Source organism: Nonomuraea sp. NPDC052265 (genome assembly GCF_044547985.1).
Lineage (GTDB): Bacteria > Actinomycetota > Actinomycetes > Streptosporangiales > Streptosporangiaceae > Nonomuraea.
The window spans coordinates 227,586-283,357 of sequence record NZ_JBIUBJ010000012.1 but is presented as its reverse complement, the minus strand read 5'-3'; the positions used below and the strand labels follow the sequence as shown (position 1 = coordinate 283,357).

Genomic DNA, 55,772 nt, shown 5'->3' with positions numbered 1-55,772 from the left:
GCGCGGCGCGCGGATCGTGCCCTTCGGCATCTCGCACGAGGGCTGGCGGCCCGACCTGATGGCCACCGCGATGCGGCAGTCGGCCGCCCGCCTGGCCTACCTCATGCCCGACTTCCACAACCCCACCGGCGCCCTCATGGACGACGCCACCCGGGCCGCCGTGGCGGGCGCGGCCCGGCGCAACGACGTCATCCTGCTGGTGGACGAGACCTGGAGCGAACTGGCCCTGGACGAGGTGCCGCCCACCGCGCCGATGGCCGCCTTCGACACCGACAGCCGCGTGATCAGCATCGGGTCGGCGTCCAAGCTGTGGTGGGGCGGCCTGCGCATCGGCTGGATCCGCACCACGGCCGCCCTGGCCCGCCGCCTGGCCCGGCACCGCGCGGTCGTCGACATCTCCAGCCCGGTCATGGAGCAACTGGTCACCGCCCGCCTGTTCGAACGGCTGGCGCAGACCCGCGCCGAACGCCGCCGCGGCCTGCGCGCCTCGCGCGAGGCGCTGGTCGCCGCCCTGGCCCGGCACCTGCCGCACTGGACGTACACGCTGCCGCGCGGCGGCGGCACGCTGTGGGTGCGCCTCAACGGCGACACCTCCAGCACGCTCGCCGACGCCGCCGTCTCGCACGGCGTGCGCCTGGCCCCGGGGCCCTGGTTCGGCCTGGAGGGCACCTTGGAGGGCTACCTGCGCCTGCCGTTCACCCTGCCGCCCGAGACCGTGGCCGACGCCGTCGCCCGCATCGCCCGCGCCCGCGCCGAGGGCCCCACGGGCGCCCGCCGCCACCCCGACTCGCTCGTGCCCATGGTGTGAGAAGCCGGGCCGAGGGGGGCAGGAGCTAGGAGGGCTCCTCGGCGCCCTTGGCCAGGGGCGCCCGCCAGTTGCGGCGCATCGCGGTGATGCGCAGGCCGAAGGCCAGCAGCGCGGCGGCCAGCGTGGCGGGCCAGCCGTGCAGCCCCGCCGACGACAGGCCCGCCATCACGGCCGAGCCGAACAGGGCGGGCACGGCGTAGAGCTGGCGGTCGTACAGCAGCGTGGGGATCTCGCCGGCCAGCACGTCGCGGATCACGCCGCCGCCGACGGCCGTCGTGACGCCGAGGATGGCGGCGTGCAGGGGGCTGAGGCCGTGCTCCAGGGCCTTCTCGGTGCCGACGGCCGCGAACAGGCCGAGGCCGGCCGCGTCGAGCACGAGGATGACGGGCATCACGCGGGCCACGTGCGGGTGCCAGAAGAAGACGATCACCGTGGCGGCCACCGGCACCAGCACGTAACCCAGGCTCTGGAAGGCCGCGGGCCGCACGTTGAGAATCAGGTCGCGGACGAGGCCGCCGCCGAGCGCGGTCATCTCGGCCAGGACGCCCATCCCGACCACGTCGAGCCGCTTGCGCACACCCATGAGCGCACCGGTCAGGGCGAAGACAAAAATACCGACAAGGTCGAGAATTTCAGACACGTTGGACGTTTTACCGGATCGGCGGCATGGCCGCCGCATGGTAGTGCTCGGCCATGAGCACCCGCAGCCTGCGCGTGAACAGGAACAGCGCCACCCCGGCCGCGATCGCCATGACCGCCAGGACCAGGTAGTACATCGGGTCGGACAGGTACCGGCCGAGCCGCCCGGTCTGCCCGCCGACCGCGTCGCCCACCGACACCGCGATGAACCAGATCCCCAGCATCTGCCCCTTGAACGCCTCGGGCGCCAGCTTCGTCGTCACCGACAGCCCGACCGGGCTCAGCGACAGCTCGCCGAACACCTGGATCAGGTAGACCAGCACCAGCCACCACACCGACACCCGCCCGGCGGTCGCCAGCGAGGCGGCCACCGCCATCACCACGAAGCTCAGCCCCACCATGACCAGCGCGAACGCGAACTTCTGCGGCGTGCTCACGCGCACCCCGAGCTTCACCCACAACGCCGCGAACACCGGCACGAAGATCATGATGAACAGCGGGTTGAACGACTGCGTCGTGGCCGCCTGGATCGGCACCCCGAACAGCTCCAGCCGGGTGTGGTCGGCGGCGAAGAACAGCAGCTTGCTCGGCGCCAGGTCGTAGATCATCCAGAAGATCGCCGCCGCGACGAACAGCCAGATGTAGGCCTTCATCCGGCTGCGTTCCTCGTCGGTGAGGCTGTGGCTGCCCATCAGGATGTAGGCGAAGTAGACGATCGGCACGATCAGGATGACGATCGTGATCGCCAGCGCCAGGCGGTCGATCGTGAGCGTGCCGGTGGCCGCCCACACGCCGAGCGCGACGGTCGTCACGGCCACGCCCGCCCCGGCCGTGCGGCCGAAACGGCGGCGCTCGGGTGGCGTCAGCCGGACGCCCGGACGCTCGCCGACGCCGCGCAGGTTGCGGCCGCCCCGGACGTACTGGAGGAGGCCGAGGGCCATGCCGACCGCGGCCGCGCTGAAGCCCAGGTGCCAGCGGTCGCCGTCGGCCAGCCAGCCGACCACCAGCGGCGCGAAGAAGGCGCCCAGGTTGATGCCCAGGTAGAACAGGGAGAAGCCGGCGTCTCTGCGGCCGTCCTCGTCCTCGCCGTACAGGCGGCCGACCATGACCGAGATGTTCGGCTTGAGCAGGCCGGTGCCGCTGATGATGAGCAGCAGCCCGAGCCAGACGAAGAACGCGGTCGTCACCGGGATCGCCATGCTGATGTGCCCGAGCATGATGACGAACCCGCCCCAGAACACCGACCGGCGCGCCCCCAGGATGCGGTCGGCGATCCAGCCGCCGGGCAGCGCCACCAGGTAGATCAGCGCGCCGTAGACGCCGACCACCGCCTGCGCGGTCTCCTGGGACATGCCCAGGCCCCGGTGGGCGGGCGAGGCCGCCATGAACGTGGCCAGGATCGCCCGCAGGCCGTACCAGCTGAAGCGCTCCCACATCTCGGTGGAGAACAGTGTCGCCAGCCCCCACGGATGCCCGAAGAAGGTCCTTCCGCCCTTGCTCATGCGCGCCCTCCCACGACACGTACGGCACCTGATCGATCACTCTACGTGACCGGGCCGCCTGTTTCCGGAAAGGGTCTTGCCGCTGTCCAGAGGGTGTGGTGCGATGCATGCCACCTGTGCAAGTGATTACTGACTGGAGGCGGGTGCCATGGCCGAAGTCCTCGACGTACGGGCCTCGATCGAGCGGGAGATCGCCGGCCGCACGGTCTGCGAGCAGCTCAGGCAGGTGGCCGACCGGCATCCCGACGCACCCGCGTACTCCGACCCCGACGGCTCGGGCGGCTGGACGACGTTGACCTACGGCCAGGCCCGGCGGCGCATCCTGGAGATCGCGGCCGCCTTCGCCGCCCTGGGGCTGGAACGCGGCGAGTCCGTCGCGATCATGATGGTCAACCGCAGCGAGCACGTGCTCGCCGACCTCGGCGCCGTGCACGCGGGCGGCGTCGGCTGCACGGTCTACTCGACGTTCGCGCCCGACCAGATCGCGTTCGTGGCCGGCGACGTGGGCGCCCGCTTCGCCGTGCTGGGCGGCCCGGCCGAGCTGGGCCGCTGGCAGCCGGTGCTCGACCGGCTCGACGGCCTGCGCAGGATCATCATGCTCGACGGCGCCCCCGGCGACGACGACCGATTCATGTCCTGGGCCGACTTCCTCGACCTGGGCCGCGCCCGCCTGGCCGAGGACGAGGACGCCGTCGAGGCCCGCTCACGCGAGGTGGCCGCCGGTGACGTCGTCACCGTGCTCTACACCTCGGGCACCACCGGCATGCCCAAGGGCGTGCCGCTCACCCACACCAACGTCTTCTACGAGGCGGCCGCCACCGACCGCATCACCTCGCTGCCGACGCACGGCACCCAGATCTCCTACCTCACCTACGCCCACATCGCCGAGCGCATCCTCAGCCTCTACCTCCCGCTGGTGAAGATGTCGCACGTGCACTTCTGCACCGACCTGGCGGGCCTCGGCGCCACGCTCGGCCAGGTCAGGCCGATGATGTTCTTCGGGGTGCCGCGCGTGTGGGAGAAGATGATGGCCCGGCTGCTCGCCGTGCTCGCCACGCAGCCTGAGGAGCAGCAGGCCGCCGTACGCCAGGCCATGGCGGCCGGCGCCGCCTACGTCGAGGCCGGCCAGTACGGCGGCACGATCACCCCCGAGATCCAGGCCGCCTACGACCAGGCGGACGCGTCCCTGCTGTCGGTCGTCCGCGGCATGATCGGCTTCGACCGCGCCCAATGGACCGCCACCGGCGCCGCCCCCCTCCCCGCCGAGGTCCAGCACTTCTACGCCGGCCTCGGCCTCAAGGTCATCGACGTCTACGGCATGACCGAGACCACCGGCGCCTTCACCGGCAACAGCCCCTCCTGCTACCGCCTGGGCACCGTCGGCAGGGCCGAGCCCGGCGTCGAGGTCCGCATCGCCGAGGACGGCGAGATCCTCACCCGCAGCCCGCTCAACACCGGCGGCTACCTCAACCGCACCGAGGCCACCGCCGAGCTGCTCGACGAGGACGGCTGGCTGCACACCGGCGACATCGGCACGGTCGACGACGACGGCTTCTACCGCGTCGTCGACCGCAAGAAGGAGCTCATCATCACCGCGGGCGGCGAGAACGTCTCGCCCGCCGAGATCGAGAACCACCTCAAGGAGCACCTGCTCATCGGCCAGGCCCTCGCCTACGGCGACAACCGGCCGCACCCGGTGGCCGTGCTGACCCTCGACGGCGAGACGGCGCCGGGCTGGGCGCGCTCCCGCGGCATCGGCTTCACCTCCCTCGCCGAGCTGGCCGAGCACCCCGACGTCCTGAAGGAGGTCTCGGCCGCCGTCGAGGCCGCCAACGCCAGGCTGGCCAGGGTGCAGCAGGTCAAGCGGTGGGCCCTGCTCGGCACCGAGTGGACCGCCGAGACCGAGGAGCTCACCCCGAGCCTGAAGCTGAAGCGCCGCGTCATCCACGCCAAGTACGCCGACATCATCGAGTCCCTCTACGGCGAGGCCCGCTGACGGCCCGCCCCCGGCGGCTTTGCCATAAGGGGTGCGTGTCGCGGTCCTGGTCATGACCGGGCGGTTCCTAGCGTCTCGCTCATGACCAGAAGCCTCCTTCTCGTCTCGCTCGCGGCGGGATCGCTCACGGCGCCCGTGCCCGCGTATCCCGCCGCGACCGAGCTCGCCATCCGCGCCATCACCGTACGGCCCGCGGAGCCGGTCGTGGGGGCCCACGACTCTGTGAGCCTGGTGATCGACGTGATCGCCCGGGGCGCGCGCGGCAAGAACGGCGTCACCGTCAAGGTGGAGCCCGGCGTCCCTCCGGGCCCGCTGCTGTCGGCCAAGCCTCCCGTCTCGGACACGCCCGACCTCCCGCCCGACTCCGGACCCGCCCTGCCCGGCCCCTCCTCGCCCTCCTCGCCCTCTTCGCCCGGCACGTCCGCCGAATCTCCCGGGACCTCCGGGGCCCCGGACACCGCGCCGGGACTCGTGCCCGAGGACTCGCCCTCCGGCGGCGCGGCCGGGGCGCCGCTGGCCCAGCTCCCCCTGGCGATCGTCGCGAACCCCAAGCTCGACCTGCAGAAGGCCCCGTTCGCGAGCACGCTGCCGAACAGGCTGGTCTGGCGGCAGGCCGAGGCCCCTCCGGCCCGGATGGCGGGCGACTGGCAGACCTGGCGCTTCCTGCCCGACAAGAAGCTGAACCGCTTCTACCCGACCGGCACCTGGACGATCAGCGCCACCGCCCGCGGCGCGGACGGCGCCACCGTCACCGAGTACGCCTCCTTCGAGCTCAGGAGGGCGACCAAACTGTCGTCCGTCCGGGTGGAAAGGGCGCCGAAGTCCGCCGGCGGCGTACGGCTGCGCGGCTCGCTGACCCGGATCGACCCGCGTGGCTTCACCGACTTCGGGCCGTACGCCAAGCAGCGGCTGCGGCTCCAATGGCGCGGGGAGGGCTCGCCGGCCTGGGAGGACGTGGCGGAGACGACGACCGACGCGGCCGGGGCCTTCGTGCAGACCGTCCCGTCCAGGAGGGGCGGCCTGTGGCGGGTCCACTTCCCCGGAAACCCCCATTACGCCTCATACACCACAAAACCCCGACAAATCGCCAGTTAGGGCAATAAAGTACGCACAAAAAGCTGTCGGGGTATTTGTCGTTATCTAATTGTGATCTGTCGTTACGCAACTTTTCTTTACCCTTACGCGTCATTAGGCGTTGACGTGCCTCGTCCCTGAGGCGCGTCCCAGACGGGGAAGGATTTGTTTGATGATGCGACGTCTAGCCGCCGGACTGGCCGCGGCCGCTGTGGGCGCCACGATGGTGGCCACCGCCGCCGCGCCCGCCCTGGCGGACACGGACCCCGATCCCGACTTCGTCGGCGGGCGTACGAGCCTTCAGCTCGACGTCAACCCGGAGCCGGCTCGGCGCGGCAAGGCCATCGACATCGAGGGCAAGCTGTCCGTGGCCTGCGACGAGGACTACATCAGCGGTTTCGTCGCGGTCCACCACGCCGACTACTGCAAGGACAGCGAGCGCTGGCACCGTCTGGCGTGGAAGCGGGTCACGATCCTCTTCCAGGCCGACGGCAGCGACAAGTGGGACTACGTCGAGTCGGTGCGGACCAGCCGCGACGGCTACTTCCACACCACCGAGCGGGCCTACACCTCGGGCACCTGGCGTGCCGTCTTCGAGGGCTCCCGGTACCTGGCCCCCTCCGAGGGCAAGGACTGGGTGAAGGTCTACGGCGGCCGCCGCCACTAGCACCACCCGACGGAAGCCCGGCCGCGCGCGGCCGGGCTTCCGTCATGCCCGGCCCCCGCCCCCCGGCCGCCTCAGTAGCCCACGGCGACCTGGACCCGGTGGTGCCGCGGGTCCTCGATCTCGTCCACCACCGCCGCGGCCAGATCGGCGTACGAGAACGCCGGCCCGCCCTCCTCGGTGGCCATCACCTGCTCCCCGCCGAACCGGTGACGCCCGCTGCGCTCCGCCAGGTCGTCGAGCACCACCGGCGGCGGCGCGATCACCACCCAGTCCAGCGCCCCGCCCTCCTCGCGCAGCACCTCCAGCTCGGCGGCGTGCCCGAGCGAGAACGTCCGGGCGTCCTCGGGGAAGCCGGGCGTGTCCACCAGCCGCGTCCCCGGCGCGACCTCCAGCAGGGTGCCGATGCCCAGCGCCACCAGCCGCGGCACGCCCGCCCTGGCCAGCCCGCCGGTCAGCGCCCGCGCCCCCGCCGTGTAGAACTCCGCCGACGGCACGTCCAGCCGGGCGCTCGCCTGGACCGCCACGTCGTGCCCCGCCGCGACCGCCGCCACGCTCTCCGGGTCGGTCACGTCCCCCGCGACCACGCCGACGCCGTCGCCGGACGGCCCCGCGTACCGGGCCGGGTCGCGCACCACGGCCGTCACCGCGTGCCCCCGCTCCACGGCCTGGGCGACCACCCGCACGCCGGCCCGCCCGCCGGCGCCGAAAACCACGATCCTGCTCATCGTCCAGCACTCCGTTCAGCGGCCGGCACACCCGGCCGCGCCCGGCAGACGGTAGACGCCCGGTGGTCGCTTCCCGCAACGATAGTGACCCGCAGCGGCCTACCATGGACGCCATGGCCGAACCCCTTGACCCCGACATGTTCGCCGAATGCGTCCACGTCCCCCCCTTCCGGGTCGGCGACAAGTGGACCGCCAAGATCATCCACTGCCTGGAGCAGGGCCCGAGGCGCTTCACCGAGCTACAGGTCCCGCTACGCGGCATCACCCCGAAGGTCCTCACCGAGTCCCTGCGCGCGATGGAACGCGACGGCCTGCTCACCCGCACGGCCTACGCCGAGATCCCGCCCCGCGTCGAGTACGCGCTCACCCCCCTCGGCCGCAGCCTGCTCGCCCCCATGGCGGCCTGCTGCGAGTGGTCCAGGCAACATCTGCCGGAGCTCATCGACGCCCGCGAGTCCTGGTACGCCACCCACCCCTAACGGTCGGTCCCTTCGCGGAATCGATCATCGGCGCGGCGCGTTGCCTGCCAGGGGAGAGGCCAGGCGGTTTTGAGGGTCGCGCGACACCCGTCGTAGTCTGGCTCTCTGGCGAAACGGACAGGAGGTGACGCCCCATGTTGCGAGACTCGTTCGGACGGGTGGCCACGGATCTGCGGGTGTCCCTCACGGACAAGTGCAACCTGCGCTGCACGTACTGCATGCCGCCCGAAGGGCTCGACTGGCTGCCCAAGGCGCAGCTGCTCACCGCCGACGAGATCGTCCGGCTGGTGCGCGTCGGCGTCGAGCGCCTGGGCATCACCGAGGTGCGCTACACCGGCGGCGAGCCGCTGCTCCGGCGGGAGCTGGTCGACATCGTCACCCGCACCACCGCCCTCGACCCGCGTCCCCAGGTGCTGCTGACCACCAACGGCATCGGCCTGGCGCGGCTGGCCGAGCCGCTGGCGCGGGCCGGCCTCGACCGGGTCAACGTCTCGCTCGACACGCTCGACCCGGCCACGTTCGAGCGGCTCGCCCACCGCGACCGGCACGCCGACGTCATCGAGGGGCTGGCCGCCGCCGACGCGGCGGGCCTGCGCCCGGTGAAGGTCAACGCGGTCCTCATGCGCGGCGTCAACGACCACGAGGCCGTGCCGCTGCTGCGCTTCTGCCTGGCCCAAGGCTACGAGCTGCGCTTCATCGAGCAGATGCCGCTCGACGCCCAGCACGGCTGGACCCGCGAGGGCATGATCACCGCCGACGAGATCCTCGAACGCCTCTCGGCCGCCTTCGACCTGACGCCCGACGACCTGGAGCAGCGCGGCAGCGCCCCCGCCGAGCGGTTCCTCGTCGACCGCGGCCCGGCCCGGGTCGGCGTGATCGGCTCGGTGACGCGCCCGTTCTGCGGCGCCTGCGACCGGGTCCGGCTCACCGCCGACGGCCAGGTGCGCAACTGCCTGTTCGCCACCGAGGAGTCCGACCTCAAGAGCGCCATGCGCGCGGGCGCCTCCGACGACGACCTGGCCGCCCGCTGGATCGCCGCGGTCTCGCGCAAGCGCGCCGGGCACGGCATCGACGACCCGTCCTTCCTCCAGCCGTCCCGGCCGATGTCGGCCATCGGCGGCTAGCGTGCCGTTCGACGCGGTGATCCTGGCCGGGGGAGCGGCCCGCCGCCTGGGCGGCGCGGACAAGCCCGGCCTGGCCGTCGGCGGCCGTCCGCTGGTCGAGCGGGTGGTCGCGGCGGCGTCCGGCGCGCGCCGCACGGTCGTCGTGGGCCCCCGCCGCGACCTGCCCGGGGTGGTCTTCACCCGGGAGGAGCCGCCGGGGGGCGGGCCCGTCCCCGCGCTGGCCGCCGGGCTGCGCGAGGTCGACGCGCCGTGGCTGGTCCTGCTCGCCGGCGACCTGCCGTTCCTGACGGCGGCGCACGTGCGGGAACTGCTGGCGGCGGCCCGTCCCGGCGCCGGGGCGGTCATGGTCGACGACGACGGCCGCGAGCAGTGGCTCCTCGGCGCCTGGCCGGTGCCGGAGCTGCGGGCGGCGCTCGACGCCTACGCCGGGCGCTCGCTCAAGGGCCTGCTGGGCCCCCTGACCGGAACACGGCTGGCCGCACCCGGCCGGCCGTGGTTCGACTGCGACACGATGGACGACCTGAAGGAGGCTCGCATGAACGTACTCACCGAGTGGACCGCGCTGGTCTGCAACGAGCTGGGCGTCGACCCGGCCCGGGTGGACCGCGACCTGGTCCTCGACCTGACCAAGGAGGTCGCCCACGGGGTGGCCAGGCCCGCCGCGCCGCTCACCGCCTACCTGCTCGGCCTGGCCCAGGGGGCGGGAAGCGCCCCTGAGGACGCCGTGGCCAGACTGACCACATTGGCGAAGAACTGGGAGCGGGCGACCACCGAGACGCTGACTGACGGCTGACACTCGAACGAACTCTTGAAGTCAAGCCGGCCCCTTCCTCAAGGTTTCCTGAGAATTACGAGGAGGAGGCCGGTGTAAACGATTTCGGGAAAGCGGTCCTATCGGACTCCGGCCGACGCGGGGGACTGATCGTCCAATGCAAAGATCTGGCCAGGAAAAGGGCGACGCCGGGTGGTTACGGGGGCAAACCACCCGGCGTCGCTTCATCGGCGTTCCGACGGGGGCCCGGAACGCCGGCACCAGCACTCCGACGGGGGACCGGAGCGCTTGCCTAAAGCGTACACCTACAACCCATGGGATGCGTCAAGACTTAGTCACGACCCGATCTCGCGTCGATGCAGCGGTATCTCGGTTTGGTTAGCCTCGGGAGACTGAAAGTCAGGTGGCGGGGCGCCCTCGCTCCGCTCATTGGCCCCGATTACGGCAATGTATGGCAAAAACACGGCCCCGGCGATGAACAGCAGCCGGTACGGCCACGGCACCGGCACCACGACCGCCAGGATCAGGCAGAGCGTCCGGATGCCCATCTTGATCAGGTACGCGACCTCGCGCTTGCGGATGTCGGCCGTCAGCGAAGGTCTGGCGTCCGTGACCTGGTGGACGTCCTGCTTCTTGCGCCACCCCTTCATACCTTCCACGGTAGACCTCGTACGGGCAGGGCGCGACGGCGCGGCCGGGCGCTGAGGAGGGGCATGCGATCATGGCCTTCGAGTAAGGAGGATGGGGAGATGACGGATCGAACGTATCGGGTCACTGAGATAGTCGGCACGTCGGGGGAGAGCCTTGACCAGGCCATCCGCAACGGCCTGCGGCGGGCCTCGGAGACCCTGCGCCACCTGGACTGGTTCGAGGTCACCGAGATCCGCGGCCACCTCGACGCAGGCGAGATCGCGCACTACCAGGTGGGCATGAAGGTGGGCTTCCGCCTGGAGGACTCCTGACCGTCCCTGGACGCCCCCGGGGCGGCGCGCGGGCCCACTGGACAACCAACCGGCACCCGTCCCGCCCGAGGGCTGCCCTGGGGCACGCTGAGGGCCTCCCGAACGCGGACGACACGCCGGCGGACGACACGACGACGCCCGCCGCCCCGCTCGATCGCGGGACGGCGGGCGCGGGCGGCGGGCGGTGGCGTCAGCTCGCCTGGCTGACCGTCGACATGTTGAAGTCCGGCACCCGCACCGGCGGCATCACCGTGCGCTGGAAGTAGTCGTTCCACTCGCGGGGCAGCGTGCGCTCGCTCGCCCCCACCTCCGTGACGCGCCCCAGCAGGTCGACCGGGCTCTCGTTGAACCGGAAGTTGTTCACCTCGCCGACGACCTCGCCGTGCTCGACCAGGTAGACGCCGTCGCGGGTGAGGCCCGTGACCAGCAGCGTCTGCGGGTCGACCGCGCGGATGTACCACAGGCACGTGACGAGCAGCCCGCGCCGGGTGGAGGCGATCATCTCCTCCAGCGAGCGCGCGCCCTCCGCCGGGCCGGTCATGACGAGGTTGTCGATGCCCGGCGTCGCCGGCAGCCCGCTCAGCTCGGCCGAGTAACGCGTCTGCAGCAGCGCCTCCAGCCGGCCGTCCCTGATCCAGTCGGTCCGGCCCAGCGGCAGACCGTTGTCGAACACCGAGCCGTCGCGGCTGGAGGTGTGCGCGGTGACGAACGGCGCGCACGAGATGCCCGCGGCCCGCGGATCGCTGGACAGCGTGATCGGCAGCGTGGCGAGCTGCTCGCCCACCCGCGTGCCGCCGCCCGGCCCGGAGAACACCGAACGGCCGTCGAGCGCGTCCCTGGCCCCCGAGGACCAGTACAGGTAGATCATCAGGTCGGCCACCGCGCTCGGCGGCAGCAACGTCTCGTAGCGGCCCGCGGGCAGGTCGACCCGGGTCTTGGCCCACTCCAGGCGCTGGGCCAGCGACGAGCCGAGCGCGGCCACGTCGACGTCGGCGAAGTCCTCGGTGGACACGCCGGTCCAGGCCGACCGCTTCAGGTCGCCGGACTTGGCGTTGAGCTCAAGGCGGCCGGTCGGCTGGTCGTGCCGCAGCCGCACGCCGGTGGAGGTGCCGAGGAAGGTCGAGGTCAGGGAGTGCTCGGCGAAGCCGTAGAGCTTCCTGCCACCGGCCTCGGCGGCCGAGAACGCCTCACCGAGCGCGGGCGCGAACCTCTCGAACACCCCGATGTCGGTCGGCCGCACCTCGTCGTCCCAGCCGGGCGCGGGCGCGCCGCCCTCGACCAGCGGGCGGGCGTCCTCGGCCGGACGCGCCTCGCGCGCCGCCCGGTCGGCCGCCGCGACCACGTCGGCGAGCTGGTCCTCGCGCACCGACGAGCGCGAGACCACGCCCACGCCCTGCCCCGCGACCGAGATCACGGTCAGCCGGGAGGAGCGGGCCACGCCGTTGGTGGTCAGCGTGTTGCCCGCGAAGCGCAGGTTGGCCGTGGACCCCTCGTCCACCAGCACCACGCAGCCGTCGTTCGCGGAGAGCTCCAGGGCCCTTTCCACCATCTCCTGCGGAGTAGTCACTTCCCGCCCTCCTGCACGGTGTTGAGCACGCGCACGCCCCTGAACAGCGCCGACGGGCATCCGTGGCTGACCGGCGCGACCTGCCCCGGCTGGCCCTTGCCGCAGTTGAAGGCGCCGCCCAGCACGTACGTGCCCGGCCCGCCGACCCCTTCCATCGACTGCCAGAAATCGGTCGTGGTGGCCTGGTAGGCGAAGTCCCTGACCTGCCCGGCCAGCTCCCCGTGCGAGATCCTGTACGCCCGCTGCCCGGTGAACTGGAAGTTGTAGCGCTGCATGTCGATCGACCAGCTCTTGTCGCCCACGATGTACAGGCCGCGCTCCACGCCCGCGATCAGCTCCTCGGTGGAGGGCCCGCCGGCAGCGGCGGCCAGCGACACGTTCGCCATGCGCTGGATCGGCATGTGGCCGGGGGAGTCGGCGAACGCGCACCCGTTGGAGCGCCCGAACCCCTTCATCAGCGCCATCCGCCGGTCGAGCTGGTAGCCCACCAGGACGCCGTCCTTGACGATGTCGAAGCTCTGCCCCCGCACGCCCTCGTCGTCGTAGCCCACCGTGGCCAGGCCGTGGGTGACCGTGCGGTCGCCGGTGACGTTCATCAGCGGCGAGCCGTAGACCAGCTCGCCGAGCTGGTCGAAGGTGGCGAAGCTGGTGCCGGCGTAGGCGGCCTCGTAGCCGAGCGCGCGGTCGAGCTCGGTGGCGTGGCCGATCGACTCGTGGATCGTCAGCCACAGGTTGGACGGGTCGATCACCAGGTCGTAGTCGCCCGCCTCGACCGAGGGCGCGGCCAGCTTCTCGGCCAGCAGCTCCGGCAGCCGGGCCAGCTCGGCCGGCCAGTCCCAGCCCGTGCCGGTCAGGTACTCGTAGCCGCGGCCGACCGGCGGCGCGATCGTGGACATGTCGTCGAAGCCGCCCTCGTGCGCCTTCATCGCGTTGAGCGACGGATGCACGCGCACGCGCTGCTGCGTGGTCACCGTGCCCGAGGTGTCGGCGTAGAACTTCTGCTCCTTGACCTGCAGCAGCCGCGCCGAGACGTGGTCGGCGCCCTTGAGCAGCCCCGCCGACCACTCGGCCAGCAGGCCCACCTTCTCGGAGGCGGGCACCTCGAACGGGTCGACGTCGTAGTCGGAGACCCACACCGCGTCGGCGTGCACCGGCTCCGGCGCCAGCTCGATGGGCTCCCGGTTGACGGGCGCGCTGACCTCGGCCACCCGCACCGCCTGCTCGGCCACGGCGGCGGCGGCCTGCGGGGTCAGGTGGATGCCGGCCGCGAACCCCCATGTGCCACCCTTGACGACGCGCACCGCGTAGCCGAGGTCGTCGGCGTCGAGCGAGCCTTCGAGCCGGGCGTCGTACAGGCGCAGCGTCTCGGCCCTGACGCGTTCGAGCCGGAAGTCGGCGTGCTCGGCGCCGAGGTCGCGAGCGCGTTGCAAGGCGGCGTCCGCGAGCTGCCGCAGCGGCAGTTCCAGGAAATCGGGATCGATCTGGCGCATGTCCACGATCCTAACCCTGTGATCTTGTGCCACCCGGACAAGCGGATACCCGCAAGTAAGAGATAGCGTCAGATGCCATGGCACGCTCTGTACTCGTCACCGGAGGCAATCGCGGCATCGGCCTCGCGATCGCCCGTGAACTCGCCGCGGCCGGCGACGCCGTCGCGGTCACCTACCGATCGGGGGAGCCGCCGGAGGGCCTGTTCGGCGTCCGCTGCGACGTCACCAGCACGGCCGAGGTCGAGGCCGCCTTCGACAAGGTGGAGGCCGAACAGGGGCCGGTCGAGGTCCTCGTCTCCAACGCGGGCATCACCAAGGACACCCTGCTGGCGATGATGAAGGAGGAGACCTTCACCGACGTCATCGACGCCAACCTGACCGGGGCCTACCGCGTGGCCAAGCGCGCCATCAGGCCCATGATGAAGCTCAAGCGCGGCCGCATCGTCCTGATCTCGTCGGTGGTCGGCCTGTCCGGCCAGGCGGGCCAGGCCAACTACGCCGCCTCCAAGGCCGGCCTGGTCGGCTTCGCCCGCTCCCTGGCCCGCGAGTACGGCTCGCGCAACATCACCGTCAACGTGGTCGCGCCCGGCTTCGTGGCCACCGACATGACGGCCGGCCTCGACCAGGAGGCCATCGTCAAGAACATCCCGCTCGGGCGGCAGGCCGCCCCCGCGGAGATCGCGCGCGTCGTCCGCTTCCTGGCCGGCGACGACGCCTCTTACATCACCGGGGCCGTGATCCCGGTCGACGGCGGACTCGGAATGGGGCACTGACGTGGGAATTCTCGAAGGCAAGCGGATCCTCGTGACCGGCGTGCTCACCGACGCCTCCATCGCCTTCTCGGTGGCCAAGCTGGCCCAGGAGGAGGGCGCCACGGTGGTGCTCACCGGGTTCGGCCGGCTGAGCCTGGTCGAGCGCATCGCCAAGCGGCTGCCGCAGACCCCGCCGGTGCTGGAGCTCGACGTCCAGGACACCGACCAGCTCGACACGCTGGCCTCCCGCGTCGGCGAGCACGTCGACGGGCTCGACGGCGTCGTGCACTCCATCGGGTTCGCGCCGCAGAGCGCCCTGGGCGGCAACTTCCTCAACACGCCGTGGGAGGACGTCGCGACCGCCCTGCAGGTCTCCACGTACTCGTTCAAGTCGCTGGCGGTGGCCTGCCTGCCGCTGATGAAGGAGGGCGGCGCGGTCGTCGGCCTCGACTTCGACGCCTCCAAGGCGTGGCCGGTCTACGACTGGATGGGCGTGGCCAAGGCCGGCCTCGAGTCGTGCAGCCGCTACCTCGCCCGCGACCTGGGCAAGCACAACATCCGCGTCAACCTGGTCTCGGCCGGGCCGCTGCGCACGATGGCCGCCAAGTCGATCCCGGGCTTCAAGGAGTTCGAGGAGAGCTGGCCGGAGCGCTCGCCGCTGGGCTGGGACCTGACCGACACGGTCCCGGCCGCCAAGGCGTGCGTGGCGCTCATGTCCGACTGGTTCCCCGCCACGACGGGCGAGATCGTCCACGTCGACGGCGGCGCCCACGCGATCGGCGGCTGAGCCCGCCTCACGCCAGGCGGTGCCTGCCGCTGCCCGCCGGGGCCGGCTCGAACGGGATCGACTCGCTCGGCTCGGCCCGGTGCCGCCGCTGCTGCACGATCCGGGTGGCCAGCACCGCCGACCCCAGCAGGACGATCGTCAGCACCGTGCCCAGCACGTCGCCGGCCGGCGGGCTGGGCCGCACCACCCGCCGGTCGCGCAGCGGCACGGCCAGCTCCCGCGCGAACGGGTTGGGCCACAGCAGCTCCACCCGCGAGTCGTCGGGATCGGCGGTCGGCTCCTCGGCGGTGACCGGCCGCTCGTCCTCCAGCGTGTACGGCCTGTTCTGCGGCGGCGTGGGCGGCTGCGTCGGCAGCGGCGCGGTGTCCTGCTCGGTACGCTCGCGGGGGCGGTCGGTCCGGCGGCGTCCGGCCCCGGTGTCGGTCTCGGGCGAGGTCGTGGGGGTGGGGTGCGGCGTCAGCGACTGGAGCACGCCCTGGTCGTCGCAGGCCAGCACCGGCAGGCACACGTCCTTGAGCGCCTCGGGCACCAGGTCGGTGCCGGTGGGGCTGGGGGAGGGCCGGTCCGAGCCGGCGGGTTTGGCGGGTTTGCCGGTCGGCACGGCGTCGCCGACGGCGCCGAGCACCTCACCGGTGGTGTCCTCGACGCCCTTGGTCACCGGCTCGGTCTTGCCGCCGGTCAGGTCGTCGACCGTGCCCGTGAGCGCGCCGACGACGTCGCACAGTGTGTTGGTCACGCCCGAGAGCAGGCCCCCGTCGCGTGAGCAGTCCTGGGCGGCGGCGGACGCGGCGGGCGCCCACACCGGGATCGCCCCCAGGGCCACCGCGAGCACCCCGGCCGAGATCGCGGTCCTGCTCCCCATCCGTCCCCTCCTGTGTCGCTTCAGGAGGAAATCCTTATGGACAAGACCCGTCAGACGCAGGCTTTTTCCCGGTAAAGTTGCGATTCGGTATCGACTAGTGATACGCGAGACGGATTCTCGTTCCTCGTCAGTCGAGTGAGGACACGTCATCGAGCGCCTCCCGGATCTCGATCGGGAGCACGACGTCCTCGGCCGACAGGATTCCCTTGAGCTGCGTGTGCGTGCGGGCGCCGACGATCGCCGCGGCCACCCCGGGCCGGTCGCGCACCCATGACAGCGCCACCGCCAGCGGTGAGACGCCGAGCCCGTCGGCGGCCGTCATGACCGACTCGACCACGCTGCGCCCGCGGTCGTCGAGGTAGGGCCGGACGAAGTCGGCGAAGTGCGGCGTCGCGGCGCGGGAGTCGGCCGGGACGCCGGTGCGGTACTTGCCGGTCAGCACGCCCCTGCCGAGCGGCGACCAGGCCAGCACCCCCACGTCGAGGTGGGCGGCGGCGGGCAGCAGCTCGCGCTCGGGCTCGCGGGCCAGCAGCGAGTACTCCACCTGGACGGAGGTGATCGGGATGCGGCCCGGGACCGACCTCTGGGTGACCGCGGCGGCGGCGAGCTGCCAGCCCGCGTAGTCGCACACGCCGGCGTAGACGGCCCGGCCCGAGGAGACGATCGCGTCGAGGGCGGCCAGGGTCTCCTCCAGCGGCACCTCGGCGTCGTAGGTGTGGAGCTGCCACAGGTCGACGTAGTCGAGGCCGAGCCGGTTGAGCGACTCGTCGACGGCGGCGATCAGATGGCGCCTGGAGGCGTCGCGCGGCCGGCGGCCGGTCGGCGTGACCACGGCCTTGGTCGAGATCACCAGCTCCGCGCGCGGCACCGAGTCGCGCAGCATGCGGCCGAGCAGCCGTTCGGAGTCGCCGCCGGTGTAGACGTCGGCCGTGTCGACGAGGGTGCCGCCCGCCTCGACGAACGAACGGAGCTGGGCGGCCGCCTCCTCCGGGTCGGTGTCACGGCCCCAGGTCATCGTGCCGAGCCCCAGCCGGGACACCGACAGGCCGCTGCGGCCGACATAGCGCTGCTCCATGATCCCGCCAGGTTACCAAGAACGGGCCCGCCCGCCAGCCCGCCGCTCCAATGTCCTGCCTGGTGAGGACCATGGCCGTGGGTGTATGTGAAGATTTCTCGCAGGTGTGTGGAACGTGGTGATCCGCGCCTGCGACACTTGCTGTGTGACCACCCTTCTGCTGGCCCGCCACGGGCTGACCGACCTCACCGGGCCGGTGCTGGCCGGGCGCACTCCGGGGGTGCACCTGAGCGAGGCCGGCCGGGCGCAGGCCGAGGCGCTGGCCGGGCGCATCGCCGGGGTCCGGCTCGACGCCGTCGTCTCCAGCCCGCTCGAACGGTGCCGCGAGACCGCCGAGGCCGTCGCGAAGGGGCGCGGGGCGGACGTCCGGATCGACGAGCGGCTGATCGAGTGCGGCTACGGCACCTGGACGGGCCGCCCGCTCAAGGAACTCGCCCAGGAGCCGCTGTGGCAGACCGTCCAGGCGCATCCGAGTGCGGTGACATTTCCGGAAGGGGAGTCACTGGCCGATATGCAACATCGGGCGGTCGCCGCGATCCGGGAGTGGAATCAACGCCTCGGGTTGAAGGGTGTCTACCTGGCGTGCACCCACGGAGACGTCATCAAGGCGATCGTGGCGGACGCTCTGGGGCTGCACCTCGATCATTTTCAGCGGATAACAGCCGATCCTGCGGCCCTCACTGTCATTCGCTATGCCCCCTTGCGTCCCTTTGTTCTCAGGATTAACGATATGGGGGAATTGCGGTTGCCTGAGGATTCGGAGGAGAAAGACGGGGGAGAAAACATCACCGGGAGCGATGCCGCCGTCGGCGGTGGACCCGGGACCACGTAAGGTCAGGCTATGCCGGTCTTCGACTACGACCCACCGGAGAGGTTCGTCGCCGGCGCCCTGGGGCAGCCGGGCGCGCGGGTCTTTTTTCTGCAGGCCAGGGCCGAGGGCAGACTGACCACCGTGGCGCTGGAGAAGCTGCAGGTCGCTGCGCTCGCGGGCAGGCTCGACGAGCTGCTCGACGAGGTTCTGCGGCTCAGCGGGGGCACCGCGCACGTGCCCGCGCTGGCCCCGGCCGACCTGGCCGACGAGGCCCCCCTCGACGTGCCGGTCTCGGAGGACTTCCGGGTCGGCACCATGGCGCTGGCCTGGGACGCCGACAACTCCCAGGTGGTGATAGAGGCGCAGGAGGTCATCGACGAGGAGGACCTGGAGGGCCCCGACCCGGCCGTGCTGCGGGTGCGGATCAGCGCGGGGGCGGCGCGCGCCTTCACCCGCAGGGCGCTCCAGATCGTGGCGGCGGGCCGGCCTCCCTGTCCCCTGTGCGGGCAGCCGCTCGACGCCGAAGGCCATGTCTGCGTCCGACTCAACGGCTACCGCGGGGGTGAGGCGGCTTCATGACCGCTCCTGAGAGCGAACCGGCCGTCAAGCCGCCACAAGCGCCGATCATGCAGGAGGAGGAGGCGCTCACGCTGCTGCGCGACGGGCGCCTGGAGGTGGCCGGCCGCCTGGTCGAGGCCACCAACATGACCCTCTACTGCTCGATCAAACTGGGCGGCCGCAGCGCCGCCTGCGTCTACAAGCCCGTACGCGGCGAACGCCCCCTGTGGGACTTCCCCGACGGCACCCTCGCCGCCCGTGAGGTGGCCGCCTACGAGGTCTCCCAGGCCACCGGCTGGCGCATCGTGCCGCCGACCGTCTACCGCGAGGGCCCGTTCGGGCCCGGCATGTGCCAGCTCTGGATCGACACCGAGCGCGAGATCGACCTGATGCGCCTGGTCAAGAGCCGCAACCCGGTGGTGCGCCGGATGGCGGTGTTCGACGCGATCGTCAACAACGCCGACCGCAAGGGCGGTCACCTGCTGCCGCTGCCGACCGGGCACGTCTACGGGGTCGACCACGGCGTCTGCTTCTCGGCCGAGGACAAACTGCGTACCGTGCTGTGGCAGTGGCGGGGCAAGCCGCTGGCGCGCGAGGCGGTGGCGGTGCTGGCCAAGCTGGAGCGCGACCTGGAGTCCGGCTCGCTGGGGCGCCGGCTGCGCGAGCTGCTCACGCCGGCCGAGGTGGAGGCCACCTGGCGGCGGGTCAGGCGGCTGCTGGACACCGGTGTTCACCCGTACCCCTCGGAGGGGTGGCCCGCCGTTCCCTGGCCCCCGATCTGACGACTGGCGGCGGTTTTATACCCTTTGCCCCATGTGCACGCTGATCGTGAGAACCGGGGAGCCGCTGACCCTCATGGGCGTGCGGGACGAGCTCACCGACCGCCCCTGGGAGGCGCCCGGGGAGCACTGGCCCGAGCACCCCGGCGTGATCGGCGGCCGTGACCTCAAGGGAGGCGGCACCTGGATGGCCGTCTCCCCGTCCGCCGGTCGCGCCGCCGCCCTGCTCAACGGTCACGGCAGGCAGGCCCCCGAGACCGCCAGGATCTCCCGCGGCGACCTGGCCCTGATCGCGGTGTCCACGGGCGGCGTGCCGGACGTCGACCTGACCCGCTACGACCCCTTCCACCTCGTGCTCGCCGACCTGTCCGGGGTCCGCCTGTTCAGCTGGGACGGCGACCGCCTCACCGGCTCCGCGCTGCCCGACGGCACCAGCATGGTCGTCAACACCGGCCTCGACCCGGACGCCGAGCGAGTACGGGCGCACCTGCCACGCTTCGCGAGCGCGGCCGACTGGGGAGAGCTGATCACCGGCGCGCACTCCGAGCTGCCGGGCGCCCTCCTGGTCCGGCACACGCTGCCCGACGGCCGCGTCCACGCCTCCCTGTCGGTGATGCGGGTCACCTTGGGGCACGACGACACCGCCTACGAGTTCACGGACCTTACGGCACGGATAGGCTCAAAGGCATGAGATCGTGGTCTGCCCAGAACATCCCGAAGCTCCCAGGTGAGAGCATTCCGCTGCGTCTCTTCGACACGACGACCAAGCAGGTGCGGCAGACCGATCCCGGTCCCACCGCCAGGATGTACGTCTGCGGCATCACCCCCTACGACGCCACCCACCTCGGCCACGCCAACACCTACCACGCCTTCGACCTGGTGGGCCGGATGTGGCGGGACGCCGGTCACGAGGTCCACTACACCCAGAACGCCACCGACGTGGACGACCCGCTGCTGGAGCGGGCCGCCCAGACCGGCGTCGGCTGGCAGGAGCTGGCCGAGCGCGAGATCGAGCTGTTCCGCACCGACATGGAGGCCCTGCGCATCCTGCCGCCCCGCGAGTACGTGGGCGTCACCGAGGTCGTGGGCCACGTCGCCGACCTGATCACTGAGCTCGCCGCCAAGGGCTGCACCTACGACCTCGATGGCGACGTCTACTTCAAGGTGGCCGACGCCCCCAAGTTCGGCCAGGTGTCCGGGTACGACGAGGCCGAGATGCTGGCCCTGTCCGCCGAGCGCGGCGGCGACCCCGACCGGCCGGGCAAGCGGCACCCGCTCGACTGGCTGCTGTGGCGGGCCGAGCGGCCCGGCGAGCCCGCCTGGGAGTCGAGCCTGGGGCGGGGGCGTCCCGGCTGGCACATCGAGTGCACCGCGATCGCGCTGCGCAACCTGGGCCCCGGCTACGACGTGGCGGGCGGCGGCTCCGACCTGATCTTCCCGCACCACGAGTGCGGCGCGTCCGAGGGGCACGCGGCGACGGGGGAGTGGCCGTTCGCCAAGTTCTACACGCACGCGGGCATGGTGGCGCTCGACGGCGAGAAGATGTCGAAGTCCAAGGGCAACCTGGTGTTCGTCAGCCGGCTGCGGCAGGAGCACGACCCGATGGCCGTCCGGCTCGTCCTGCTGGCCCATCACTACCGGGAGGACTGGGAGTACACGCCCGACCGGCTCGCCGCCGCCGAGCGCCGGCTCGCGCTGTGGCGCTCGGCCGTGGCCCTGGAAGGGGCTCCGCGCGCCGAGGAGCTGCTGGCCGCGGTACGCGAGCGGATGGCCGACGACCTCGACTCGCCGGGCGCGCTGGCCGCGATCGACGCCTGGGCCGAGCGGGCGCTGGCCGAGGGCGGGCCGCGGGAGCCGGGCCTGGTCAAGGACCTGACCGACGCCCTGCTCGGCATCGCCCTCTGAATGACCGCTTCCGCACGACCGCTTCCGCACGACCGCTTCCGCACGGCCGCTTTCCGCACGACCGCCCGCCGACCGCCGCCCGCTGACCAACGGGTCGCGCACACCGGCCGGGCATGGTCATGCCATGGTCATGGCATGGTCGTGGGCCGGGCTTTCGCGCCCGGCCCACGACCTCCCGTGGAGTCGCCGATCCCTCGGCGTCCTCCCTCACACACGCAGCTCCTCGAACCTCTCGTTCGCGGCGAGCTCCGCGGTGAACCATTCGATCGTGCGCCGCAGCCCCTCCTTGGCGGGCACCTCGGCCCGCCAGTCCAGCCGCTCGGCGGCCAGCGTGGTGTCGGGCCGGCGCACCTTCGGATCGTCGGCCGGCCGGTCGATGAACTCGATCTCCGAGGCCGAACCGGTCAGGTCGCGGATGAGGGTGGCCAGCTCCAGCATGGTGAGCTCGTCCGGGTTGCCGATGTTGACCGGGCCGGGGAAGTCGCTGCGGGCCATGGCCAGGATGCCCGAGACGGTGTCGTCCACGTAGCAGATCGACCTGGTCTGGGAGCCGTCGCCGGTGATGGTGAGCGGCTCGCCGTTCAGCGACTGCCGGATGAACGTCGGGATCGCCCGGCCGTCGAACGGGCGCATCCGCGGGCCGTAGGTGTTGAAGATGCGCACGATCCCGGTGTCGGTGCCGCGCGACTGCCGGTAGGCGGTGGTCAGCGACTCGGCGAAGCGTTTGGCCTCGTCGTACACGCTGCGCGGGCCGACCGGGTTGACGTTGCCCCAGTACGTCTCCTTCTGCGGGTGCTCCAGCGGGTCGCCGTACACCTCGCTGGTGGACGCGAGGACGAACCGGGCGCCCTTCTCCCTGGCCAGCCCGAGCGCGTGCAGGGTGCCCACGCTGCCCACCCGCAGCGTCTCGATCGGGTAGCGCAGGTAGTCGGCCGGCGAGGCCGCCGAGGCGAAGTGCAGCACGAGGTCCACGTGGCCCGGGACGTGCACGTACCCGGTCAGGTCGCTCTCGATGAGCCGGAAGCCCGGATTGTCCAGCAGGTGCTCGACGTTGCGCGGGCCGCCGGTCAGGAAGCTGTCCATGCAGATGACCTCGGCGCCCTCGGCGAGCAGGCGTTCGCACAGATAGGAACCGAGGAAGCCGGCTCCGCCGGTGACCAGAGCCTTCATGACGTGACCTCCAGAGCTGCGTCGACGACTTCGGACACCTCGATCTTGAGCAGGCCGGGGTCCGGGCGCTGGCCGTGCGGGTCGCCCTTGCGGCCGGCCCACAGGGCCACGTGCCGCCATCCGGGCGGCGGCCCCCACTCCGACGGCGGGACCGGGCCGAACAGCACCACCGACGGCACGCAGAACGCCGTCGCCAGGTGCGCCACCCCCGTGTCGCCGCAGACCACCAGCTTGGCCCGGCTGACCAGGTCGATCAGGTCGGCCAGGCGGGTACGGCCGGCCAGCATGCGCTCCTTCGGCAACCCGGCCAGCTCGGCGACCTTCGTGGCGATCGGCACCTCGTCGGCGTTGCCGGTCACGACCACGTCGTCCAGCGCCGCCGCGACCTCGCCGAACCGCTCGGGCGGCCAGCGCCGCGCCGGGTAGGCGGCGCCCGGATGCACGATCACGGGCCCCGTCCGGTCGGAGATGCCGAGCGTCAGGTCCTCCGGGTCGGTGGGGATGCCGTGCCACTCCAGCAGGCCGCACCAGCGCCGCACCTCGTGCACGCCGTCCTGCCACGGCGGGCCGACGCCGAAGCTGATCAGCCGGGCCGGGTCGGTGGCGCGCAGCGCCTCGATGCTCTGCGGCCCCTTGCCGTGCAGGTTGACCGCGATGTCGGGCCGCTCGAACGGCACCGGGCCGGGCCCGGCCACGTCCACCTGGGCGTCCACCGCGCCGATCAGCGGCAGCAGGGCTTCCAGGGACCTCGGCGCGGCCAGCGTGATCCGGTGCCGGGGAAAGGACTGCCGCAGCGCCCGCAGCGCGGGGACGGCCGTGAGCAGGTCGCCCAGGCCGAGCCCGCGCAGCGCCAGCAGTTCTAGGGCCATGACGTCTCCGTCGAGGGGCAGACGACCAGCTCTCTGACCTCGCACCCGGTCGGCTGCCGGAGCGCGAACACGACGGTCTGGGCGACGTCGGCGGGATCGTTCAGCCCCGCCTCGGGGCCCGGCTTGTACTGCTCGGGACGCCCGTCGAAGAAGCCCGTCCGCATGCCGCCCGGGATCAGCAGGGTCACCCCCACCTCCCCGCGCAGCTCGACCGCCAGCCCCCTGGTGAAGCCGACGACGCCGAACTTCGAGGCCGAGTACGCCGAGGCGTCGCTCAGCGGGCGCAGCCCGAGCGTCGAGGCGCAGGTCACCACCTTGCCGCGGGTCCGCTTCAGGTACGGCAGCGCCGCCCGTACGACGGCGGCCGTGCCGAGCAGGTTGACCTGGATCACCCGCTCCCAGTCGTCGGCCGGCACGTCCTCCAGACGCCCGCAGGCGTCGATTCCGGCCGCGGTGACCACGCCGTCCAGGCCGCCGGCCCGCTCGGCGAGCTCGTGCACGGCCCGCTCGGCCTGCCCGCGGTCGGCCAGGTCGGCGGTGACGTGGTCGAAGCGCTGGTCCGGCTCGCGCACGTCGACGACGAGCGCCCGCCAGCCCTCCTTCTCGACCGCTTCGGCGGTGGCCAGGCCGAGCCCGGAGGCGCCCCCGGTGATCAAAATATTCACTGGATCTCCCTGATCAGATCGCTGGTCGAACGTCCCGGCAGCGTGCTCAGCGCGACGAACTCGGCGCCGAGCCGCTTCAGGACCTCTGACTCGGGCAGGACCTCCCCCTCGTAGTCCCCGCCCTTCACCCACACGTCGGGCCGCAGCAGCTCGATGGACTCGGCCGGGGTGTCCTCCTCGAACACCAGGACCGCGTCCACGCAGCTCAGCGCCCGCAGCACCTCGACCCGGTCACGCGCGTCGACGACGGGCCTGGTCGGGCCCTTCAGCCTGCGCACCGAGTCGTCGGAGTTGACGCAGACGACGAGGGCGTCGCCCAGCGCCCTGGCCCGCCGCAGGAGGCTCACGTGCCCCGCGTGCAACAGGTCGAAACAGCCGCCCGTGGCGATCAGCCGGCCGCCCTGCGCGCGGGTGAGCCTGGCCACCTCCAGCGCGGTGCGCGGCCGGTCGCCGAGCCGCTGTTCCTGGGTCCTGACGGTGGCGGCGCCGCCGCGCTCGACGAAGCGCGAGGCCTCGCCGACGCCGATGGTGACCGCCTCCTCGACGTCCGCGCCGTCGCGCAGCGCGAGCGCCGCGGCGGCGGCGAGCCGGTCGCCCGCGCCGCACGCGTCCTGCCCGGGGGCCGTCACCGGCGGCGGCACCCGGGTCAGCGGGCCGCCCTGGACGGCCAGCGTGGCCCCGTTGCCGCCGGTGGTGACCGCCACGGCCCCGGCGCGCAGCTCCCGCACCAGGCGGCGGGCCGCGTGGTCGGGGCCGCGGTAGCCGTCCGGGCACAACATCCTGGCCTCCGCCTCGCTCGGCGTCACCAGCGCGCAGCCCGGCATCGGCGGCCCGCCCCTGGGATGCGGGTCCCACACGACCGGTACGCGGGCCTCGCGCAGCAGTTCCCTGGCCGTCGCGGCCACGCCCCTGCCGTAGTCGGAGACCAGCACGGCGCCCGCGCGGGCCACCGCAGCCGTGACCTCCTCGGGGACCTCCCCGAGCGGGTCGGTCCGGGCGACGCCGTCGCCGGTGTCGAGCCTGAGCATGGTCTGGCCCCTCGACCTGACCCGGGTCTTGCGCACGGTCCCGCCGTTCAGCGGCAGGCGTACCAGCTCGACCTCCTCCGACAGCAGCGCGCACAGGCGGTGCCCGTCGGGGTCGTCGCCGATCGCCGTGATCAGCACCACGTCCGCGCCGTCCCGCGCGGCCAGCAGCGCGGCCAGGCCCGCGCCGCCGGGGCGGGCGTGCTCGGCCGAGATGTCGACCACCGGGACCGGCGCGTCCGGGCACAGCCGTTCGCTGTCGCCCTCGACGTCCACGTCGAGCAGTGTGTCGCCGATGACGACGAGGGGGCCCATCAGACGGCCTCCTCGATGGCGTCGCAGAGCAGGTGGATCATGGCGAGGTGCACCTCCTGCACGGTGGCCGTCTCCTCGGCGGGCACGGCCACCGCCTCGTCGCACAGCTCGGCCAGCGGGTTCGGCGCGGGCCCGGTCAGCGCCCAGGCGGCGACGCCGACCTCGTGCGCCGCCCTGGCCGCGGCCAGCACGTTCGCGCTGCCGCCGCTGGTCGACAGGCACACCAGCACGTCCCCCGGACGGCCGTGCGCCCGCACCTGGCGGGCGTAGACCTCCTCGTGGCCGAAGTCGTTGGCGATCGCGGTCATCGAGGAGCTGTCGCCGTGCAGCGGGATCGCCGCGTACGGCGGCCGGTCGGCCCTGAAGCGGCCCACCAGCTCGGCCGTCAGGTGCTGGGCCTCGGCCGCCGACCCCCCGTTGCCGCAGGCCAGCAGCCGGCCGCCGGCCGACAGCACGCCGGCCAGCTTCCCGCCCCAGGCACGGATGGTGACCGCGTGCCCGTCGACCTGCTCCAGCGTGTTCCAGAGCTTTTCCAGATGTCTGTCCATGATCATCCCCCCAGAGCCGCCAGGCGGCAGAGCTTGCCGTCGATCACCTGCGTGTACACCGCCTCGGTCTGCTCGGCGATGCGGGACCAGCCGTACCGCTCGCGGGCCCGCCGCGCCCCGGCGGCGCCCAGCGCCTCGCGCCTGCCTCCGTCGGCGAGCACGTCACGCAGTGCCCTGGCCAGCGCCCGCGGGCGGCGCGGGGGGACCAGCACGCCGCAGCCCGCGACCGTGTCCAGATGGCCGCCGACCGCCGAGGCCACGACGGGCACGCCGCAGGCCATCGCCTCGATCGGGACCATCCCGAAGGGCTCGTACCAGGGCACGGTCACCACGACGTCGGCCGAGCGCATCAGCGCGGGCACGTGCGTGCGCGGGACGCTGCCGATCAGGTGCACCCGCTCCCGCAGCCCGTAGGCCGCGGCCAGGTCGCGCAGCCGCTCGGTCTCCTCGTCGTCGTCCGGGCCGCCGCCGGCGATCATCAGGTCGGCCTCCGGGATCTGGCGCAGCGCGGCGATCATGGTGTCCACGCCCTTGCGCGGCACCATCCGGCCGATGCTGAGCACCACCTTGGCGCCCGCGCGCGGCGCGACCGGTCCGTCCGGGCGGAACGCGCTCAGGTCCACCCCGCAGGGCACCACCGTGACGCGCCGTTCGGGGACGCCCATCGCGCACAGCTCGCTCACCTCGTCGCTGCAGGTGGCCAGCACCGCGTCGGCCCGCTTGCCGATCTCGCGCTCGGTGTCGATCCGGTGCGCCGGGCTGGTGTCGGCGTCACCCTGCCAGCGCCGCTTCACCGTCCCGAGCGCGTGGAAGGTCTGCACCACCGGCACGCCCCCGGCGGCCTGCAGCGCCGCCTGGCCGCTCATCCAGAAGTGCGCGTGGGCCACGTCCGGCGGGTTCGCCGCCCACCGGCCGGCCAGGCGTTCGGTGAACTCCGGCATGTACGGCGGCAGCTCGTCCTTGGGGACGACCGCGGCCGGACCGGCCGTGACGTACTCGACCGTGACGCCGGGCGCCATGGTCACCGCGTCGGGCTGCGACCGCGACGAGCGTCTGGTGTGGACGACGACCGTGTGCCCGCGCTCGGCCAGCGCGACGGCCAGTTGCGCGACGTAGACGTTCTGGCCACCGGCGTCCACGCCACCGATCGCCGCCAGCGGATCGGCGTGTTCGGAGATGAGATCGACCTTCACTGCGTCAGCTCCCTCACTGCCTTGACCACCTGCTCACTTGTCACCAGGGACAGGCACGGGTGCCCGGCCACCGGACAGGTGCGCGCCCTGCTTCCCGAGCAGGGCGCCTGCTGGTCGCCGAGCAGCACCGTGGCCACCCCGTACGGGGCCCATCGAGCGGCGGGGACGACAGGGGCGAACAGGCTCACGACCGGCGTGCCGACCGCCGCGGCCAGGTGCGCGGGGCCGGTGTTGCCGGCCACGAGCACGTCGGCGCGTTCGATCACGGCGGCCAGCTCGGCGAGCGTGGTCCTGCCCCCGAGGTCGACTGCCGCGTCGCAGGCCACGTAGGCGGTGAGGTCACGTTCCGTGCCGGTCACGACGACCCGGTGCCCGTCGTCCACCAGCTCCCTGACGGCCTGCCGATGCTTCTCGGCCGGCCACGTTCTGGCGGGGGCTGACGTCCCTGGATGCACCACGACGTACGAGCGTTCATCGGCAGCGGCGCCGACGCCTAGAAGGTGCCCTGTTTCTCGCCCTATATCCGGCAAGGGCCGCCGAACAGCGAGTTTGCCGTCATCACCGGGTGGCAGATCGAACCCGGCCGCCCGCGCGACGGCCAGCATGCGCTCGGGCTCGGGCACGTCGAGCGTCTCGTCCACGACGTGCCGGACGTCCAGGAGCGAGCCGGGGTAGTCGTTGCTGATCGCGCAGACGCGCGGCACGCCGGCCATCCGCAGCAACAGGGCCAGCGGCAGCGCCGACTGGTGGAAGGAGGTCAGGAGCACGGCCTCGTCCACGCCCTTGACCCGGGCGATCAGGTCGGCCACCTGGGCGTTGGAGACGGGGGCGGGGGAGTGGTCGATCCACGGCGCCCGCCACTCGATCACCCGGTCCACGCCGGGCAGCAGTTCGGCGGCGGCTCGGCCGTTCGGACCGGCCAGGAAGACCAGCTCGTCGGCGAGCGTGCGCACGGCGCGGGTGGCGGGGCCGGCCAGCAGGACGTCGCCGGCGTCGTCGAGCCGCGCCACCAGGACGCGTCCCCGGCCGCCGCCGTGCTCCGCCGCCGCCCGGCACGCCGCTGCCTCGGCTGCGCCGGCCGCTGCCGGCGCTGCCCCCGGCGTCGCGGGCCGCCGGGCGCGGGTGGCCCGTCCGGCCTTCGCGTTGCCCCCTGCGGCGTCCGTACGGCCCTGGCCGCACGGTGTCGTCGGCGTGCGACGTCTCATCGCCGCCACCTCCATTCCCCCCGAAGCCGGTGCACGCAGGCGACCGGCGGGATCAGCACGCTGGTGACGGCCATTCGCCACACCTCGCGCGGGGTACGCGGCCCTGGCGCGATGCGCCGCCAGGCGAACTCGGCGGTCATCGCGGCCCAAAGGGCTCCGGCGACCGCCCCCAGCACCGGCAACACCCGCCACCCACCGGCCGCCCGCCGCCCGCCGATCACGCGCCGTCCGCCGATCACGTGCCGGCCGCCGGGCGGGCGGGGCAGGGTGGCGGCCAGGCCGAGGGCGGCGGCGGTCAGGGCGGCAGCGGAGGTGACGGCGTGGCGGCGCAACCGGCCGCCGGAGCCCCCGATGGCCTGACGCCAGCGCGGCCCGTGCAGCCGCCGCATCAGCGCGTCGTCGGCGTTGCCGCGCTGGAAGCGCACGCTCGCCCAGAACCCGTCCTCGCGCACCGGATGCGTGGTCACCCGCTCGCCCACGACCAGCCGGTGCCCCGCCCGCGCCACCCGCAGCGCGATGTCGGCGTCCTCCCGGTAGGCCCGGGGGAAACGTTCGTCGAACCCGCCCGTCCGCTCCAGCACCGAGCGCCGGTAGGCCATGTCGGCCGTCACCCACAGCGCGTCCGCCAGCCCCGCCGTGTGCCGCTCGGCGTCGGTGGGCCGCCGGTCGGCCGGCAGCGGCACCTCGATCCGGCCCTGGCTCCCGGCCACGTCGTCGGGCAGGTCCACCAGGTCCTTCCAGACCGCCTCGGCCCACCCGGGGCGGGGGACCACGTCGTCGTCGAGGAACACCACCCAGGGCGTCCCGGCGGCCCGCCAGCCGGCGTTACGCGCCGCGGCCGGGCCCCGCCCGCCCGAGCGCACGACCCGTACGTGATCGGGCAGCTCCAGCGCGGCGGACCCGGCCCGCCGGTCGTCCACCACGATCACGGGCGCCGCCCGGCCCACCGCCGCCAGCGTCTCCAGCAGCGTGGCGCGGCCGATGGTGGGGATCACGACGGTGATCACGAGGCGAACACCTCCCCGCGCCGCACCAGGTACGGCCCCAGCGCCAGCACGTCCACCGGCGAGGACCCGAAGCACTCCAGCGCGTCCCGGGGATCGTCGACCATCGGCCGGCCGGCGGTGTTCAGGCTCGTGTTGACCACCACCGGCAGCCCCGTACGCGCCTCGAACTCGGTCAGCACCCGCGCCATCAGCGGATCGTCGGCCGGCGAGATCGTCTGGATGCGCGCGGTGCCGTCCACGTGCACCACCGCCGGGATGCGGTCCCGCCAGGGCTCGCGCACGTCGTGCACGAACAGCATGTACGGCGAGGGCACCGGCCCCCGCCCGAAGATCTCCGGCGCCCTGGACTCCAGCACCATGGGCGCGATCGGCCGGAACTGCTCCCGCCCCTTGACGTCGTTGAGCCGTTCGGTGTTGCGCGCGTGCCCCGGATGGGCCAGCAGCGACCGGCGTCCGAGCGCCCGCGGGCCGTACTCGGCGCGGCCCTGGAACCAGGCCACGATCCTGTCGGCGGCCAGCTCGGCGGCCACCGCCGCGCCCAGGTCGGCCGGCCGGGTGTACGGCACCCGCGCCGCGTCCAGCCAGGCGCCCAGCTCCTCGTCGGTGAACCCGCGCCCGAGCGCCGCGCCCGGCATCGGACCGGCCGGCTCGCCGTAGGTCTGCGCCAGGTGCAGCGCGCCGCCCAGCGCCGTGCCGGAGTCGCCCGCGGCCGGCTGGACCCACACCTCCTCGAACGGCCCCTCGTCGAGCAGCCGGGTGTTGGCCACGCAGTTCAGCGCCACCCCGCCGGCCAGCGCGAGCCGCCGTTCGCCGGTGCGCTCGTGCAGCCAGCGGGCCAGCTCCAGCAGCACCTCCTCCAGCCGGGCCTGCACGCTGGCGGCCAGGTCGGCGTGGTCGGAGGTCCAGGGCTCGCCCTTGTCCAGGGCCTTGACGTAGACGTTCCAGTCGACCGGTTCGACGCGGAAGCCGCCGTCGCCGGTCGGATAGATGATCTCGCGCAGCGACTCCAGGTGGCGCGGCCGGCCGTAGGAGGCCATGGCCATGACCTTGTACTCGTCGCTGGAACGCAGGAAGCCCAGGTGCTGGGTGACGTCCTCGTACATCAGGCCGAGGGAGTGCGGCAGCTCCTGGGCGGCCAGCACCTCCAGCTCGCCGTCACGGTAGCGGCCGGCGAGGTGGGAGACGTTCTCGCCGCGTCCGTCGCACACCAGCACCGCGCAGTCCCGCCAGGGGGAGGCCAGGCCCGCCGAGGCGGCGTGCGCCACGTGGTGCGGAACGTAGGAGACCTGCCCGGGGTCCAGGCCCGGCAGCGCGGTCGCCAGGAAGGCGGGCGCCCTGACGGCGTACTTCGTCCGCAGATCCTCCCAGTCGCCCTCGGGCCGCTGGACGACCAGGCCCGGGTCGTAGGAGTAGGCGACGGCGTCCAGATCCTCCGGGGACAGGCCCGCCTCGTCCAGGCACCAGGCGGCGGCCAGCTCGGGCAGCTCCCACGCGGAGAACGCCAGCGGCCGTTTGCCGTGCTTGCGGCGGCTGAAGCGCTCCTCCTCCGCCGCGGCCACGATCTTCCCGTCGACGACCAGGGCCGCGGCCGGGTCGTGGAAGATCGCGTTGATGCCGAGAAACTTCATCGTTTCCTCCCCCGCAGATGTCGAGAACCGCTACCGAGAGAAGCGGCTCTCAAACATGCGGCGACCTCGGGAGATGCGAAAACGGCGGTAATCGCCTGGGATTGGTCACTCTGAGTAGTTGTTTGCCGGTTGGTGGCCCGGGTAGCTGCCGGACATGCGACGGAGGTGAAAGGTGTTCGAAAAGCGACGTCCCGGGGCCGTCCTCTTCGACCGGGACGGAACCTTGATCAAAGACGTGCCGTACAACGGCGACCCGCGCCTCGTCGAACCCATGCCGGGAGCGGTCGAGGCGCTCGGCAGGCTCCGCCGGGCCGACGTGCCCGTCGCGGTGGTCACCAACCAGTCGGGCGTGGCCAAGGGCCTGCTCTCACCGGACGAGATGGACCAGGTGAACGCCAGGGTGGAGGAGCTGCTCGGGCCGTTCGACGCGTGGGCCATCTGCGTGCACGACGACGCCGACGGCTGCACCTGCCGCAAGCCGGCGCCGGGGCTGGTGATCAGGGCGGCCGCCGTCCTCGACGTGAGTCCGCGCGACTGCGTGGTGGTCGGCGACATCGGCAGGGACATGGAGGCGGCCAGGGCCGCGGGGGCCCGGGGCATCCTCGTTCCGACGCTGCAGACGCTGGAGGAGGAGATCGAGCAGGCGGCCGAGGTCGCCGAGGATCTGACCGACGTCGTCGAGCGGGTGCTGAGCGCGCCCGAGGCGCCCGTGGCGGCGGCCGCGGCCGCGCCCTGGGCCAGGGCCATGGGCTGGAGCCGCTGGTGAACATCCTCATCTGGCACGTCCACGGATCGTGGACCAGTGCCTTCGTCCAGGGCGGCCACGACTACGTGCTGCCGCTCGTCCCCGGCCGCGGTCCCGACGGCCGCGGGCGCGCCGCCACCTACGACTGGCCGGACAACGCCCGCGAGGTGCCGTACGACCGGATCCGCGACGAGCCGGTCGACGTCGTCGTCTACCAGCGGCCGTACGAGATCGACCTGGCCCGCGACTGGCTCGGCCGCCGGGTCCCCGGCGTGTACGTCGAGCACAACACCCCGGCCGGAGACGTCCCGCGCACCCGGCATCCGCTGTCCGGCCAGGACGACGTCACGATCGTGCACGTGACCCACTTCAACGAGCTGTTCTGGGACAACGGCCGGGCCCGCACCCGTGTGATCGAGCACGGCGTCCCCGACCCCGGCCACCTGTACACCGGCGAGCTGGCGAGGGCCGGCGTCGTGGTCAACGAGCCGGTACGCCGTACCAGGGTCGCCGGCACCGACCTGCTGCCGCGCTTCGCCGAGCGCGTGCCGCTGGACGTGTTCGGCATGAAGGTGGACGGCCTGCCGTACGGCACCTACGAGGACCTGCCGCAGCACGTCATGCACGCCGCCCTGGCCCGCAGGCGCGCCTACCTGCACCCCTACCGCTGGACGTCGCTGGGCCTGGCCCTCGTCGAGGCCATGACCCTCGGCCTGCCGGTCGTGGCGCTGGCCACGACCGAGGCCGTCGAGGCGGTGCCGCAGGAGGCCGGGGTGATCTCCACCGACGTGGACGTGCTGGCCGACGCCCTGCACGCGTTCGTCACCGATCCGGAGCGGGCCGCCCAGGCGGGCAAGGCCGCGCGCGCCGCCGCCCTGGCCCGGTACGGCCTGCCCCGGTTCCTGCGGGACTGGGACCGGTTGCTGGCCGAGGTATGACGCCGGAAGGCATGGGTAGGCGCGATGGGCATGATGATGCTCACCTGGTCACGCAGGGCAGCCTGCCTGGAACTGGACCCCGAACTGTTCTTCCCGATCTCGCTCGAAGGGCCCGGCCGCTCACAGGTCGAGAAGGCCAAGACGATCTGCGGCCGGTGCCCCGTGCGTCAGCCCTGCCTGGAGTACGCGCTGGACACCAGGCAGGCGCACGGCGTGTGGGGCGGCACCGACCCCGAGCAGCGGCGGGAGCTCACTTCGACGGCAGTGCCTCGGCAAGGAAACGTTCCCGCTCCTCAGCTTCGAGGTGGTCGCTGAACAGCACCCCGTCGAGATGGTCGGTCTCGTGCTGCAGCACCCTCGCCAGCACGCCCAGCGCCCGTAGCGTCACGGGCTTGCCGAACATGTCGCGGCCGCGCGCCGTGACCATGTAGGAGCGTTCCAGTGGACGCCATACGCCCGGCGCGGACAGGCACGCCTCGTCGGCGGTGATCCGCCGCTCCGACAACTCCAGCCGCGGGTTGACCAGATGCCCCGAACGGCCGTCGTAGGAGTAGACGACCACCCGCACCGGCTCGCCGATCTGCGGGGCCGACAGGCCCGCCCGGCCGGCTCCCGCCCGCAGGGTCAGCGTCAGGGACTTCACCAGGCGGCGCAGCTCCCGGTCGAAGTCGTGGACCGGCTCCGCGACCGCGCGGAGCACCGGATCGTCGAACACGCGAATAGGCCGGACCGTCACCCGCAACTCCCCGAAACGCCGCGATCATCATGCGGAACGGTTCCCGTCGCCGGATCCCCTCAATCCTGAAGGCCGTGCCTTGTAGCACAGCGGTAACAGAGGAGACCCAGGGGTGAAACCACCCGAAAGCAGGATCTGAGGGTGATCTCACTTGCGTCGTCCGCGCCTGTGATGCCTGGCCGGGCGCTCGGGGCCCGGCCAGGCCGGGCCGCCCGCCCGGAGGTACCGGCATGACCGCCCCGCCCCCCGCCGCAGGCCCCCCGAACCGCCCGCCCGCACCCCCTACGGCCCTGCCGGGCCTCCCGCCCGGCGGATCGTCCCCCGTCACGGCGGGCCTCGCGCCAGGTGGATCGTCCCCTGAGACGGCGCCCGACGCGCTGGCCGGGTTCACCATCGGGGTGACCGCCACGCGGCGGCGCGAGGAGTTCGGCGCGCTGCTGGAGCGGCGCGGCGCCCGCGTCGTCAGTGCCCCCGCCATCCGCCTGGTGCCCCTGGCCGAGGACGCCGACCTGCTCGCCGCCACCCGCCACACCCTCCAGGCCCCCCTGGACGACGTGGTCGTCACCACCGGCGTCGGCTTCCGCGGCTGGATGGCCGCCGCCGAAGGGTGGGGCCTGTCCGCCGACCTCGGCGAACACCTGGCCGGGGCGCGCCTGCTCACCCGCGGCCCCAAGGCCAGAGGAGCCGTACGGGCCGCCGGGCTGGCCGACCACTGGACGCCCGCCACCGAGTCCTGCGACGAGGTCAAGGAGTACCTGCTCGCCCAGGACCTGCGCGGCCGCCGCATCGCGGTGCAGCAGCACGGCGAGCCGCTCACCGCCTTCGTGGCCGACCTGCGCGCGGCCGGGGCCGAGGTGATCGAGATCCCGGTCTACCGGTGGCTGCCCTACCGCGACATCTCGCCCCTGCGCCGCCTGATCAGCCAGACCGTCTCCGGCGCGGTGGACGCGGTGGCCTTCACCAGCGCGCCCGCCGTCCACGCCATGCTCGGGGCGGCCCGGTCCGACGGGCTGGAGGACGCGCTGCTGGCCGCGTTCGGCGGTCCCGTCGTGGCCGCGTGCGTGGGGCCGGTGACGGCCGAGCCGCTGACCTCGCGTGGCGTACGCGCCCTGCTGCCCGACCGTTCGCGGCTCGGGGCCCTGGCCCGCGTCCTGGCCAGGCATCTGCCCGAGCACGGCGTCACCCGGCTGGTGGCGGGCGGGCACCGGCTGGAGATCCGCGGCCACGCCGTCGTCGTGGACGGCGACCTGCGTCCCCTCCCGCCCGCGCCGATGGCGGTGCTCAAACGCCTGGCCGACAAGCCGGGCCACGTGGTCTCCCGCGCCGACCTGCGTACGGTCCTGCCGGGCAGCACCGCCCGCGACTCGGCCGAGCACGCGGTGGAGATGGCCGTCACCCGCCTGCGCCGCGCCCTGGGCCCGAGCGGCGTCGTCGAGACGGTCGTCAAGCGCGGTTACCGCCTGGCCTGCTCCCACCGCGAGCCCACCGCATGACCCTCCACCGGCCCACCGGACCCGTGCCGGGCGGGGGACCCGCTTCCGTGCCGGGCGGGGGGCCCGCTCATGCGCCGGTGGCCGGACCTCCGCCCACGCTGGTGCTGGCCGCGCACGGCACGCGCAGCGCGGCGGGGGAGCGGACCCTCGCCGCGCTGGCCGGCTCGGTCCGCCGGGCCCGTCCGGGGCACCGGGTCGAGCTGGGCTTCCTGGAGATCAGCGGGCCGCCGCTCGCCGACGTCCTGCCCGCCGTCCACGGGCCGGTGGTCGTCGTGCCGTTGCTGCTGGCCGGTGGCTACCACGTGCACATCGACCTGCCGGAGGTGATCGCCGCCCGCCGTCCGGACGCGCTGGTCGCCGGCCCGCTGGGGCCGCACAGCCTGCTGACCTCGGCGCTCGCCCGCACGCTGGACCGAGCCGGGCTGCGCGGGGCGGACACGGTGATCCTGGCCGCGGCGGGCTCCTCGGACCCCGCCGGGCTCGCCGACGTGCGCGCCGCGGCCCGCCGGCTCGCGGTACGCCTGTCGCGCCCGGTCACGGCGGCCTTCGCCGCGTCGGGCACGCCGTCCCTGCCCGGCGCGGTGGATCGGGCGCGCGTGAGGTCCGGTGGCCGGGTGCTGGTCGCCTCGTACGTGCTGGCCCCCGGCTTCTTCCACGACCGGCTGGCCGGCGCGGGCGCCGACCTGGTCACCGCCCCGCTCGCCCCGGACCCCGCCGTGACCGCCCTGATCTGGCACCGCTTCGACGAAGCACTCGAACGTCGGCGGCCGGCCCCGGCACCCGCGTCGATGCAGGCCCGGGCCGTGGTGCACCCGTCGGCGCCGCGGCCCGGCGGTCAGCCGTCGGTGTCGCGGTCGCGCCGCCGCAGGTAGCGCTCGAACTCGGCGGCGATCGCGTCTCCGCTGGCCTCGGGCAGCTCGGCGGCGTCCTTGCGCTCTTCCAGCTCCTTGACGTATTCGGCCACCTCGCTGTCCTGCGAGGCCAGCTCGTCGACGCCGCGCTCCCAGGCCCGCGCCTCCTCGTCGAGGTCGCCGAGCGGCATCGGGATCTCCAGCACGTCCTCCATGCGGCGCAGCAGCGCGAGGGTCGCCTTGGGGTTGGGCGGCTGGGCGACGTAGTGGGGCACCGAGGCCCACAGGGAGATCGCGTCGAGCCCGGCCTCGCCGAAGGCGTGCTGGAGCACGCCGACGATGCCGGTGGGGCCCTCGTAGCGGCTGAGCTCCAGGTTGGTGGAACGGGCCAGCGCCTCGTCGGTGGCCCCGCCCAGGATCGGCACGGGACGGGTGTGCGGCGAGTCGTTGAGCAGCGCCCCCAGCATCACCGCCAGCTCGACGCCCAGCTCGCGGCAGACCGAGACGATGTCGGCGCAGAACGAGCGCCAGCGCATGTTGGGCTCGATGCCGCGCAGCAGCACGACGTCGCGCTCGCTGCCCGGCGGACGGGCGTGGAACAGCCGGGTGGTCGGCCACACGATGGACCGGGTCAGCCCGTCGCCCATCTCCACCACGGGACGGGTGACCTGGAAGTCGTAGTAGTCGTCGGGGTCGAGCGCGATCAGCGGCTCGGCCTTCCAGGACGACTCGAGATGGGCGATCACACCGCTGGAAGCCTCGCCCGCGTCGTTCCACCCCTCGAACGCGGCAATGAGCACCGGGTCGACGAGCTCGGGGAGCCCTTCGAGCTCGATCACGTGTCGCCTCCTCTCTCCCTCATCGCGCTAAGCCTATGCGGTAAGCATGCGTCGGCGTCACCGATCTCCCCGCGAACGCTCCGAGCCACCGGCCTACCCCTTTCGCCCAGCCCACCACGCGACTATCCCCCGTCCCACCCCTCTCACCCCTCCCTTTCGTTCGCCTCCAGCGGATCACCCCAAAAGGGACGGAACCGTCAGGAGGGGCGGAGCCTATTGGACGCGAGGTCAATTGACAGGCGGAAGAATAAGCGGTCGGGACTCAACCGATAAGCTCTACGGCATGAGCATCTCCCCGTCCTTCCGAGAAGTGTTGTCCCAGCGCGTGATCGTGGCCGACGGGGCTATGGGCACGATGCTCCAGGCACAGGACCCGACGCTCGACGACTTCGAGGGCCACGAGGGGTGCAACGAGGTCCTCAACGTCACCCGCCCCGACATCGTCCAGGGCGTGCACGACGCCTACTTCGCCGTCGGCGTCGACTGCGTCGAGACCAACACCTTCGGCGCCAACCTGGCCGCCCTCGGCGAGTACGACATCGGCGAGCGCGTCTTCGAGTACTCCGAGGCCGGCGCCCGGATCGCCCGCGAGCGGGCCGACCACTGGTCCACGCCCGACCAGCCGCGCTTCGTCCTGGGCTCGATGGGGCCCGGCACCAAGCTGCCGACCCTGGGCCACCTGCCGTACCGGAGCCTGCGCGACGCCTACCGCGACAACGCGGCCGGCCTGATCGCGGGCGGCGCCGACGCGCTCATCATCGAGACCTGCCAGGACCTGCTCCAGGTCAAGGCCGCCGTCATCGGCGCCAAGCGGGCCGTCGAGGCCGCCGGCCGGGACGTCCCGATCATCGCCCAGGTGACGATCGAGACCAACGGCGCGATGCTGCTCGGCTCGGAGATCGGCGCCGCGCTCACCGCGATCGAGCCGCTCGGCGTCGACATCGTCGGGCTCAACTGCGCGACCGGCCCGGCCGAGATGAGCGAGCACCTGCGCTACCTGGCCCGCCACTCCCGGCTCAGGCTGTCGTGCATGCCCAACGCCGGCCTGCCGGTGCTCACCTCCGACGGCGCGTACTACCCGCTGTCGGCGCGGGAGCTGGCCGACGCGCACGAGACCTTCGCCCGCGACTACGGCCTGTCGCTGGTCGGCGGCTGCTGCGGCACCACCCCCGAGCACCTGCGCCAGGTGGTCGAGCGGGTGCGCGGCAAGGAGGTCGCCCCGCGCCGCCCCCACCCCGAGCCCGGCGCCTCCTCCCTCTACCAGACGGTCCCCTTCCGCCAGGACACCTCCTACCTGGCCATCGGCGAGCGCTGCAACACCAACGGCTCCAAGGCCTTCCGCGAGGCGATGCTGGAGGGCCGCTGGGACGACTGCGTGGAGACCGCCCGCGACCAGGCCCGCGACGGCGCCCACATGCTCGACCTGTGCATCGACTACGTCGGCCGCGACGGCGTGGCCGACATGAAGGAACTGGCCTTCCGCTTCGCCACCGCCTCCACGCTGCCGATCATGCTCGACTCCACCGAGCCCGCCGTGCTCCAGGCCGGCCTGGAGATGCTCGGCGGCCGCGCGGCCGTCAACTCCGTCAACTACGAGGACGGCGACGGCCCCGACTCCCGCTTCCAGAAGATCATGCGCCTAGTGCGCGAGCACGGCGCGGCGGTCGTGGCGCTGACCATCGACGAGGAGGGCCAGGCCCGCACCGCCGACTGGAAGGTGCGGGTGGCCGGCCGCCTCATCGAGGACCTGACCGGCAACTGGGGCATGCGCGTCGAGGACATCATCGTCGACTGCCTGACCTTCCCCATCGCCACCGGCCAGGAGGAGACCAGGCGCGACGGCCTGGAGACGATCGAGGCCATCCGCGAGCTCAAGCGCCGCTACCCGGGCGTGCAGACCACGCTGGGGCTGTCCAACATCAGCTTCGGCCTCAACCCGGCCGCCCGCATGGTGCTCAACTCGGTGTTCCTCAACGAGTGCGTCAACGCCGGCCTCGACTCGGCCATCGTGCACGCCTCCAAGATCCTGCCGATGGCCCGCATCCCCGACGAGCAGCGTCAGGTCGCGCTCGACATGGTCTACGACCGCCGCCGCGAGGGCTACGACCCGCTGCAGCGCTTCATGGACCTGTTCGAGGGCGTCGACGTCGCGGCCATGCGCGCCGGCAAGGCCGAGGAGCTGGCCGCGCTGCCGCTGTGGGAGCGGCTCAAGCGGCGCATCATCGACGGCGAGCGCAAGGGCCTGGAGGCCGACCTCGACGACGCGCTCACCCAGCGGCCCGCGCTGGAGATCATCAACGAGGTGCTGCTCGACGGCATGAAGACGGTCGGCGAGCTGTTCGGCTCCGGCCAGATGCAGCTGCCGTTCGTGCTGCAGTCGGCCGAGGTGATGAAGGCCGCCGTGGCCCGCCTGGAGCCGCACATGGACCGCGTCGAGGGCGAGACCAAGGGCCGCATCGTGCTGGCCACGGTCAAGGGCGACGTGCACGACATCGGCAAGAACCTCGTGGACATCATCCTGTCCAACAACGGCTACCAGGTCGTCAACCTCGGCATCAAGCAGCCGGTCTCGGCCATCCTGGAGGCCGCCGACGAGCAGAAGGCCGACGTGATCGGCATGTCCGGCCTGCTGGTGAAGTCGACGGTCATCATGAAGGAGAACCTGGAGGAGATGAACTCCAGGGGCCTGTCGGAGAAGTACCCGGTGTTGCTCGGCGGCGCCGCGCTCACCCGCGCCTACGTCGAGCAGGACCTCGCCGAGCTGTTCGAGGGCGAGGTGCGCTACGCCCGCGACGCGTTCGAGGGGCTGCGGCTGATGGACTCGTTCATGGCCGTCAAGCGGGGCGTCGCGGGCGCCACGCTGCCGCCGCTGCGCGAGCGGCGCGTCAAGACCGGCGCGGTGCTGCAGCGCACCCCGGTCGAGGAGCTGCCCGCGCGCTCCGACGTGGCCGCCGACAACCCGGTGCCCGCGCCGCCCTTCCACGGCGACCGCGTGGTGAAGGGCATCTCGCTGAACGAGTACGCGGCCTTCCTCGACGAGCGCGCCCTGTTCCTGGGCCAGTGGGGCCTCAAGCCCACCAGGGGCGGCGACGGGCCCGGCTACGAGGAGCTGGTCGAGACCGAGGGCCGGCCCCGGCTGCGCATGTGGCTGGAGCGCATGCAGACCGAGGGCCTGCTGGAGGCGGCCGTGGTCTACGGCTACTTCCCGTGCGTCAGCGACGGCGACTCGCTGATCATCCTGGGCGACGACGGCAACGAGCGCACCCGCTTCACCTTCCCGCGCCAGCGCCGCGATCGGCACCTGTGCCTGGCCGACTTCTTCAGGAGCAAAGACTCCGGCGAGGTCGACGTGGTCGGCTTCCAGGTGGCCACCATGGGCGCCAAGATCTCCCAGGCCACCGCCGAGCTGTTCGCGAAGGACGCCTACCGCGACTACCTGGAGCTCCACGGCCTGTCGGTGCAGCTCACCGAGGCGCTGGCCGAATACTGGCACGCCCGGGTGCGCGCGGAGTGGGGGATCGGCGGTCAGGAGACCCTCGACGACATGCTCAAGGTCAACATCCAGGGCTGCCGCTACTCCTTCGGCTACCCGGCCTGCCCCAACCTGGAGGACCAGCGGCAGCTGTTCGAGCTGCTCGACCCGGGGCGCATCGGCGTCAGCCTGTCGGAGGAGTTCCAGCTCCACCCCGAGCAGGCCACCTCGGCGCTGGTCGCCCACCACCCCGAGGCCAAATACTTCAACGTCTAGATCGTCATCGGGGGGAACACACGTGGAAGCGGTCTTCTTCGACATGGACGGCCTGCTCGTCGACAGCGAGAAGGTCTGGCTGGAGATCGAGACCAGGGTCATGGCCAGGCTCGGCGCCGAGTGGACGCCGCAGCACCAGAGCCACCTGGTGGGCGGGTCCATGGAGCGCGCGCTCGACTACATGCTCGCCGTCTCCGGGGCCGACGTGCCGGCGCCGACGGTGCAGGAGTGGATGGTCTCCGGCATGGTCGAGCGCCTGTCGGAGGGCGTCGGCGTCATGCCGGGGGCCGCGGAGCTGCTGGAGGCCCTGCGTGACGAGGGGGTGCCGGTCGGCCTGGTCACCTCCTCGATGAGGGAGATCGCCGAGGCCGTGCTCAAGGGTTTCGGCAGAGACCGCTTCGACGTCATCGTCACCGCCGCCGACGTCGAGCGGACCAAGCCCGACCCCGAGCCGTACCTCACGGCCGCCGGGCTGCTCGGCGTCGAGCCGGTGCGCTGTGTCGTGCTGGAGGACTCACCCAACGGCGTGGCGGCCGCCACGGCGGCGGGCTGCGCCGTCGTGGCCGTCCCGAACCTGCTGCCCGTCGAGCCGGCCCCCGGCCGCCTGGTGGTCTCCTCGCTGGCCGAGGTCGGCGTCGCCGATCTGCGCGCCCTGATCCCCTAGGGGGCGTCTGGTCCTCGCGGAGGAGAGGCCGCCCGTGTTTCGCGTGCCAGGATGGAAGGCGTAGTCGAGACGAGGGGCGGCCTCAATGTTCAATCAGATCGCCTGGTTGCCGCTGTGCGCCGGGGTGACGGCGGTAGGGCTGGTGCTGAGCTTCCTGGCCTTCAGGCGCAGGGGAGCGGCCGCGGGGATGCGGCTGGCGGCCTGGTCGCTGCTGCCGGTGGCGGCCTACCTGACCGGCGCGCTCAGCGCGCTGTGGACGATCGGGGCGACCGCTGTGGGGTTCGTCACCGGGCTGGTGCTCAATCCGATGGTGTGGGCCGGCGTGGCCGTGGCGGGTCTGGCCGCCGTGCTGTTCGTGGTCTCCGGCATCATGCGCGGCCGAAGGCTGTCCTTCGGGCGTAGGAAGAAGGCCGCGCCCGAGCCCGGCGGGAAGCCGCCGGTTCAGCCCGTAGCGAACAAGCCGCAGCAGTCGGTGGCCCCGAAGGCCCCGAAGAACGACGATGACTTCTCCGACATCGAGGCGCTGCTGAAGCGCCGCGGCATCAGCTGATTTCGGACGGAATCGGTCCTGGATCGGCACTGTCACAGTTCCGAGACCCAACCGGGACGGGCCGTAGACATTCACATCAAGATCGATACGAATAAGTTTCGCGTCAATCACAGTTGAGCCACATCGAGCGCTGAGGGACTGGTCATACCAGCTCAGGCCATAGATTCTGCCTCCTGGGGCCGCGACTCTGCGGACTCGCCTTGCACGGGCGCACTACCCTGACCGGGTCGCGCCGACACGGACGACGTCGTCTGGAATCCAGGGGGCCACTGGCATGACCGCACCGCTCGATGTTCCTGGCTCGGCCGTCGAGGCCGAGCCGGAGACCGTTCTTGAGGGGGCGGAGTCTTCAGTCATCCGGGGGCGTTCCCTCGGGCAGATCGCCTGGATGCGCCTCAAGCGCGACCGCGTCGCGATGATCGGCGGCATCGTCATCGTCCTGCTGATCCTCGTGGCGATCTTCGCGCCGCTGCTGGTGTCGTGGTTCGGTCACGACCCGGCGGAATGGCACCGGGAGAAGATCGACCCGGCGATCCAGGCTCCGATCGGCGCCTTCGGCGGCATGAGCTGGGACTTCCTGTTCGGTGTCGAGCCCACCACGGGCCGCGACCTGTTCAGCCGGATCCTGTACGGCGCCCGCATCTCCCTGCTGATCGCGTTCTTCGCGACCCTGCTGTGCGTGGTGCTCGGCACCGTGATGGGCATGATCGCCGGCTTCTTCGGCGGCTGGGTCGACACCGTCATCTCCCGCCTCATGGACATCTTCCTCGCCTTCCCGCTGCTGGTGTTCGCGCTGGCGCTGGCGGGTGTCATCCCCGACAAGGCGTTCGGCATGTCGGGCGACACCCTCAGGATCAGCCTGCTGGTGTTCATCATCGGCTTCTTCAACTGGCCCTACATCGGGCGCATCATCCGGGGCCAGACGCTCTCCCTGCGCGAGCGTGAGTTCGTCGACGCCTCAAGAAGCCTGGGCGCGCGCAGCCACACGATCCTGTTCAAGGAGATCCTGCCCAACCTGCTCGCGCCGATCCTCGTGTACTCGACGCTGCTGATCCCGTCGAACATCCTGTTCGAGGCCGCACTCTCCTTCCTCGGCGTGGGCGTGCGGCCGCCGACCCCCACGTGGGGAGGCATGCTGGCTGAGGCGGTCCACAACTACGACGTGGCGCCCAACTTCATGATCTTCCCCGGCCTCGCGATCTTCATCACCGTGCTGGCGTTCAACCTGCTCGGTGACGGCCTCAGGGACGCGTTCGATCCCAAGGCCCGATAAGGCCTCGTGAGTAGTTATCCGCAAGTTCTCTCAACTCCTAGATACAAGGGGTGTGTCAGGTCGATGAAGATGAGATCTAAGGCGTCGGCGATCGCGGTGACCGCCGCTCTCGCCGTGGTCGTCTCCGCGTGTGGCGGCGGCGGTGGCGGCAGCAAGAACACCAGCGGCTCGGGCAGCGACGACAAGCCGTCCAGCCAGTACAACGCGGGTGTGACGGCGGTCATCAACCCGTCGGAGAAGGCCGGCGGCACGCTCCACATGGGCATGCCCGGCGACTTCGACTCGGTGGACCCGGGCGACATGTACTACGGCTACGCCTGGAACTTCGCCCGCCTCTACACGCGCGCGCTGACCATGTTCAAGCCGGTCCCCGGCGAGGAGGGTCTGCAGCTCGTCGGCGACCTGGCCGAGGGCCTGGGCACGCCGAGCGACGGCGGCAAGACGTGGACGTACAAGCTGCGCAAGGGCGTCAAGTTCGAGGACGGCACCCCGGTGACCTCGAAGGACGTCAAGTACGGCGTGGCGCGCTCGCTGGACAAGGACATCCTGCCCAGCGGCCCGACGTACTTCAACGACTGGCTCGACGTCGGCAGCTACACCGGCCCCTACAAGATGAAGGGCAAGCTCGACGACTTCAAGGCGATCGAGACGCCCGACGACCAGACGATCGTCTTCCACCTGAAGAAGGCGTACGGCGGTTTCGACTACTTCGCCATGCTCCCGCAGACGGCCCCCGTGCCCGAGGCCAAGGACACCGGCTCCAAGTACAAGGAGCACCCGGTCGCGTCCGGCCCGTACATGTTCAAGGCGCACGAGCTCACCAAGCGCATCGAGCTCGTCAAGAACCCGAACTGGGACGCGGCGACCGACCCCAACCGCAAGCAGCTCAACGACTCCATCGAGGTGCTGCTCGGCCAGAACGAGGACGACCTCGACCAGCGTCTGCTCTCCGGCAAGATCGACGTCAAGGTCAACAGCACCGGTGTGGCGGCAAACGCCCGCAAGACGGTCCTGACGGACGAGAAGGTCAAGCAGTACGCCGACTCGGCCCCGATCGACCGCACCTGGTTCACCAACATCAACGGTGACGTGCCGCCGTTCGACAACATCCACTGCCGCAAGGCCGTGCTGTACGCGACGGACCGCTCGGCCATCCAGGGCGCCTACGGCGGCCCCGACGCCGGTGGCGACGTGGCCCTCAGCCTCATGCCGGCCAAGATGACCGGCTACCAGAAGATCGACCCCTACGGCGTCGAGGCCAACCCGACCGGTGACCTCGCCAAGGCCAAGGAAGAACTGGCGGCCTGCGGCCAGCCCAACGGCTTCAGCACCACCATCTCCTTCCGCAACGAGCGCTCGGCCGAGAAGCAGACCGCCGAGTCGCTGCAGCAGTCGCTCGGCCGCGTGGGCATCAAGCTGGACCTCAAGGGTTTCCCGCAGGGTGACTACTTCAAGCTCTACGCCGGCAAGCCCGACTTCGCCAAGAAGAACAACCTGGGCCTCATGGTCTACGGCTGGGGCGCCGACTACCCCGAGGGCTTCGGCTTCTTCCAGCAGATCGTCGACAGCCGGGTCATCCGTCCCGCCGGTAACACCAACCTCGGCGTGAAGGACCCCAAGATCGACGAGCTGATCGACCAGGCCGCGGGCGAGACCGACGCGACCAAGCGCAACAGCATCTGGGCCGCCGTCGACAAGGAAGTCATGGAGTCGGCGTACATCCTGCCCTACGTCTGGGCGCACGGCCTGTTCTACCGTCCGCCGCAGCTGAAGAACGTCTTCGTCTCCCAGAACTGGGGCATGTACGAGTTCCTCACGCTGAGCACCCAGTAGCAACGGCGCATACTGCCGGAACGTCCCGTACCGAAAGCAGGTGAAGGCTTCGGCGGCCGGGCCCACAAGGCCCGGCCGCCATGGCCGAGATCAGTGTTCACATACATTCTCAGACGGTTGATAGCGGCCGTCATGCTGCTCTTCGTGGTGAGCATCGCGACGTTCGCCATCTTCTTCCTCGTGCCTCGGCTCGCTGGGATGTCCGCTGACGACCTGGCCTCCCGGTACGTGGGCAAGGCGGCCAACGCCGAGGTGATCCACGACACGGCTGTGCGCCTCGGCTTCTACGACCCGATCCTGGTCCAGTACGGACGTTTCGTGCAGGGCATCTTCGTCGGCGTCGACCGCAACTACGGCCCCGGCATCGAGCACTGCCCGGCGCCCTGCTTCGGCTACAGCTACGTCAGCCAGAACCCGGTCCTGCCCGACCTGCTCAACCGCCTGCCGATCACGTTGTCGCTGGCGCTGGGCGCGGCCGTGGTGTGGGTCATCTTCGGCGTGGCCACCGGCGTGTTGTCGGCGCTGCGCCGCGGTAGCTTCTTCGACCGCCTGTCCATGGGCATCGCCCTGGCCGGCGTCTCGCTGCCGATCTTCTTCACCGGCATCGTCTCCCTGGCCATCTTCCGCGATCAGCTCGGCCTGGTCGGCGACGTGGCCGACTGGGTGCCGATCAGCGAAGATCCGCTCACCTGGGCCAACAACCTCATGCTGCCCTGGGTGACGCTCGCCTTCCTGTACGCCGCCGGCTACGCCCGCCTCACCCGCGCGGGCATGCTGGAGACCATGTCGGAGGACTACATCCGCACGGCCAGGGCCAAGGGCCTGCCCGAGCGGAAGGTGGTGCTCAAACACGGGCTGCGGGCCACGCTCACCCCCGTGCTCACCATGTTCGGTCTCGACCTGGGGCTGCTGCTCGGCGGCGCCGTCCTGACCGAGAGCACCTTCTCGCTGCCCGGCATCGGCAAGTACGCCGTCGACGCCATCAGCAACAACGACCTTCCCCAGGTGATGGGCGTCACGATCGTCGCGGCGGCCTTCATCATCCTGGCCAACCTGATCGTCGACCTGCTCTACGCGGTCGTTGACCCGAGAGTGAGGCTGGCGTGAGTCCCTTTCTCGACGTCAAGGACCTGAAGATCCACTTCCCGACCGACGACGGCCTGGTCCGGTCCGTCGACGGGCTGACCTTCAGCCTCGAACGCGGCAAGACCCTCGGCATCGTCGGCGAGTCCGGGTCGGGCAAGTCGGTGACCAGCCTCGGCATCCTCGGCCTGCACAAGGGCAAGGGCGCCAACGTCTCGGGCGAGATCTGGCTCGACGGCGAGGAGCTCGTCGGCGCCTCGCAGGAGCACGTGCGCGGGCTGCGCGGCAAGAAGATGGCGATGATCTTCCAGGATCCGCTGTCGGCGATGCACCCGTTCTACACGGTCGGCGACCAGATCGTCGAGGCGTACCGGATCCACCACAAGGTCTCCAAGGCCGTAGCCAAGAAGCACGCCGTGGACATGCTGGGCCGCGTGGGCATCCCCGAGCCGCAGAGCCGCGTCGACTCCTACCCGCACGAGTTCTCCGGCGGCATGCGCCAGCGCGCGATGATCGCCATGGCGCTGTCGTGCGACCCCGAACTGCTCATCGCCGACGAGCCGACCACCGCGCTCGACGTGACCGTGCAGGCCCAGATCCTCGACCTCATGGTCGACCTGCAGCGCGAGTTCAACTCCGCGCTGATCATCATCACCCACGACCTGGGCGTGGTGGCCGAGCTGTCCGACGACATCCTGGTCATGTACGGCGGCAAGTGCATCGAGTACGGCACCGCCGACGACATCTTCTACCGTCCCGAGCACCCCTACACCTGGGGTCTACTGGGATCGATGCCCCGCCTCGACCGCGAGCCCACCGAACGGCTGCTGCCGATCAAGGGCTCGCCCCCGTCCCTCATCAACGTGCCTCCGGGCTGCGCCTTCCACCCTCGCTGCCCCTACGCCGAGCGCACCGGGGGCAAGGCCAGGAGTGAGGTGCCCGGCCTGATCGAGACCGAGGGCGGCCACCTGGTGCGCTGCCACATGAGCAGGACGGAGCGGCGGGAGCTGTGGGAGAACGAGATCAAGCCAGTGCTGGAGAGCCAGTGAGCGAGACGGTGACCGCGAACGAGCCGCTTCTTTCCGTCCAGGGGCTGGAGAAGCACTTCCCGGTGACGAAGGGCCTGCTCAAGCGGCAGGTCGGCGCCGTCAAGGCGGTCGACGGGGTCAGCTTCGACGTCTTCAAGGGCGAGACGCTCGGCCTGGTGGGGGAGTCCGGCTGCGGCAAGTCCACCACCGGGCGCCTGGTCACCAGGCTGCTGGAGCCGACCGGAGGCAAGATCGTCTTCGAGGGCCAGGACATCACGCACATGGGGCAGGGCAGGCTCAGGCCCCTCCGCCGCGACATGCAGATGATCTTCCAGGACCCGTTCTCGTCGCTGAACCCCCGCCACACCGTCGGCACGATCGTCGGCGCGCCGTTCCGCATCCAGGGCGTGCAGACCGAGAACGGCGTCAAGAAGGCGGTCCAGGACATCCTCGCCCTGGTCGGCCTCAACCCCGAGCACTACAACCGCTACCCGCACGAGTTCTCCGGCGGCCAGCGGCAGCGCATCGGCATCGCCCGCACGCTCGCGCTCAAGCCCAAGCTCATCATCGCCGACGAGCCGGTCTCCGCGCTCGACGTGTCCATCCAGGCCCAGGTCGTCAACCTGCTGGAGGACCTGCAGAACGAGCTCGACCTGACCTACGTCGTGATCGCCCACGACCTGTCGGTGGTGCGCCACATCAGCGACCGGGTCGCGGTCATGTACCTGGGCAAGATCGTCGAGATCGCCGACCGCAAGAGCCTCTACAGCTCGCCGATGCACCCCTACACCAACGCCCTGCTGTCGGCCGTGCCCGTGCCCGACCCCAAGGCGCGCAAGGAACGCGAGCGCATCAGGCTCACCGGCGACGTGCCGAGCCCGCTCAACCCGCCGCCCGCCTGCCGCTTCCACACCCGCTGCTGGAAGGCGCAGGAGATCTGCAAGACGGTCGAGCCGCCCCTGGAGACGATGGCCGGCGGCCACCGCGTGGCCTGCCACTTCCCGGAGAACGCGCCCGCCGCCGCGACCGCCGCGGCGACTCAGGTCTGACGCGGGCCTGACCTGTCGGCCGCCGCCCTCCTGCCGGGCGGCGGCCTCAGGGCAGCGCGCCGGGCGTGATCAGCCCGGTCTCGTACGCCAGCACCACGGCCTGCACCCGGTCGCGCAGCCCCAGCTTGGTCAGCACGTTGCCCACGTGCGTCTTGACCGTCGTCTCGCTCACCACGAGCTTGGCCGCGATCTCCGCGTTGGACATGCCCTTGGCGATCAGCCGCAGCACCTCCAGCTCCCGCTCGGTCAGCCGGTCGAGCCGGGCCGGCGTGGCCTGCTCGTAGGCCGAGGGCAGCCGCTTGGAGAACCGGTCGAGCAGCCGCCTGGTCACGCTCGGGGCCACGATCGCGTCGCCGGCCGCCACCACCCGGATCGCCTGCACCAGCTCGTCGGGCGGCACGTCCTTCAGCAGGAACCCCGACGCCCCCGACCGCAGCGCCTCCACGATGTACTCGTCGAGGTCGAACGTGGTCAGCACCAGCACCTTCGGCACGTGCGCCGTCGGCGCGGCCTCCCGCACGATCCTGCGGGTCGCCTCGATGCCGTCGACGCCCGGCATGCGGATGTCCATGAGCACCACGTCGGGCAGCAGTGCCCTGGTCTGCTCCATCGCGTCCTTGCCGTCGCCGGCCTGGCCGACCACGGTGATGTCGGACTCGGCCTCCAAGATCAACCGGAATCCCGTGCGCAGCAGCGGCTGGTCGTCCACCAGCAGCACTCTGATCGTCATTGGCCGTCCTTCAACGGGAAGCTCGCCCGCACCTCGAAGCCGCCCCCCGGTCGCGGACCGATGTTCAGAATTCCACCATAGAGTGCGACCCGCTCGCGAATGCCGACCAGTCCGTGGCCCGGCCGGTCGGTCGCCGGCGCGGTGCCCTTGCCGTCGTCCTCGACGCGTACGTCCAGGCCGGTGGGGGCGTGATGGACGGTGACCACCGCCGCGGCCCCGGCCCCCGCGTGCCGCAGGCTGTTCGTCAGCCCCTCCTGGACCAGCCGGTAGGCGGCCAGGTCGACCCCGGCGGGCAGCGGCCGCGGCTCGCCCTCCACGCGCAGCCGCGTGGGCAGCCCCGCCTCGCGCATCTGCTCCACCAGCCCGGGCAGATCGCCCACGCCGGGCTGCGGCCCCAGCTCGGCCCGCGTGTCGGTACGCAGCACGCCCACGATGTTGCGCATCTCCGTCATGGCCAGCCGCCCGGTGTTCTCGATCGCCGACAGCGCCTCCCGCGCCAGGTCGGGATCGGTGGCCAGCACCCGCCGCGCCGCGGCCGCCTGCACCGTCATCACGCTCACGTGGTGGGCCACCACGTCGTGCAGCTCGCGGGCCATGCGCGAGCGCTCCTCGGCCCGCGCCGCCCGTGTGTCGGCCGCATGAGCCCGCTCCAGCCTGGACGCCCGGTCCCGCAGCTCCTCCAGGTAGGCCCGCCGCAGCCGCAGGCTCCTGCCCGCCCCCCAGACCGCCAGCAGCACCACGGTCGCCACCACGTGCTCGCTCGGCCCCGGCAGCGTGACCGGCCCGGCCAGCGCCCCCACCGCGTACGTCAGCAGCGAGACCAGCAGCCCGCCCAGCGCCACCGCCAGCCCCCGGTTGGAGGCCACCGAGTACAGCAGCACCAGGCCGGACACGCCCGACGCGCCGGCGCCGTAACCCAGGGCGGTCAGCAGCGTCTCGGGCATCAGGCCCGCGCACAGCGCCGCCAGCGGCCAGCGCCTGCGCACCGCGATCGGCGCGGCGGCCAGCACCAGCAGCGCCGCCCCGAGCCCGTCGGGCGCGCGCATGCCCGCGGGTGTGAGCTCCGGCGGCTGCAGGCGCTCGGGCCCGTAGAGGAGGAAGAGCGTCACCGAGGCCGCGGCCACCACCACGGCCAGGACCGTGTCGTGGAACAGGGGTCGGTCGATCCGCACCGCTTCACTGTAGGCCCAGGTGAGAGCCTGGAACTCCTCCCTCGGGAGGATAAGGAGCGGCCTGCCGGAGGGCTACAGCTCGTCGGTGGCCGCGCGCCGGTTGCTGCGCACGGTGTCGCCGGGCTGGCGGTCGGGCACCGGCGGCGGGGTGCCGCCGAACTCCGGGCACAGCGCCTGATGGTCGCACCAGTCGCACAGCCGGCTGCGGCGCGCCCGCCACTCGCCGGTCTCCAGCGCCCGCTCGATCGCCGTCCACAGCGCCATGACCTTGCGCTCGGTGGCCAGCAGGTCGGCCTCGTCGGGGGCGTAGCGCAGCACCTCGCCGTGCCCGCCCAGGTAGACCAGCTGCAGCAGCCGGGGCACCTGCCCGCGCAGCCGCCACAGCACCAGCGCGTAGAACTTCATCTGGAACAGCGCCTTGGCCTCGAAGTCGGGGCCGGGCGCGCTGCCCGTCTTGTAGTCGACCACCCGGACCTCGCCGGTGGGCGCCACGTCGAGCCGGTCGACGTAGCCCCGCAACATCAGGCCGCCCTCCAGCACCGCCTGCACGTAGAGCTCGCGCTCGGCGGGCTCCAGCCGGGTCGGGTCCTCCAGGGTGAAGTAGCGCTCCAGCATCGCCCGCGCCTGCGCCAGCCACTCGGCCTGCTCGGCGTCGTCGGCGAACATCCGCGTGTACTGCTCGTCCTCCTCCAGCAGCCGCTGCCACTGCGGCTCCAGCAGCTCCAGCGCCGCCTGCACCGAGCGGCGCGGCGCCGGCAGGTCGTAGAGCCGCTCCAGCACGGCGTGCACCACGGTGCCGCGCACGGCCGCGGGAGAGGGTTTCTCGGGCAGCTGGTCGATGACCCGGAACCGGTAGAGCAGGGGACAGGTCATGAAATCGCCTGCCCGGGAGGGGGAGAGAGCTCCGATGATCACCGGTTCGGTCAACGTCATGCACCGCACTCTAGGTCAAGAGCCCGACAGAATAACCCTCGCCGGGACGAGGATCACGTGATCGGGCGCGTAGCATCGAGGCAGCAACAGCACGTAATGGACGTACGAGGAGTGCGGTGAGCGAGCAGAGCCCGCGTCAGGAGTTCCCCGGCCTTCGGATGGGGCGGCCCTTCGGCATCCCGGTGTACGTCTCCTGGACGTGGTTCATCGTCGCGGCCTTCATCACCGTCATGTTCGGCCCCCGCATGCGCGACATGCTGCCCGAACTGGACAGCACCGTCGCCTACGCGGTGGCCTTCGTCTTCGCCGTGCTGCTCTACGTCTCGGTGCTGCTGCACGAGCTGGCCCACAGCGTGCTGGCCAAGATGTTCGGCCTGCCGGTGCGCCGGATCACCCTCTACTTCCTCGGCGGCGTGTCCGAGATCGAGAAGGAGCCGCCGACGCCCGGCAAGGAGTTCCTGGTCGCCGCCGCCGGGCCGGGGCTGTCGCTGGGCCTGGCGGGCCTCGGCCTGCTGGCCGACACGTACCTCATCAACGACGGCGGCATCGCCGAGGTGCTCATCTGGCAGCTCTGGGTGGCCAACCTCATCGTCGGCGTGTTCAACCTGCTGCCCGGCCTGCCCCTCGACGGCGGCCGCATGCTCCGCGCCGGAGTCTGGAAGCTGACCAGCAACCCCGGCTCCGGCACGGTCGTGGCCGCCTGGGGCGGGCGCGTGCTGGCCGTGCTCCTGGTCGTCCTGCCGTTCGCGACGTCGATGACGAGCGGGCAGGGGTTCGACCCCGTCGAGCTGCTGTGGCCGGTGGTGCTGGCCTCCTTCATCTGGATGGGCGCCACCCAGTCGCTGCGCGTGGCCCGCATCCGCGCCCGCATCCCGCAGGTCAACGCGCGGGCGCTGGCCCGCAGGGCGATCCCCGTGGCGGCCGAGACGCCGCTGGCCGAGGCGCTGCGGCAGGCCGCCGAGCAGCACGCGGGCGCCCTGGTGGTGGTCGACCACGACGGGCGGCCGGTCGCCATCGTCAACGAGGCGGCCGTCCAGGCCACCCCCGAGCACCGGCGCCCGTGGGTCGACGTGGGCTCGCTGGCCAAGGCGCTCGAACCCACCATGGTGCTCGCCGCCGACCTGACCGGCGAGCCGCTCATCGACGCCATGCGCTCGGCCCCCGCCGGGGAGTACCTGCTGGTGGAGCACGGCGGCGAGATCTACGGCGTGCTCGCCACCGCGGACGTCAACCGCGTCTTCACCGGGGTCTGACATGCCCGGCGCGTTTGCGGCTAAGGTCTTGTCCGGCCACTTCCCGTAGCCCGGCGATTTCGATGCCAGGACGGCAGGCCGATAGTCTTCTGTTTGGCCGAACTTGCACAGTTGACGGGTTGGTCGTGGTCCACCGGTTCACCGAATCGAGACGCCTGGGCCGCGACACGGGCGCGTCGCCTGGGTATGCGTATGGCTGGTGGCCGGCACGGCAGTGCGGGTGCCGTAATACCGCCGGCTTCCGGGGAGGAGAGTTGAGTGACCGAGCGCAGCGAGGGCACCGATGAGCGCAGCACGGTCGTCATGAGGGAGGGCGCATGAGCGGCCAGGGCTTCGGAGTGGTGCGTCCCCTTCCCGGCGACGGGCTCGTCGCCTACGTCGGCGGGCTGTTGCTGGTGTGCGACGCGGGCGAGGCGGCCGCCGACGGCCTGATCGAGGCGCTGCGCGACACGGCCGCCTCCGGTGGCGACGGCCGGGCGCTGGCCCGCCGCGCGGCGCAGGTGCTGGCCGCCAACATGGCGGGCGACCCGGTCACGTGCGCGGTCGCCGGCCCCGTGGGCGGCGGCGTGGCGGTGCTGGTCAGCGGCTCCGCGTCGGCCTCGGTCAGCACCTCGGGCGGCGAGACGCGCCTGGCCGGCAGCGACTCCCTCACCTGGGCCGACCGGCTGATCAGCGGCCCGGTCGAGCGTGTCGAGCTCACCCTTCCCGGCGCCGGCGCCGCGCATCCCGCGGTCGGCTTCGAGGGCGGCGTCGTCCACGGCGGCGGCCTGATCGGCGACCTCACCGACCAGCCGGTGGCCGCCCGTCCGCAGGGGCAGGCGTCCGACCGGTCCAGGCCGCTCACCAGCGAGCTGCCCAACACGGGCCTGCACATGGAGCCCGACCTGGCCCCGCCGCCCGAACGGCCGGTCGAGCGGCCTCCCTACCCGCTGGCCGACCAGCCGCCGATCGTCCAGGGTCCGCACTCGGGCGCGCAGGCCGGCGTCCCGCACCCAGGCCCGCCATCCGGCCCCCACTCGGGTCCTCCGTCGCTGGACCAGCCGCCGTTCGGCCAGGAGCAGCCCCCCTTCGGGCACGAGCAGCCGCCGTTCGGCCACGAGTCGCAGCCGCCCTACCTGCCGCCCCAGGACCAGCCTCCCTACCTGCCCCCGCAGGACCAGCCCCACCCCGAGCCTCCCCAGCAGTTCCCCTCCTACGACGAGCTGCCGCCGGTCGGCACCGGCATGGCCGACCAGCCGCAGCAGCACATGGGCCCGCCCGAGCACTTCGACCAGCCGGCCCCGCCCGTCCTGGGGCCGCCGGAGCACTTCGACCACCCGGGGCCGCCGCCGCAGGAGCAGCAGGGCGACCACGGCGACCGTCCGCTGGTCTACGGGGTCGACTGCAAGAACGACCACTTCAACGACCCCCGGGTGCCCTACTGCGCCGTCTGCGGCATCGCCCTGGTGCAGCGCACGCTGGTGCCGTACAAGGGGCCGCGGCCCTCGCTCGGGGTCCTCATCCTCGACGACGGCACGGCGCTGCCGCTGGAGAGCGACTACCTGCTGGGCCGCGACCCCGAGCGCGCGCCCGAGGTGGCGGGCGGCTCGGCCAGGCCCGCCAAGGTCACCAGCCCCGACGGCTCGGTCTCGCGCCGCCACCTGCGGGTGGCGCTCGACGGCTGGGACGTCAACCTGGTCGACCTGGGCTCGGTCAACGGCACCCAGATCCAGCCGCCCGGCGACCCCAACTTCTACGACATCCCGCCCAACGAGCCGGTCACCATCGCGCCCGGCACGACGGTCCGGGTGGGCGTCTCCCGCACCCTCCGCTTCGAGGCCCACCGGGGCTGAGCGAGGTTCCCGTCCGCCCGCATCCCTTTTCCGGGGTGCGGGCGTTCGTGTTTCCGGAGAACGTTCGGGGAAATGCGCCAAGAATGCCCGCTATTGGCCGCCTGAATGTGAAAGATCAGGCGGGAGGAAAGGCTATTACCCGATCGCTATGTGACATTTCTGGAAATGTCCGTCCCGGATCGGCGGCCCTCTCGGAAGGCGGGATCCGGGCCGTCCCAAAGGGTCAGCCGGGCCGGAAGGTCCGTACGCCCCGCAGCAGCCGCACGGACGTCTCCAGCCCGCGCGCCCCCTCCACCGCCCGCCCCGCCGCCGTCGCGAACCGGCTCAGCAGGTGCTCGTCCCCCTCCTGGAACCCCCGTCCCGCCACCCACACGAACGTGTGGTCGCGCACCTGCGCCGGCACCGGGACGGCCAGGAACCCCGGCTCGCCCATCGTCTCGTCCCGCGCCAGCCGTACGGCCTTCTCCGCGACGGCCAGCTCCTTCAGCACCCCGGAGTCCGACAGCCACCGCCGCACCCGCAGCGGGTCTCCCGGCGGCGCGTGGACGTGCACCGGACGGGCGTCCCGCCGCAGCACGTCCACGTGGACGAACCCCGCGTACGCGGTGCCCGCCACGGCCGCCGCGGCGCGCGCGAGCCGATCGATCACGTCGGCGACCTCCAGGCAGGAGAACGCGGAGATGAGTTCACGCATGGCGATATCGACACGGTTGTTTGGCATCGCGGTGATTCCCTCGGGTAGAGGGGGAAAGAGATCGCGCGGCCCGATCACGCGAAACTCCGAACGGTGCCCCGGAGTATCACCCTCGACGCGGCTCTTGACTACCCCTCGACAGGAAATTGCGATTTTTCCGCATTTAGGGGGTCACTCCGGTCGGGCCCTTCACGACGGCCGCAGCCGCACCCACTCCAGGTCGTCCGCCCGCGTGCCGTCCGGCTTCGGGAACAGCTCCCGGTGCAGGCTCTCCCTGCCGAAACCGGCGCGCTCCAGCACCGCGTGCGAGGCCGTGTTCACCACGTCGGTGCCCGCCACCACCCGGTGCAGGGCCGTGCGCGCGAACACCCAGTCGACCAGCAGCCGCACCGCGCGGGTCATGAACCCCCTGCCGCGGAAGCCCGGCACCAGCGAGTAGCCGATCATCGCCTGCCCGAGCACGGGAGCGACCTGCATGAGCTGGAGATGCCCGGCGAAGGCGCCGGTGACCGCGTCCTTGACCGCCAGCTCGATCCGCTGCCCGGTGACCCACCAGTAGCCGGTGCAGCGGCAGCGCTGCTCGTCCTCCTCCGGGGAGGCCGGCGGGGTCAGGGAGTAGGCCGTCACGCTGGGGTCGCACATCATCCGGTGGTACTCGGCGGCGTCCTCCACCGAGAGCGGCATGAGCCGCACCACGCCGTCGCTCAGCTCGCCGCCGTCGAAGAAGGGCAGGTACGGCTCGCCGGCCGGGGCCGGCTCCCCGGCGATCCTGGCGAAGGACACCAGGTCGGCCCACCGCCCGTCGCGCAGCCGCTTGGCCTTGCGCCGCCGGCCCTCCTCGCGGAAACCGGCCGTGAGCGCGACCTTGAGGCTGGCCACGTTCTCCACCTCGGCCTGCAGCTCCACCCGGTGCACGCCCTGGTCGGCCAGCCAGTCGGACACCGCCCTGGCGGCCCGGGAGGCCACGCCCCTGCCGCGTGCCCAGGGCGCCACCACGTACCCGATCTCGGCGGTGCCCCAGCGGTCGGGCGCTCGGACCCCGATCGCGCCGCAGTAGCGGCCGTCCTCGGTGACGGCCCACTCCGCGCCGCCCGAGGCCCACTTGTCCTCGGCGAGCTTCAGGTAGGCGCGGGCGTCCTCGATCCGGTACGGCGACGGCACCAGCGGCAGATGCCGGGCGGTGACGGGGTCGTCCATCATGCGTGCGATCGCCTCGGCGTCGGGCTCGGCGGGCATTCGCAGGATCAGGGGACCGGAGGAGATCACGTCGCGCGGGAGCATTCCCCATAGATACCGTGCGTCCGGAGGCGTGAGAAACCCATATAACCTTGCCGCCATGGGTTTCCGCAGGCATGGGCCGTTCCAGGCA

Annotated in this window: 55 protein-coding genes (2 of these 55 cut by a window edge); 31 read left to right on the top strand and 24 right to left on the bottom strand. The window is 72.1% G+C overall.

Going from position 1 to position 55,772, the window contains the following annotated elements:
* A protein-coding gene (locus ACIHAD_RS31640; RefSeq protein ID WP_397358320.1) for a PLP-dependent aminotransferase family protein crosses the window boundary here: on the top strand, positions 1-808 show its 3' portion. 623 nt of this gene lie to the left of the window's left edge; only the last 808 of its 1,431 coding nucleotides appear in the window; its start codon lies beyond the left edge, outside the window; the stop codon is at positions 806-808.
* 25 nt (positions 809-833) lie between these two features.
* Here ACIHAD_RS31640 and ACIHAD_RS31635 read toward each other — a convergent pair whose 3' ends face one another.
* The gene (locus ACIHAD_RS31635) at positions 834-1,448 is read right to left on the bottom strand and encodes a trimeric intracellular cation channel family protein (RefSeq protein WP_397358319.1); all 615 of its coding nucleotides are present in this window, start codon (positions 1,446-1,448) and stop codon (positions 834-836) included.
* A gap of 10 nt (positions 1,449-1,458) precedes the next feature.
* Positions 1,459-2,949 carry a peptide MFS transporter gene (locus tag ACIHAD_RS31630; protein WP_397358318.1) on the bottom strand — a complete coding sequence of 497 codons (1,491 nt, stop codon included), beginning with the start codon at positions 2,947-2,949 and terminating at the stop codon, positions 1,459-1,461.
* A gap of 148 nt (positions 2,950-3,097) precedes the next feature.
* Here ACIHAD_RS31630 and ACIHAD_RS31625 point away from each other — a divergent pair, with 148 nt between their 5' ends.
* The 3 genes from ACIHAD_RS31625 (at position 3,098) to ACIHAD_RS31615 (ending at position 6,686) form a co-directional block, all read left to right on the top strand.
* A complete protein-coding gene (locus ACIHAD_RS31625; RefSeq protein WP_397358317.1) occupies positions 3,098-4,945 on the top strand; it encodes an AMP-dependent synthetase/ligase in 1,848 nt (615 codons plus the stop codon).
* An 81-nt stretch (positions 4,946-5,026) separates the two neighbouring features.
* Entirely contained in the window at positions 5,027-6,040 is a 1,014-nt protein-coding gene (locus ACIHAD_RS31620; RefSeq protein ID WP_397358316.1) for a hypothetical protein, read from the top strand.
* A gap of 151 nt (positions 6,041-6,191) precedes the next feature.
* A complete protein-coding gene (locus tag ACIHAD_RS31615) occupies positions 6,192-6,686 on the top strand; it encodes a hypothetical protein (protein WP_397358315.1) in 495 nt (164 codons plus the stop codon).
* Between the two features lie 71 nt (positions 6,687-6,757).
* Here ACIHAD_RS31615 and ACIHAD_RS31610 read toward each other — a convergent pair whose 3' ends face one another.
* Positions 6,758-7,411 (bottom strand): NAD(P)-dependent oxidoreductase, encoded by a 654-nt coding sequence (locus ACIHAD_RS31610; RefSeq protein ID WP_397358314.1) that lies wholly within the window; start codon positions 7,409-7,411, stop codon positions 6,758-6,760.
* A gap of 113 nt (positions 7,412-7,524) precedes the next feature.
* On the opposite strand from ACIHAD_RS31610, the gene ACIHAD_RS31605 reads away from it, so the two are divergent.
* The 3 genes from ACIHAD_RS31605 to ACIHAD_RS31595 all read left to right on the top strand — a co-directional run bounded on the left by ACIHAD_RS31605 (position 7,525) and on the right by ACIHAD_RS31595 (position 9,807).
* Positions 7,525-7,890, top strand: a complete 366-nt coding sequence (locus tag ACIHAD_RS31605) for a winged helix-turn-helix transcriptional regulator (protein WP_397358313.1) — start codon at positions 7,525-7,527, stop codon at positions 7,888-7,890.
* Between the two features lie 134 nt (positions 7,891-8,024).
* Positions 8,025-9,014: a GTP 3',8-cyclase MoaA gene (gene moaA, locus ACIHAD_RS31600; RefSeq protein ID WP_397358312.1), complete on the top strand. Its 990-nt coding sequence runs from the start codon at positions 8,025-8,027 to the stop codon at positions 9,012-9,014.
* Between the two features lies 1 nt (position 9,015).
* Positions 9,016-9,807 carry an NTP transferase domain-containing protein gene (locus ACIHAD_RS31595; protein ID WP_397358311.1) on the top strand — a complete coding sequence of 264 codons (792 nt, stop codon included), beginning with the start codon at positions 9,016-9,018 and terminating at the stop codon, positions 9,805-9,807.
* A gap of 314 nt (positions 9,808-10,121) precedes the next feature.
* On the opposite strand, the gene ACIHAD_RS31590 is transcribed toward ACIHAD_RS31595, so the two are convergent.
* A complete protein-coding gene (locus ACIHAD_RS31590; protein ID WP_397358309.1) occupies positions 10,122-10,436 on the bottom strand; it encodes a DUF3099 domain-containing protein in 315 nt (104 codons plus the stop codon).
* A gap of 99 nt (positions 10,437-10,535) precedes the next feature.
* On the opposite strand from ACIHAD_RS31590, the gene ACIHAD_RS31585 reads away from it, so the two are divergent.
* A complete protein-coding gene (locus ACIHAD_RS31585; RefSeq protein WP_397358308.1) occupies positions 10,536-10,748 on the top strand; it encodes a dodecin in 213 nt (70 codons plus the stop codon).
* Between the two features lie 190 nt (positions 10,749-10,938).
* On the opposite strand, the gene ACIHAD_RS31580 is transcribed toward ACIHAD_RS31585, so the two are convergent.
* Positions 10,939-12,297: a metallopeptidase TldD-related protein gene (locus tag ACIHAD_RS31580; RefSeq protein WP_397358348.1), complete on the bottom strand. Its 1,359-nt coding sequence runs from the start codon at positions 12,295-12,297 to the stop codon at positions 10,939-10,941.
* A 14-nt stretch (positions 12,298-12,311) separates the two neighbouring features.
* Positions 12,312-13,805 (bottom strand): TldD/PmbA family protein, encoded by a 1,494-nt coding sequence (locus tag ACIHAD_RS31575; protein ID WP_397358307.1) that lies wholly within the window; start codon positions 13,803-13,805, stop codon positions 12,312-12,314.
* A 77-nt stretch (positions 13,806-13,882) separates the two neighbouring features.
* On the opposite strand from ACIHAD_RS31575, the gene ACIHAD_RS31570 reads away from it, so the two are divergent.
* The gene (locus ACIHAD_RS31570; RefSeq protein ID WP_397358306.1) at positions 13,883-14,578 is read left to right on the top strand and encodes a beta-ketoacyl-ACP reductase; all 696 of its coding nucleotides are present in this window, start codon (positions 13,883-13,885) and stop codon (positions 14,576-14,578) included.
* Between the two features lies 1 nt (position 14,579).
* A complete protein-coding gene (gene fabI / locus ACIHAD_RS31565; protein ID WP_357710763.1) occupies positions 14,580-15,344 on the top strand; it encodes an enoyl-ACP reductase FabI in 765 nt (254 codons plus the stop codon).
* Positions 15,345-15,351: 7 nt separating this feature from the next.
* Here the strand turns inward: fabI and ACIHAD_RS31560 are convergent, their stop codons facing one another.
* Positions 15,352-16,206, bottom strand: coding sequence for a hypothetical protein (locus ACIHAD_RS31560; RefSeq protein WP_397358305.1), 855 nt, complete (start codon positions 16,204-16,206; stop codon positions 15,352-15,354).
* A gap of 127 nt (positions 16,207-16,333) precedes the next feature.
* Positions 16,334-17,281: an aldo/keto reductase gene (locus ACIHAD_RS31555; RefSeq protein WP_397358304.1), complete on the bottom strand. Its 948-nt coding sequence runs from the start codon at positions 17,279-17,281 to the stop codon at positions 16,334-16,336.
* A gap of 145 nt (positions 17,282-17,426) precedes the next feature.
* On the opposite strand from ACIHAD_RS31555, the gene ACIHAD_RS31550 reads away from it, so the two are divergent.
* From ACIHAD_RS31550 to mshC, 5 genes are read left to right on the top strand one after another with little or no spacing between them, the layout of a single operon-like run.
* The gene (locus ACIHAD_RS31550) at positions 17,427-18,113 is read left to right on the top strand and encodes a histidine phosphatase family protein (protein WP_397358303.1); all 687 of its coding nucleotides are present in this window, start codon (positions 17,427-17,429) and stop codon (positions 18,111-18,113) included.
* A gap of 9 nt (positions 18,114-18,122) precedes the next feature.
* A complete protein-coding gene (locus tag ACIHAD_RS31545) occupies positions 18,123-18,671 on the top strand; it encodes a DUF3090 domain-containing protein (protein WP_397358302.1) in 549 nt (182 codons plus the stop codon).
* On the top strand, positions 18,668-19,432 hold the full coding sequence (locus ACIHAD_RS31540) for an SCO1664 family protein (protein WP_397358301.1): 765 nt from the start codon (positions 18,668-18,670) through the stop codon (positions 19,430-19,432). Before ACIHAD_RS31545 ends, ACIHAD_RS31540 begins: the two co-directional genes overlap by 4 nt.
* Before the next feature lie 31 nt (positions 19,433-19,463).
* Positions 19,464-20,120 (top strand): NRDE family protein, encoded by a 657-nt coding sequence (locus tag ACIHAD_RS31535; protein WP_397358300.1) that lies wholly within the window; start codon positions 19,464-19,466, stop codon positions 20,118-20,120.
* Positions 20,117-21,334: a cysteine--1-D-myo-inosityl 2-amino-2-deoxy-alpha-D-glucopyranoside ligase gene (gene mshC, locus ACIHAD_RS31530; protein WP_397358299.1), complete on the top strand. Its 1,218-nt coding sequence runs from the start codon at positions 20,117-20,119 to the stop codon at positions 21,332-21,334. Before ACIHAD_RS31535 ends, mshC begins: the two co-directional genes overlap by 4 nt.
* 207 nt (positions 21,335-21,541) lie before the next feature.
* Here the strand turns inward: mshC and ACIHAD_RS31525 are convergent, their stop codons facing one another.
* From ACIHAD_RS31525 to ACIHAD_RS31485, 9 genes are read right to left on the bottom strand one after another with little or no spacing between them, the layout of a single operon-like run.
* The gene (locus ACIHAD_RS31525; protein WP_397358298.1) at positions 21,542-22,504 is read right to left on the bottom strand and encodes a UDP-glucuronic acid decarboxylase family protein; all 963 of its coding nucleotides are present in this window, start codon (positions 22,502-22,504) and stop codon (positions 21,542-21,544) included.
* The gene (locus tag ACIHAD_RS31520; RefSeq protein ID WP_397358297.1) at positions 22,501-23,373 is read right to left on the bottom strand and encodes a glycosyltransferase family 9 protein; all 873 of its coding nucleotides are present in this window, start codon (positions 23,371-23,373) and stop codon (positions 22,501-22,503) included. Before ACIHAD_RS31520 ends, ACIHAD_RS31525 begins: the two co-directional genes overlap by 4 nt.
* Complete coding sequence (locus tag ACIHAD_RS31515; protein WP_397358296.1) at positions 23,364-24,038, bottom strand: SDR family oxidoreductase; 675 nt, start codon at positions 24,036-24,038, stop codon at positions 23,364-23,366. The genes ACIHAD_RS31520 and ACIHAD_RS31515 overlap by 10 nt, the downstream gene beginning before the upstream one ends.
* The gene (locus ACIHAD_RS31510; RefSeq protein ID WP_397358295.1) at positions 24,035-25,378 is read right to left on the bottom strand and encodes a PfkB family carbohydrate kinase; all 1,344 of its coding nucleotides are present in this window, start codon (positions 25,376-25,378) and stop codon (positions 24,035-24,037) included. Before ACIHAD_RS31510 ends, ACIHAD_RS31515 begins: the two co-directional genes overlap by 4 nt.
* Complete coding sequence (locus ACIHAD_RS31505; protein ID WP_397358294.1) at positions 25,378-25,926, bottom strand: SIS domain-containing protein; 549 nt, start codon at positions 25,924-25,926, stop codon at positions 25,378-25,380. Before ACIHAD_RS31505 ends, ACIHAD_RS31510 begins: the two co-directional genes overlap by 1 nt.
* A 2-nt stretch (positions 25,927-25,928) precedes the next feature.
* Positions 25,929-27,119 carry a glycosyltransferase gene (locus ACIHAD_RS31500; protein WP_397358293.1) on the bottom strand — a complete coding sequence of 397 codons (1,191 nt, stop codon included), beginning with the start codon at positions 27,117-27,119 and terminating at the stop codon, positions 25,929-25,931.
* The gene (locus tag ACIHAD_RS31495) at positions 27,116-28,324 is read right to left on the bottom strand and encodes a glycosyltransferase family 9 protein (protein WP_397358292.1); all 1,209 of its coding nucleotides are present in this window, start codon (positions 28,322-28,324) and stop codon (positions 27,116-27,118) included. Before ACIHAD_RS31495 ends, ACIHAD_RS31500 begins: the two co-directional genes overlap by 4 nt.
* Entirely contained in the window at positions 28,321-29,331 is a 1,011-nt protein-coding gene (locus tag ACIHAD_RS31490) for a glycosyltransferase family 2 protein (protein ID WP_397358291.1), read from the bottom strand. The genes ACIHAD_RS31495 and ACIHAD_RS31490 overlap by 4 nt, the downstream gene beginning before the upstream one ends.
* The gene (locus ACIHAD_RS31485) at positions 29,328-30,959 is read right to left on the bottom strand and encodes a carbamoyltransferase (protein ID WP_397358290.1); all 1,632 of its coding nucleotides are present in this window, start codon (positions 30,957-30,959) and stop codon (positions 29,328-29,330) included. The genes ACIHAD_RS31490 and ACIHAD_RS31485 overlap by 4 nt, the downstream gene beginning before the upstream one ends.
* Before the next feature lie 172 nt (positions 30,960-31,131).
* On the opposite strand from ACIHAD_RS31485, the gene ACIHAD_RS31480 reads away from it, so the two are divergent.
* From ACIHAD_RS31480 to ACIHAD_RS31470, 3 genes are read left to right on the top strand one after another with little or no spacing between them, the layout of a single operon-like run.
* Complete coding sequence (locus ACIHAD_RS31480) at positions 31,132-31,725, top strand: D-glycero-alpha-D-manno-heptose-1,7-bisphosphate 7-phosphatase (protein ID WP_397358289.1); 594 nt, start codon at positions 31,132-31,134, stop codon at positions 31,723-31,725.
* Positions 31,722-32,642, top strand: coding sequence for a glycosyltransferase (locus ACIHAD_RS31475; protein WP_397358288.1), 921 nt, complete (start codon positions 31,722-31,724; stop codon positions 32,640-32,642). Before ACIHAD_RS31480 ends, ACIHAD_RS31475 begins: the two co-directional genes overlap by 4 nt.
* 30 nt (positions 32,643-32,672) lie before the next feature.
* A complete protein-coding gene (locus ACIHAD_RS31470) occupies positions 32,673-32,957 on the top strand; it encodes a WhiB family transcriptional regulator (RefSeq protein ID WP_397358347.1) in 285 nt (94 codons plus the stop codon).
* Here the strand turns inward: ACIHAD_RS31470 and ACIHAD_RS31465 are convergent.
* On the bottom strand, positions 32,893-33,357 hold the full coding sequence (locus tag ACIHAD_RS31465; protein ID WP_397358287.1) for a peptide deformylase: 465 nt from the start codon (positions 33,355-33,357) through the stop codon (positions 32,893-32,895). The two genes, ACIHAD_RS31470 and ACIHAD_RS31465, sit on opposite strands and share 65 nt — an antisense overlap.
* Before the next feature lie 251 nt (positions 33,358-33,608).
* Here ACIHAD_RS31465 and ACIHAD_RS31460 point away from each other — a divergent pair, with 251 nt between their 5' ends.
* Together ACIHAD_RS31460 and ACIHAD_RS31455 are read left to right on the top strand one after the other, a co-directional pair.
* On the top strand, positions 33,609-34,871 hold the full coding sequence (locus ACIHAD_RS31460; RefSeq protein WP_397358286.1) for a uroporphyrinogen-III synthase: 1,263 nt from the start codon (positions 33,609-33,611) through the stop codon (positions 34,869-34,871).
* Positions 34,872-34,948: 77 nt separating this feature from the next.
* The gene (locus ACIHAD_RS31455) at positions 34,949-35,743 is read left to right on the top strand and encodes a sirohydrochlorin chelatase (RefSeq protein WP_397358285.1); all 795 of its coding nucleotides are present in this window, start codon (positions 34,949-34,951) and stop codon (positions 35,741-35,743) included.
* Here ACIHAD_RS31455 and ACIHAD_RS31450 read toward each other — a convergent pair.
* Entirely contained in the window at positions 35,707-36,561 is an 855-nt protein-coding gene (locus tag ACIHAD_RS31450; protein WP_397358284.1) for a PAC2 family protein, read from the bottom strand. The genes ACIHAD_RS31455 and ACIHAD_RS31450 overlap by 37 nt on opposite strands.
* A gap of 283 nt (positions 36,562-36,844) precedes the next feature.
* On the opposite strand from ACIHAD_RS31450, the gene metH reads away from it, so the two are divergent.
* The 8 genes from metH (at position 36,845) to ACIHAD_RS31410 (ending at position 47,789) form a co-directional block, all read left to right on the top strand.
* Positions 36,845-40,309 carry a methionine synthase gene (metH, locus tag ACIHAD_RS31445; RefSeq protein ID WP_397358282.1) on the top strand — a complete coding sequence of 1,155 codons (3,465 nt, stop codon included), beginning with the start codon at positions 36,845-36,847 and terminating at the stop codon, positions 40,307-40,309.
* A gap of 22 nt (positions 40,310-40,331) precedes the next feature.
* Positions 40,332-40,973, top strand: coding sequence for an HAD family hydrolase (locus ACIHAD_RS31440; protein ID WP_397358281.1), 642 nt, complete (start codon positions 40,332-40,334; stop codon positions 40,971-40,973).
* Between the two features lie 85 nt (positions 40,974-41,058).
* Entirely contained in the window at positions 41,059-41,523 is a 465-nt protein-coding gene (locus tag ACIHAD_RS31435; RefSeq protein ID WP_397358280.1) for a cellulose synthase, read from the top strand.
* Positions 41,524-41,797: 274 nt separating this feature from the next.
* On the top strand, positions 41,798-42,796 hold the full coding sequence (locus tag ACIHAD_RS31430) for an ABC transporter permease (RefSeq protein ID WP_397358279.1): 999 nt from the start codon (positions 41,798-41,800) through the stop codon (positions 42,794-42,796).
* Positions 42,797-42,859: 63 nt separating this feature from the next.
* Complete coding sequence (locus ACIHAD_RS31425) at positions 42,860-44,629, top strand: ABC transporter substrate-binding protein (RefSeq protein ID WP_397358278.1); 1,770 nt, start codon at positions 42,860-42,862, stop codon at positions 44,627-44,629.
* Between the two features lie 93 nt (positions 44,630-44,722).
* Positions 44,723-45,736 (top strand): ABC transporter permease, encoded by a 1,014-nt coding sequence (locus ACIHAD_RS31420; RefSeq protein ID WP_397358277.1) that lies wholly within the window; start codon positions 44,723-44,725, stop codon positions 45,734-45,736.
* Positions 45,733-46,761: an ABC transporter ATP-binding protein gene (locus ACIHAD_RS31415; RefSeq protein WP_397358276.1), complete on the top strand. Its 1,029-nt coding sequence runs from the start codon at positions 45,733-45,735 to the stop codon at positions 46,759-46,761. Before ACIHAD_RS31420 ends, ACIHAD_RS31415 begins: the two co-directional genes overlap by 4 nt.
* Positions 46,758-47,789, top strand: coding sequence for an ABC transporter ATP-binding protein (locus ACIHAD_RS31410; protein ID WP_397358275.1), 1,032 nt, complete (start codon positions 46,758-46,760; stop codon positions 47,787-47,789). The genes ACIHAD_RS31415 and ACIHAD_RS31410 overlap by 4 nt, the downstream gene beginning before the upstream one ends.
* A gap of 46 nt (positions 47,790-47,835) precedes the next feature.
* On the opposite strand, the gene ACIHAD_RS31405 is transcribed toward ACIHAD_RS31410, so the two are convergent.
* From ACIHAD_RS31405 to ACIHAD_RS31395, 3 genes are all read right to left on the bottom strand, one after another.
* Entirely contained in the window at positions 47,836-48,519 is a 684-nt protein-coding gene (locus ACIHAD_RS31405) for a response regulator (RefSeq protein ID WP_397358274.1), read from the bottom strand.
* The gene (locus ACIHAD_RS31400; RefSeq protein ID WP_397358273.1) at positions 48,516-49,691 is read right to left on the bottom strand and encodes a sensor histidine kinase; all 1,176 of its coding nucleotides are present in this window, start codon (positions 49,689-49,691) and stop codon (positions 48,516-48,518) included. The genes ACIHAD_RS31405 and ACIHAD_RS31400 overlap by 4 nt, the downstream gene beginning before the upstream one ends.
* Positions 49,692-49,763: 72 nt before the next feature.
* Complete coding sequence (locus tag ACIHAD_RS31395; RefSeq protein ID WP_397358272.1) at positions 49,764-50,624, bottom strand: RecB family exonuclease; 861 nt, start codon at positions 50,622-50,624, stop codon at positions 49,764-49,766.
* Between the two features lie 116 nt (positions 50,625-50,740).
* Between ACIHAD_RS31395 and ACIHAD_RS31390 the strand changes: the two genes are divergently transcribed.
* Positions 50,741-51,877, top strand: a complete 1,137-nt coding sequence (locus tag ACIHAD_RS31390; protein WP_397358271.1) for a site-2 protease family protein — start codon at positions 50,741-50,743, stop codon at positions 51,875-51,877.
* Positions 51,878-52,194: 317 nt separating this feature from the next.
* The gene (locus ACIHAD_RS31385; protein ID WP_397358270.1) at positions 52,195-53,709 is read left to right on the top strand and encodes an FHA domain-containing protein; all 1,515 of its coding nucleotides are present in this window, start codon (positions 52,195-52,197) and stop codon (positions 53,707-53,709) included.
* Between the two features lie 223 nt (positions 53,710-53,932).
* On the opposite strand, the gene ACIHAD_RS31380 is transcribed toward ACIHAD_RS31385, so the two are convergent.
* A complete protein-coding gene (locus ACIHAD_RS31380; RefSeq protein WP_397358269.1) occupies positions 53,933-54,403 on the bottom strand; it encodes a hypothetical protein in 471 nt (156 codons plus the stop codon).
* Positions 54,404-54,592: 189 nt separating this feature from the next.
* Entirely contained in the window at positions 54,593-55,684 is a 1,092-nt protein-coding gene (locus tag ACIHAD_RS31375) for a GNAT family N-acetyltransferase (protein WP_397358268.1), read from the bottom strand.
* 55 nt (positions 55,685-55,739) lie between these two features.
* Between ACIHAD_RS31375 and ACIHAD_RS31370 the strand changes: the two genes are divergently transcribed.
* Positions 55,740-55,772 carry the beginning of a tRNA (adenine-N1)-methyltransferase gene (locus tag ACIHAD_RS31370; RefSeq protein WP_397358267.1) on the top strand. It continues 819 nt past the right edge of the window, so the window shows 33 of its 852 coding nt (coding positions 1-33); the start codon lies at positions 55,740-55,742; its stop codon lies beyond the right edge, outside the window.

Excerpts from the sequence above, each read along its gene's own strand:
- ACIHAD_RS31425 (WP_397358278.1), top strand. The coding sequence starts at position 42,860 with ATGAAGATGAGATCTAAGGCGTCGGCGATCGCGGTGACCGCCGCTCTC.
- ACIHAD_RS31510 (WP_397358295.1), bottom strand. The coding sequence starts at position 25,378 with ATGGGCCCCCTCGTCGTCATCGGCGACACACTGCTCGACGTGGACGTC.
- ACIHAD_RS31615 (WP_397358315.1), top strand. The coding sequence starts at position 6,192 with ATGATGCGACGTCTAGCCGCCGGACTGGCCGCGGCCGCTGTGGGCGCC.
- ACIHAD_RS31505 (WP_397358294.1), bottom strand. The coding sequence starts at position 25,926 with ATGGACAGACATCTGGAAAAGCTCTGGAACACGCTGGAGCAGGTCGAC.
- ACIHAD_RS31590 (WP_397358309.1), bottom strand. The coding sequence starts at position 10,436 with ATGAAGGGGTGGCGCAAGAAGCAGGACGTCCACCAGGTCACGGACGCC.
- ACIHAD_RS31570 (WP_397358306.1), top strand. The coding sequence starts at position 13,883 with ATGGCACGCTCTGTACTCGTCACCGGAGGCAATCGCGGCATCGGCCTC.
- ACIHAD_RS31545 (WP_397358302.1), top strand. The coding sequence starts at position 18,123 with ATGCCGGTCTTCGACTACGACCCACCGGAGAGGTTCGTCGCCGGCGCC.
- ACIHAD_RS31430 (WP_397358279.1), top strand. The coding sequence starts at position 41,798 with ATGACCGCACCGCTCGATGTTCCTGGCTCGGCCGTCGAGGCCGAGCCG.
- ACIHAD_RS31605 (WP_397358313.1), top strand. The coding sequence starts at position 7,525 with ATGGCCGAACCCCTTGACCCCGACATGTTCGCCGAATGCGTCCACGTC.
- ACIHAD_RS31560 (WP_397358305.1), bottom strand. The coding sequence starts at position 16,206 with ATGGGGAGCAGGACCGCGATCTCGGCCGGGGTGCTCGCGGTGGCCCTG.
- ACIHAD_RS31575 (WP_397358307.1), bottom strand. The coding sequence starts at position 13,805 with ATGCGCCAGATCGATCCCGATTTCCTGGAACTGCCGCTGCGGCAGCTC.
- ACIHAD_RS31585 (WP_397358308.1), top strand. The coding sequence starts at position 10,536 with ATGACGGATCGAACGTATCGGGTCACTGAGATAGTCGGCACGTCGGGG.
- ACIHAD_RS31535 (WP_397358300.1), top strand. The coding sequence starts at position 19,464 with ATGTGCACGCTGATCGTGAGAACCGGGGAGCCGCTGACCCTCATGGGC.
- ACIHAD_RS31630 (WP_397358318.1), bottom strand. The coding sequence starts at position 2,949 with ATGAGCAAGGGCGGAAGGACCTTCTTCGGGCATCCGTGGGGGCTGGCG.
- ACIHAD_RS31470 (WP_397358347.1), top strand. The coding sequence starts at position 32,673 with ATGATGATGCTCACCTGGTCACGCAGGGCAGCCTGCCTGGAACTGGAC.
- metH (WP_397358282.1), top strand. The coding sequence starts at position 36,845 with ATGAGCATCTCCCCGTCCTTCCGAGAAGTGTTGTCCCAGCGCGTGATC.
- ACIHAD_RS31395 (WP_397358272.1), bottom strand. The coding sequence starts at position 50,624 with ATGACGTTGACCGAACCGGTGATCATCGGAGCTCTCTCCCCCTCCCGG.
- ACIHAD_RS31540 (WP_397358301.1), top strand. The coding sequence starts at position 18,668 with ATGACCGCTCCTGAGAGCGAACCGGCCGTCAAGCCGCCACAAGCGCCG.
- ACIHAD_RS31380 (WP_397358269.1), bottom strand. The coding sequence starts at position 54,403 with ATGCGTGAACTCATCTCCGCGTTCTCCTGCCTGGAGGTCGCCGACGTG.
- ACIHAD_RS31385 (WP_397358270.1), top strand. The coding sequence starts at position 52,195 with ATGAGCGGCCAGGGCTTCGGAGTGGTGCGTCCCCTTCCCGGCGACGGG.
- ACIHAD_RS31375 (WP_397358268.1), bottom strand. The coding sequence starts at position 55,684 with ATGCTCCCGCGCGACGTGATCTCCTCCGGTCCCCTGATCCTGCGAATG.
- ACIHAD_RS31525 (WP_397358298.1), bottom strand. The coding sequence starts at position 22,504 with ATGAAGGCTCTGGTCACCGGCGGAGCCGGCTTCCTCGGTTCCTATCTG.
- ACIHAD_RS31520 (WP_397358297.1), bottom strand. The coding sequence starts at position 23,373 with ATGGCCCTAGAACTGCTGGCGCTGCGCGGGCTCGGCCTGGGCGACCTG.
- ACIHAD_RS31555 (WP_397358304.1), bottom strand. The coding sequence starts at position 17,281 with ATGGAGCAGCGCTATGTCGGCCGCAGCGGCCTGTCGGTGTCCCGGCTG.
- ACIHAD_RS31435 (WP_397358280.1), top strand. The coding sequence starts at position 41,059 with ATGTTCAATCAGATCGCCTGGTTGCCGCTGTGCGCCGGGGTGACGGCG.
- ACIHAD_RS31485 (WP_397358290.1), bottom strand. The coding sequence starts at position 30,959 with ATGAAGTTTCTCGGCATCAACGCGATCTTCCACGACCCGGCCGCGGCC.
- ACIHAD_RS31625 (WP_397358317.1), top strand. The coding sequence starts at position 3,098 with ATGGCCGAAGTCCTCGACGTACGGGCCTCGATCGAGCGGGAGATCGCC.
- ACIHAD_RS31610 (WP_397358314.1), bottom strand. The coding sequence starts at position 7,411 with ATGAGCAGGATCGTGGTTTTCGGCGCCGGCGGGCGGGCCGGCGTGCGG.
- ACIHAD_RS31620 (WP_397358316.1), top strand. The coding sequence starts at position 5,027 with ATGACCAGAAGCCTCCTTCTCGTCTCGCTCGCGGCGGGATCGCTCACG.
- mshC (WP_397358299.1), top strand. The coding sequence starts at position 20,117 with ATGAGATCGTGGTCTGCCCAGAACATCCCGAAGCTCCCAGGTGAGAGC.
- ACIHAD_RS31495 (WP_397358292.1), bottom strand. The coding sequence starts at position 28,324 with ATGAGACGTCGCACGCCGACGACACCGTGCGGCCAGGGCCGTACGGAC.
- ACIHAD_RS31460 (WP_397358286.1), top strand. The coding sequence starts at position 33,609 with ATGACCGCCCCGCCCCCCGCCGCAGGCCCCCCGAACCGCCCGCCCGCA.
- moaA (WP_397358312.1), top strand. The coding sequence starts at position 8,025 with ATGTTGCGAGACTCGTTCGGACGGGTGGCCACGGATCTGCGGGTGTCC.
- ACIHAD_RS31405 (WP_397358274.1), bottom strand. The coding sequence starts at position 48,519 with ATGACGATCAGAGTGCTGCTGGTGGACGACCAGCCGCTGCTGCGCACG.
- ACIHAD_RS31580 (WP_397358348.1), bottom strand. The coding sequence starts at position 12,297 with ATGGTGGAAAGGGCCCTGGAGCTCTCCGCGAACGACGGCTGCGTGGTG.